Annotated in this window: 74 protein-coding genes and 1 riboswitch (1 of these 75 only partly in view); of the genes, 2 read left to right on the top strand and 72 right to left on the bottom strand. The window is 29.8% G+C overall.

Annotated elements, in window-relative coordinates:
• The 22 genes from glmS to cdaA form a co-directional block, all read right to left on the bottom strand.
• On the bottom strand, positions 1 to 380 hold the 5' portion of the coding sequence (glmS, locus tag ACYUEW_RS03155) for a glutamine--fructose-6-phosphate transaminase (isomerizing) (RefSeq protein ID WP_003483018.1). It extends 1447 nt beyond the left edge of the window; 380 of the gene's 1827 nt are visible here — the first part of the coding sequence; it begins with the start codon at positions 378 to 380; its stop codon lies beyond the left edge, outside the window.
• A 622-nt stretch (positions 381 to 1002) separates the two neighbouring features.
• Positions 1003 to 1680: a fructose-6-phosphate aldolase gene (locus ACYUEW_RS03150; RefSeq protein ID WP_003483017.1), complete on the bottom strand. Its 678-nt coding sequence runs from the start codon at positions 1678 to 1680 to the stop codon at positions 1003 to 1005.
• Between the two features lie 18 nt (positions 1681 to 1698).
• A complete protein-coding gene (locus tag ACYUEW_RS03145; protein ID WP_460276206.1) occupies positions 1699 to 2346 on the bottom strand; it encodes an HAD family hydrolase in 648 nt (215 codons plus the stop codon).
• Positions 2347 to 2369: 23 nt separating this feature from the next.
• Positions 2370 to 3155, bottom strand: a complete 786-nt coding sequence (gene srlD, locus ACYUEW_RS03140) for a sorbitol-6-phosphate dehydrogenase (RefSeq protein WP_003483015.1) — start codon at positions 3153 to 3155, stop codon at positions 2370 to 2372.
• 20 nt (positions 3156 to 3175) lie between these two features.
• Positions 3176 to 3541: a PTS glucitol/sorbitol transporter subunit IIA gene (locus ACYUEW_RS03135; protein WP_043032586.1), complete on the bottom strand. Its 366-nt coding sequence runs from the start codon at positions 3539 to 3541 to the stop codon at positions 3176 to 3178.
• Positions 3542 to 3757: 216 nt separating this feature from the next.
• Positions 3758 to 4762 carry a PTS glucitol/sorbitol transporter subunit IIB gene (gene srlE / locus ACYUEW_RS03130; protein WP_003483013.1) on the bottom strand — a complete coding sequence of 335 codons (1005 nt, stop codon included), beginning with the start codon at positions 4760 to 4762 and terminating at the stop codon, positions 3758 to 3760.
• A 12-nt stretch (positions 4763 to 4774) separates the two neighbouring features.
• Positions 4775 to 5320: a PTS glucitol/sorbitol transporter subunit IIC gene (gene srlA / locus ACYUEW_RS03125; RefSeq protein ID WP_003357373.1), complete on the bottom strand. Its 546-nt coding sequence runs from the start codon at positions 5318 to 5320 to the stop codon at positions 4775 to 4777.
• A gap of 42 nt (positions 5321 to 5362) precedes the next feature.
• Positions 5363 to 5758 (bottom strand): transcriptional regulator GutM, encoded by a 396-nt coding sequence (locus tag ACYUEW_RS03120; RefSeq protein ID WP_042384109.1) that lies wholly within the window; start codon positions 5756 to 5758, stop codon positions 5363 to 5365.
• A 13-nt stretch (positions 5759 to 5771) separates the two neighbouring features.
• On the bottom strand, positions 5772 to 6821 hold the full coding sequence (locus tag ACYUEW_RS03115) for a galactitol-1-phosphate 5-dehydrogenase (RefSeq protein WP_043032587.1): 1050 nt from the start codon (positions 6819 to 6821) through the stop codon (positions 5772 to 5774).
• Positions 6822 to 6855: 34 nt separating this feature from the next.
• Positions 6856 to 7827 (bottom strand): sugar-binding transcriptional regulator, encoded by a 972-nt coding sequence (locus tag ACYUEW_RS03110; RefSeq protein WP_003483010.1) that lies wholly within the window; start codon positions 7825 to 7827, stop codon positions 6856 to 6858.
• Positions 7828 to 8180: 353 nt separating this feature from the next.
• On the bottom strand, positions 8181 to 9530 hold the full coding sequence (glmM, locus tag ACYUEW_RS03105; RefSeq protein WP_003483009.1) for a phosphoglucosamine mutase: 1350 nt from the start codon (positions 9528 to 9530) through the stop codon (positions 8181 to 8183).
• Between the two features lie 134 nt (positions 9531 to 9664).
• Positions 9665 to 10195: a 2-oxoacid:acceptor oxidoreductase family protein gene (locus ACYUEW_RS03100; protein ID WP_003483008.1), complete on the bottom strand. Its 531-nt coding sequence runs from the start codon at positions 10193 to 10195 to the stop codon at positions 9665 to 9667.
• A gap of 1 nt (position 10196) precedes the next feature.
• Positions 10197 to 10946, bottom strand: a complete 750-nt coding sequence (locus ACYUEW_RS03095) for a thiamine pyrophosphate-dependent enzyme (protein ID WP_003483007.1) — start codon at positions 10944 to 10946, stop codon at positions 10197 to 10199.
• Positions 10946 to 12016 (bottom strand): 3-methyl-2-oxobutanoate dehydrogenase subunit VorB, encoded by a 1071-nt coding sequence (locus ACYUEW_RS03090; RefSeq protein ID WP_003483006.1) that lies wholly within the window; start codon positions 12014 to 12016, stop codon positions 10946 to 10948. Before ACYUEW_RS03090 ends, ACYUEW_RS03095 begins: the two co-directional genes overlap by 1 nt.
• 15 nt (positions 12017 to 12031) lie before the next feature.
• Positions 12032 to 12241, bottom strand: a complete 210-nt coding sequence (locus ACYUEW_RS03085; protein ID WP_003357528.1) for a 4Fe-4S binding protein — start codon at positions 12239 to 12241, stop codon at positions 12032 to 12034.
• A gap of 101 nt (positions 12242 to 12342) precedes the next feature.
• A complete protein-coding gene (locus tag ACYUEW_RS03080) occupies positions 12343 to 13005 on the bottom strand; it encodes a nucleotide-binding protein (protein ID WP_042384105.1) in 663 nt (220 codons plus the stop codon).
• A gap of 264 nt (positions 13006 to 13269) precedes the next feature.
• Positions 13270 to 14340, bottom strand: a complete 1071-nt coding sequence (gene buk / locus ACYUEW_RS03075; RefSeq protein WP_003483003.1) for a butyrate kinase — start codon at positions 14338 to 14340, stop codon at positions 13270 to 13272.
• A gap of 28 nt (positions 14341 to 14368) precedes the next feature.
• Positions 14369 to 15280: a phosphate butyryltransferase gene (gene ptb, locus ACYUEW_RS03070; RefSeq protein ID WP_003483001.1), complete on the bottom strand. Its 912-nt coding sequence runs from the start codon at positions 15278 to 15280 to the stop codon at positions 14369 to 14371.
• On the bottom strand, positions 15273 to 16367 hold the full coding sequence (buk, locus tag ACYUEW_RS03065; RefSeq protein WP_003482999.1) for a butyrate kinase: 1095 nt from the start codon (positions 16365 to 16367) through the stop codon (positions 15273 to 15275). The genes ptb and buk (ACYUEW_RS03065) overlap by 8 nt, the downstream gene beginning before the upstream one ends.
• A gap of 99 nt (positions 16368 to 16466) precedes the next feature.
• Complete coding sequence (locus ACYUEW_RS03060) at positions 16467 to 18065, bottom strand: NAD(P)/FAD-dependent oxidoreductase (protein ID WP_003482997.1); 1599 nt, start codon at positions 18063 to 18065, stop codon at positions 16467 to 16469.
• A gap of 1 nt (position 18066) precedes the next feature.
• Entirely contained in the window at positions 18067 to 19353 is a 1287-nt protein-coding gene (locus ACYUEW_RS03055; RefSeq protein WP_043032589.1) for a CdaR family protein, read from the bottom strand.
• On the bottom strand, positions 19323 to 20171 hold the full coding sequence (gene cdaA / locus ACYUEW_RS03050; protein ID WP_043032590.1) for a diadenylate cyclase CdaA: 849 nt from the start codon (positions 20169 to 20171) through the stop codon (positions 19323 to 19325). Before cdaA ends, ACYUEW_RS03055 begins: the two co-directional genes overlap by 31 nt.
• Positions 20172 to 20300: 129 nt before the next feature.
• A riboswitch (cyclic di-AMP (ydaO/yuaA leader) is annotated at positions 20301 to 20427 on the top strand.
• On the opposite strand from cdaA, the gene ACYUEW_RS03045 reads away from it, so the two are divergent.
• On the top strand, positions 20426 to 20959 hold the full coding sequence (locus ACYUEW_RS03045; protein WP_003482991.1) for a cell wall hydrolase: 534 nt from the start codon (positions 20426 to 20428) through the stop codon (positions 20957 to 20959). (Overlaps the previous riboswitch by 2 nt.)
• Before the next feature lie 294 nt (positions 20960 to 21253).
• Here ACYUEW_RS03045 and ACYUEW_RS03040 read toward each other — a convergent pair whose 3' ends face one another.
• From ACYUEW_RS03040 to ptsP, 6 genes are all read right to left on the bottom strand, one after another.
• Positions 21254 to 22117, bottom strand: a complete 864-nt coding sequence (locus tag ACYUEW_RS03040) for an NAD(P)/FAD-dependent oxidoreductase (RefSeq protein WP_042384099.1) — start codon at positions 22115 to 22117, stop codon at positions 21254 to 21256.
• A gap of 65 nt (positions 22118 to 22182) precedes the next feature.
• Positions 22183 to 22500: a thioredoxin gene (gene trxA / locus ACYUEW_RS03035; RefSeq protein WP_003482989.1), complete on the bottom strand. Its 318-nt coding sequence runs from the start codon at positions 22498 to 22500 to the stop codon at positions 22183 to 22185.
• 108 nt (positions 22501 to 22608) lie between these two features.
• Entirely contained in the window at positions 22609 to 23784 is a 1176-nt protein-coding gene (gene iadA, locus ACYUEW_RS03030) for a beta-aspartyl-peptidase (RefSeq protein ID WP_043032591.1), read from the bottom strand.
• 74 nt (positions 23785 to 23858) lie between these two features.
• A complete protein-coding gene (locus ACYUEW_RS03025) occupies positions 23859 to 25112 on the bottom strand; it encodes a tetratricopeptide repeat protein (protein ID WP_191596567.1) in 1254 nt (417 codons plus the stop codon).
• A 27-nt stretch (positions 25113 to 25139) separates the two neighbouring features.
• Complete coding sequence (locus ACYUEW_RS03020; protein WP_460276204.1) at positions 25140 to 25895, bottom strand: DUF4652 domain-containing protein; 756 nt, start codon at positions 25893 to 25895, stop codon at positions 25140 to 25142.
• A gap of 110 nt (positions 25896 to 26005) precedes the next feature.
• Positions 26006 to 27625, bottom strand: a complete 1620-nt coding sequence (ptsP, locus tag ACYUEW_RS03015; protein WP_080333665.1) for a phosphoenolpyruvate--protein phosphotransferase — start codon at positions 27623 to 27625, stop codon at positions 26006 to 26008.
• A gap of 317 nt (positions 27626 to 27942) precedes the next feature.
• Between ptsP and ACYUEW_RS03010 the strand changes: the two genes are divergently transcribed.
• The gene (locus tag ACYUEW_RS03010) at positions 27943 to 29952 is read left to right on the top strand and encodes a sigma 54-interacting transcriptional regulator (protein WP_003482982.1); all 2010 of its coding nucleotides are present in this window, start codon (positions 27943 to 27945) and stop codon (positions 29950 to 29952) included.
• 316 nt (positions 29953 to 30268) lie between these two features.
• On the opposite strand, the gene ACYUEW_RS03005 is transcribed toward ACYUEW_RS03010, so the two are convergent.
• The 44 genes from ACYUEW_RS03005 to ACYUEW_RS02790 form a co-directional block, all read right to left on the bottom strand.
• Positions 30269 to 30982 (bottom strand): tetratricopeptide repeat protein, encoded by a 714-nt coding sequence (locus tag ACYUEW_RS03005; RefSeq protein WP_043032594.1) that lies wholly within the window; start codon positions 30980 to 30982, stop codon positions 30269 to 30271.
• Between the two features lie 69 nt (positions 30983 to 31051).
• Entirely contained in the window at positions 31052 to 31606 is a 555-nt protein-coding gene (locus ACYUEW_RS03000; RefSeq protein ID WP_460276203.1) for a Fe-S-containing hydro-lyase, read from the bottom strand.
• 105 nt (positions 31607 to 31711) lie between these two features.
• The gene (locus ACYUEW_RS02995) at positions 31712 to 32554 is read right to left on the bottom strand and encodes a fumarate hydratase (protein ID WP_043032595.1); all 843 of its coding nucleotides are present in this window, start codon (positions 32552 to 32554) and stop codon (positions 31712 to 31714) included.
• Positions 32555 to 32694: 140 nt separating this feature from the next.
• Positions 32695 to 33399: an N-acetylmuramoyl-L-alanine amidase CwlD gene (gene cwlD, locus ACYUEW_RS02990; RefSeq protein ID WP_043032596.1), complete on the bottom strand. Its 705-nt coding sequence runs from the start codon at positions 33397 to 33399 to the stop codon at positions 32695 to 32697.
• Between the two features lie 255 nt (positions 33400 to 33654).
• Positions 33655 to 35271 (bottom strand): Na/Pi cotransporter family protein, encoded by a 1617-nt coding sequence (locus ACYUEW_RS02985; RefSeq protein WP_003482973.1) that lies wholly within the window; start codon positions 35269 to 35271, stop codon positions 33655 to 33657.
• Between the two features lie 303 nt (positions 35272 to 35574).
• Positions 35575 to 35967: a 30S ribosomal protein S9 gene (gene rpsI, locus ACYUEW_RS02980; protein WP_003482971.1), complete on the bottom strand. Its 393-nt coding sequence runs from the start codon at positions 35965 to 35967 to the stop codon at positions 35575 to 35577.
• Positions 35968 to 35992: 25 nt separating this feature from the next.
• Positions 35993 to 36427 carry a 50S ribosomal protein L13 gene (rplM, locus tag ACYUEW_RS02975; RefSeq protein WP_030037224.1) on the bottom strand — a complete coding sequence of 145 codons (435 nt, stop codon included), beginning with the start codon at positions 36425 to 36427 and terminating at the stop codon, positions 35993 to 35995.
• A 123-nt stretch (positions 36428 to 36550) separates the two neighbouring features.
• Complete coding sequence (gene truA / locus ACYUEW_RS02970) at positions 36551 to 37291, bottom strand: tRNA pseudouridine(38-40) synthase TruA (RefSeq protein WP_003482967.1); 741 nt, start codon at positions 37289 to 37291, stop codon at positions 36551 to 36553.
• The gene (locus ACYUEW_RS02965; protein WP_003482964.1) at positions 37291 to 38094 is read right to left on the bottom strand and encodes an energy-coupling factor transporter transmembrane component T family protein; all 804 of its coding nucleotides are present in this window, start codon (positions 38092 to 38094) and stop codon (positions 37291 to 37293) included. Before ACYUEW_RS02965 ends, truA begins: the two co-directional genes overlap by 1 nt.
• A complete protein-coding gene (locus tag ACYUEW_RS02960; protein WP_003482962.1) occupies positions 38091 to 38957 on the bottom strand; it encodes an energy-coupling factor transporter ATPase in 867 nt (288 codons plus the stop codon). Before ACYUEW_RS02960 ends, ACYUEW_RS02965 begins: the two co-directional genes overlap by 4 nt.
• The gene (locus ACYUEW_RS02955; protein ID WP_030037230.1) at positions 38942 to 39790 is read right to left on the bottom strand and encodes an energy-coupling factor transporter ATPase; all 849 of its coding nucleotides are present in this window, start codon (positions 39788 to 39790) and stop codon (positions 38942 to 38944) included. The genes ACYUEW_RS02960 and ACYUEW_RS02955 overlap by 16 nt, the downstream gene beginning before the upstream one ends.
• Before the next feature lie 90 nt (positions 39791 to 39880).
• Positions 39881 to 40222 (bottom strand): 50S ribosomal protein L17, encoded by a 342-nt coding sequence (gene rplQ, locus ACYUEW_RS02950; protein WP_003482958.1) that lies wholly within the window; start codon positions 40220 to 40222, stop codon positions 39881 to 39883.
• A 43-nt stretch (positions 40223 to 40265) separates the two neighbouring features.
• Positions 40266 to 41213 carry a DNA-directed RNA polymerase subunit alpha gene (locus ACYUEW_RS02945; protein WP_043032597.1) on the bottom strand — a complete coding sequence of 316 codons (948 nt, stop codon included), beginning with the start codon at positions 41211 to 41213 and terminating at the stop codon, positions 40266 to 40268.
• Positions 41214 to 41280: 67 nt separating this feature from the next.
• Positions 41281 to 41901: a 30S ribosomal protein S4 gene (gene rpsD / locus ACYUEW_RS02940; RefSeq protein ID WP_003482956.1), complete on the bottom strand. Its 621-nt coding sequence runs from the start codon at positions 41899 to 41901 to the stop codon at positions 41281 to 41283.
• A gap of 34 nt (positions 41902 to 41935) precedes the next feature.
• On the bottom strand, positions 41936 to 42334 hold the full coding sequence (rpsK, locus tag ACYUEW_RS02935; protein ID WP_003482954.1) for a 30S ribosomal protein S11: 399 nt from the start codon (positions 42332 to 42334) through the stop codon (positions 41936 to 41938).
• 17 nt (positions 42335 to 42351) lie between these two features.
• The gene (gene rpsM / locus ACYUEW_RS02930; protein ID WP_003357564.1) at positions 42352 to 42723 is read right to left on the bottom strand and encodes a 30S ribosomal protein S13; all 372 of its coding nucleotides are present in this window, start codon (positions 42721 to 42723) and stop codon (positions 42352 to 42354) included.
• Positions 42724 to 42830: 107 nt separating this feature from the next.
• Positions 42831 to 42944, bottom strand: a complete 114-nt coding sequence (gene rpmJ, locus ACYUEW_RS02925; protein ID WP_002509257.1) for a 50S ribosomal protein L36 — start codon at positions 42942 to 42944, stop codon at positions 42831 to 42833.
• 16 nt (positions 42945 to 42960) lie between these two features.
• Positions 42961 to 43179: a translation initiation factor IF-1 gene (gene infA, locus ACYUEW_RS02920; protein WP_003357316.1), complete on the bottom strand. Its 219-nt coding sequence runs from the start codon at positions 43177 to 43179 to the stop codon at positions 42961 to 42963.
• A gap of 7 nt (positions 43180 to 43186) precedes the next feature.
• Complete coding sequence (locus ACYUEW_RS02915; RefSeq protein WP_003494919.1) at positions 43187 to 43468, bottom strand: KOW domain-containing RNA-binding protein; 282 nt, start codon at positions 43466 to 43468, stop codon at positions 43187 to 43189.
• Between the two features lie 14 nt (positions 43469 to 43482).
• Complete coding sequence (gene map, locus ACYUEW_RS02910) at positions 43483 to 44232, bottom strand: type I methionyl aminopeptidase (protein ID WP_003482951.1); 750 nt, start codon at positions 44230 to 44232, stop codon at positions 43483 to 43485.
• Positions 44232 to 44882 carry an adenylate kinase gene (locus tag ACYUEW_RS02905; protein ID WP_003482949.1) on the bottom strand — a complete coding sequence of 217 codons (651 nt, stop codon included), beginning with the start codon at positions 44880 to 44882 and terminating at the stop codon, positions 44232 to 44234. Before ACYUEW_RS02905 ends, map begins: the two co-directional genes overlap by 1 nt.
• A gap of 23 nt (positions 44883 to 44905) precedes the next feature.
• Entirely contained in the window at positions 44906 to 46183 is a 1278-nt protein-coding gene (secY, locus tag ACYUEW_RS02900; protein ID WP_003482948.1) for a preprotein translocase subunit SecY, read from the bottom strand.
• The gene (rplO, locus tag ACYUEW_RS02895) at positions 46184 to 46624 is read right to left on the bottom strand and encodes a 50S ribosomal protein L15 (RefSeq protein WP_012101129.1); all 441 of its coding nucleotides are present in this window, start codon (positions 46622 to 46624) and stop codon (positions 46184 to 46186) included. It lies immediately after the preceding gene.
• Between the two features lie 19 nt (positions 46625 to 46643).
• Complete coding sequence (rpmD, locus tag ACYUEW_RS02890) at positions 46644 to 46823, bottom strand: 50S ribosomal protein L30 (RefSeq protein WP_003357637.1); 180 nt, start codon at positions 46821 to 46823, stop codon at positions 46644 to 46646.
• Positions 46824 to 46836: 13 nt separating this feature from the next.
• Positions 46837 to 47334 (bottom strand): 30S ribosomal protein S5, encoded by a 498-nt coding sequence (gene rpsE / locus ACYUEW_RS02885; RefSeq protein WP_003357254.1) that lies wholly within the window; start codon positions 47332 to 47334, stop codon positions 46837 to 46839.
• A 17-nt stretch (positions 47335 to 47351) separates the two neighbouring features.
• Positions 47352 to 47711 (bottom strand): 50S ribosomal protein L18, encoded by a 360-nt coding sequence (gene rplR, locus ACYUEW_RS02880; RefSeq protein WP_042384078.1) that lies wholly within the window; start codon positions 47709 to 47711, stop codon positions 47352 to 47354.
• A gap of 18 nt (positions 47712 to 47729) precedes the next feature.
• Positions 47730 to 48272 (bottom strand): 50S ribosomal protein L6, encoded by a 543-nt coding sequence (gene rplF / locus ACYUEW_RS02875; protein WP_043032598.1) that lies wholly within the window; start codon positions 48270 to 48272, stop codon positions 47730 to 47732.
• 23 nt (positions 48273 to 48295) lie between these two features.
• The gene (gene rpsH, locus ACYUEW_RS02870; protein WP_003360201.1) at positions 48296 to 48694 is read right to left on the bottom strand and encodes a 30S ribosomal protein S8; all 399 of its coding nucleotides are present in this window, start codon (positions 48692 to 48694) and stop codon (positions 48296 to 48298) included.
• Between the two features lie 29 nt (positions 48695 to 48723).
• A complete protein-coding gene (locus ACYUEW_RS02865) occupies positions 48724 to 48909 on the bottom strand; it encodes a type Z 30S ribosomal protein S14 (RefSeq protein ID WP_003357636.1) in 186 nt (61 codons plus the stop codon).
• A gap of 16 nt (positions 48910 to 48925) precedes the next feature.
• Positions 48926 to 49468, bottom strand: coding sequence for a 50S ribosomal protein L5 (rplE, locus tag ACYUEW_RS02860; RefSeq protein ID WP_003357534.1), 543 nt, complete (start codon positions 49466 to 49468; stop codon positions 48926 to 48928).
• A gap of 22 nt (positions 49469 to 49490) precedes the next feature.
• On the bottom strand, positions 49491 to 49808 hold the full coding sequence (gene rplX, locus ACYUEW_RS02855) for a 50S ribosomal protein L24 (RefSeq protein ID WP_003360199.1): 318 nt from the start codon (positions 49806 to 49808) through the stop codon (positions 49491 to 49493).
• Between the two features lie 23 nt (positions 49809 to 49831).
• Positions 49832 to 50200, bottom strand: coding sequence for a 50S ribosomal protein L14 (gene rplN, locus ACYUEW_RS02850; RefSeq protein ID WP_003357295.1), 369 nt, complete (start codon positions 50198 to 50200; stop codon positions 49832 to 49834).
• A 34-nt stretch (positions 50201 to 50234) separates the two neighbouring features.
• Complete coding sequence (gene rpsQ / locus ACYUEW_RS02845; RefSeq protein WP_003494934.1) at positions 50235 to 50489, bottom strand: 30S ribosomal protein S17; 255 nt, start codon at positions 50487 to 50489, stop codon at positions 50235 to 50237.
• 21 nt (positions 50490 to 50510) lie between these two features.
• Complete coding sequence (gene rpmC / locus ACYUEW_RS02840) at positions 50511 to 50723, bottom strand: 50S ribosomal protein L29 (RefSeq protein WP_003357691.1); 213 nt, start codon at positions 50721 to 50723, stop codon at positions 50511 to 50513.
• A complete protein-coding gene (rplP, locus tag ACYUEW_RS02835) occupies positions 50713 to 51156 on the bottom strand; it encodes a 50S ribosomal protein L16 (protein WP_460276202.1) in 444 nt (147 codons plus the stop codon). Before rplP ends, rpmC begins: the two co-directional genes overlap by 11 nt.
• 17 nt (positions 51157 to 51173) lie before the next feature.
• Positions 51174 to 51845 carry a 30S ribosomal protein S3 gene (gene rpsC / locus ACYUEW_RS02830; RefSeq protein WP_003482933.1) on the bottom strand — a complete coding sequence of 224 codons (672 nt, stop codon included), beginning with the start codon at positions 51843 to 51845 and terminating at the stop codon, positions 51174 to 51176.
• A gap of 17 nt (positions 51846 to 51862) precedes the next feature.
• Complete coding sequence (gene rplV, locus ACYUEW_RS02825; RefSeq protein ID WP_003482930.1) at positions 51863 to 52198, bottom strand: 50S ribosomal protein L22; 336 nt, start codon at positions 52196 to 52198, stop codon at positions 51863 to 51865.
• Between the two features lie 21 nt (positions 52199 to 52219).
• A complete protein-coding gene (rpsS, locus tag ACYUEW_RS02820) occupies positions 52220 to 52504 on the bottom strand; it encodes a 30S ribosomal protein S19 (protein WP_003494941.1) in 285 nt (94 codons plus the stop codon).
• Between the two features lie 68 nt (positions 52505 to 52572).
• Positions 52573 to 53406, bottom strand: a complete 834-nt coding sequence (rplB, locus tag ACYUEW_RS02815; RefSeq protein ID WP_003482926.1) for a 50S ribosomal protein L2 — start codon at positions 53404 to 53406, stop codon at positions 52573 to 52575.
• Positions 53407 to 53460: 54 nt separating this feature from the next.
• Positions 53461 to 53754 (bottom strand): 50S ribosomal protein L23, encoded by a 294-nt coding sequence (gene rplW / locus ACYUEW_RS02810; RefSeq protein ID WP_003482924.1) that lies wholly within the window; start codon positions 53752 to 53754, stop codon positions 53461 to 53463.
• Positions 53754 to 54374 (bottom strand): 50S ribosomal protein L4, encoded by a 621-nt coding sequence (rplD, locus tag ACYUEW_RS02805; protein WP_460276201.1) that lies wholly within the window; start codon positions 54372 to 54374, stop codon positions 53754 to 53756. Before rplD ends, rplW begins: the two co-directional genes overlap by 1 nt.
• 24 nt (positions 54375 to 54398) lie before the next feature.
• Complete coding sequence (rplC, locus tag ACYUEW_RS02800; protein WP_003360192.1) at positions 54399 to 55028, bottom strand: 50S ribosomal protein L3; 630 nt, start codon at positions 55026 to 55028, stop codon at positions 54399 to 54401.
• An 89-nt stretch (positions 55029 to 55117) separates the two neighbouring features.
• Complete coding sequence (gene rpsJ, locus ACYUEW_RS02795) at positions 55118 to 55426, bottom strand: 30S ribosomal protein S10 (protein WP_003357250.1); 309 nt, start codon at positions 55424 to 55426, stop codon at positions 55118 to 55120.
• 393 nt (positions 55427 to 55819) lie between these two features.
• Positions 55820 to 56004 (bottom strand): EF-Tu C-terminal domain-related protein (locus tag ACYUEW_RS02790; RefSeq protein ID WP_460276200.1); only part of this gene is annotated, 185 nt, incomplete at its 5' end.

The following is a 56004-nucleotide window of genomic DNA, read 5'->3' as shown; positions in this document are numbered from 1 at the left end:
TCAGTATCTGTTTCTGATTTAAATTTCACGCCTTCAGAAACCAACCATTCTTTTATTTCCATATAATTTTCAATTATACCATTATGAACTACTGCAATTGTTTCATCCATATTTAAATGTGGATGTGAATTCACATCAGATGGCACTCCATGAGTAGCCCATCTTGTATGACCTATTCCTATAGTTCCCTCCATAGGCTTACTTTCTAAATTTTCACTTAAAACATTTAATCTACCTTTGTACTTTTGGAATTCTATTTCCTTTCCATCATTAACAGCGATTCCTGCAGAATCATACCCTCTATACTCTAGCTTTGTTAATCCATCTACAATTACATCGCTTGCCTTTCTAAATCCTACATATCCTACTATTCCGCACATAAAAAAATCCTCCTTAGATTATATTAATAATTTAAGAAGAAAGTCCTCACTAAAGCTTTTTTGTAATTAGAATCACTTCTAACTTTTATTATAGCTTTTAGGGCTGTGAGATCCCATAGGATATCCGCCGAAATTTCGATACTCCTATATCCTCGTCAACTTAAGTGACACTCCAAATTTTCAATTTGGTCAGTGGAACTTACTCAGATTTTAATCTAAGTTTCCTCTATATACTCCAAACTTTCAATTTGACTAGTAGAGCTTACTCAGATGTCAAGCTGAATTTAATCTATTACTCCAAATTTTTAATTTGGCTAGTGGAACTTACTCAGCTGCTAATCTACTATAAGCACTTAAGTTCTGGCGCTTTCATAACTCTTTTAACTTTCTTCCTAATACATTATAGCATGTTCATTTTTATTTGTTAACTTAATTTTTTATGAATATTATATTATATTTTTATTCAATTTATAGTTATATTTAATTTTTTAAGGAAAATCCTCTTATAATTTTAATAATAGTTCTTCCTTACATTATAAATAGATATATAACAAAGACACTTAATGCTGTAGCTATAATAAGAAGCTCAAATTATATATTACTATTAAAATATTATTTTATGTTATACCTCATTAGTTTTTGTATTTTTACCATATTGCATTTCCCAGTCTTTTATAAAATTATCTACACTTAAATCTGTAGATGGATGATATATTAATTGCTTTATTAAATCTTCATTTACAGTTACACTATGAGCTCCCTTTAAGCAAGCATTATGGATTTGTTCTGTATTTTTAAAACTAGCAGCTAAAACCTTAGAATTAATATTATAAATTTCAAATATACTTACTATGTCAGAAACAACTTTAATGCCATCTGCCATTAAATTATCTATTCTATTTACATAAGGCGCTACAAATTCTGCTCCTGCCTTTGCTGCCATTAATGCTTGTTGAGCTGTAAATATTGCAGTAGCTGTGATCTTATATCCTTTTTTACTAAGTTCCTTCATAGCTTTTATACCTTGCTCAGTTACTGGTATTTTTATATACAAATTACCACCGATTTTTTCATTTAAATATATAGCTTCCTCTATCATCTCTTCTGTTTTAGATCCTACCACTTGAACATGAAGCATTTTTTCTTTGCCTATGATGTTTCTTATTTCTTTTAGTATACATATAAAATCTTTTTTTTCTTTTGATATTATAGTAGGATTAGTTGTAACTCCATCTAATGGATAAATATCATTTATATGTTTTATAGAATCTATATTAGCTGTGTCTAAAAATATTAACATATAAATCGTCCCCCTTTGTTATTTTATTAAATTTTCTATTACATTTTTAGCTCCCTTTAAATCTCTTTCAAAGGATATTATTTCTTTTGTGCTTTCATCTTTCCATATACTATTTATTGCGATAACCTTACATCCTGCAGCTATAGCTGATTTTATTCCATTTATAGAATCTTCCATAATAATTGTTTCTTCACTAGAGGAACCTAATCTTTTCATAGCTTCTAAATAAGGCCAAGGATCTGGTTTTGATTTTTCCATCTCATCCCCCGGTAAAATAAACTGAAAGTAATCAATTATTCCTAATTTTTTTAGCAAAATCTCTGCTATTTCTCTATTACTACCTGTTGCTATTGCACATTTAATATTTAATTCTTTTATATAATCTAATAATTCATATACGCCATTTATAGGTTCTAGTTTTTCTAAAGCTATTTTTGTGTATAATTTATTTCTCTTTTCTAGCAATTCATTTTCGTCTTCTTCTAAATCATAATTGCTTATTGTTCTTCTTATTACTTCAATCATACTTAGACCCATGCAAGAGTTATGAAAATCTTCAGTATAATCTTTATCATACATTTTTAATAAAATTTTACTAGTCTCAAAGGATAAAGGTTCTGTGTCTATTATTACCCCATCCATATCAAAAATTATTGTATTTAACATAATTTATCTCCTAAAAATATATTTTATCTCATTTCTTGCCCACCCGTAACGTTTACAGCCTGTCCAGTCATATATGAAGCTTCTTTCGAACTTAAAAATAATACTAAATTACTTACATCCTCATAAGTGCAGCCTCTTTTTAAAGGTACCTTATCTATATAAGCTTGTCTAACTTTTTCTTTAGGTATATTTAATTTTTTGGCATATTGTTCATATAGACCATTTTTCCACATAGGTGAGTCTAATAAATTACCTGGGCAAACTGCATTAACTCTTATTCCATCCTCTGCTAAATCTAATGCTAAACTCTGAGTTAAACCTATAGCTCCAAATTTTGATGCAGAATAAGCACAATTATGCAAACTTCCTTTTTTACCTGATTTAGAGTTTATCTCGATAATAACTCCTTGCTTTCTTTTTATCATCTCCTTTGCAGCCTCTTTTGCACATAAAAAATACCCTGTTAAATTTACATTTAATATATTATCCCATTTTTCTTTAGGCAGCTCAGTAATCTTTGTACTATAAACTACTCCAGCATTACAAATTAAAATATCTATTTTTCTAAAATTATCTATTGTATTTTTTATAAGATTTTTAACTTCTTCTTCTTTACATACATCAACTTTAACTGCTATAGATCTTACTTTATATTTATCTATTATATTTTGAGATACTTTGTTAGCCTGTTCATAATCTATATCTGCAATTACTATATTAGCACCTTTTTCAGCAAAGCTATAAGCAATATATTCTCCTAAACTTTGAGCTCCTCCTGTTATTATAACAGTTTTTTCGTTAAAATTCACAGTATACCTCCTTTTTTTAACTAAGGTCTTTCAATTTCTAATAAAGTTCCTTCTTTAATTTCTTTTATTTCTTTATCCTCTAAATATAAGCTTCCTGGTAATTCTGCATTTGTACTTCCATCAAATCTTACACAAATATGTCCTAAATCACGTAGATTTTTATGAACCTCATCTCCTACAGCAGTTACTTTGTATTCTTCTCCATCAATTCTAAAAATATCTCCTACTTGTATTTCATCATTTAATTCATTCTTACCATGAAGCACACAATAATCTGCTAATTCTTCTGGAGCATTATCTTTAAATAATATTATCATTTTTTCTCCATAGAATTCTTCTACCATAATTCCTAATTTATTTACCTCTGTATTATATATTGTTTTCATAATATTTCCTCCTATTTTTAAACTACTCTTATTAATTTAACCTTTTATATTATTTTAATTACATATAAAACAAATAATATAAATTCAATTGTATATTTAAATAACTTAAATATATCAAACTATTATTATACAAAGTAAAAATTAATTTACATTATTTAAAATATAAGAATAAAAGAATGTAATCCTTTTATTCTTATATTTTATTTTTAACTAAATCTATTTAGCATATAATCCAAAGCTAGCAAGCCATGCAATAAATACTGATGTTGGACCTGTTAAAAATCTTGAATATAAAACAGATGGAACCCCAACTTCTACTGTTTCTGGTTCTGCTTCTGCAAGTCCAAGCCCTACTGGTATAAAGTCGCATGCTGCTTGAGAGTTTATTGCAAATAATGCTGGTAATGCTAAATGTGGTGGTATATTACCCTTACCAATTTCAACACCAATTAAAACACCTATAACTTGAGCTATAACTGCACCAGGTCCTAAGAATGGTGACAATAATGGGAATGAGCATATAGCTGATAGTAATACTAATCCTGGTAAGCTACCTGCCAATGGAGATAATACTGATGCAAATGCATCTCCTATACCAGATTTTAATATTATACCTATTAGCATACATACAAATGCCATAAATGGTAATATAGTTTTTATAACAGTATCTATAGTATCACGGCCGGCTTGGTATAGCATTCCTACAAAATTACCAAGAGCCATACCTATCTTAGTCATTATACCTCTATCAGATTGTTGAGTTATCTTTTTAGTTGTATCATATTTAGGTTTCTTCACTTCTTCTTTTTGTTGATTTTCTTCATAAACGTTTTCACTATTTTCAGAAGAATCTGCTAATTCAATATTCTTAACCTTTACAGAAGATACATATATGTCTGCTTTTATATATTCAGCTAATGGCCCACTTGGTCCTGCTGGCATTAAGTTTATAGTTGGTATACCTTTTTTAGGATATAATCCACATCTTAATGTACCACCGCAATCTATTATTACGCATGCTATTTCATCATCTGGTACTTTTGTTTTAAATCCATCTACCAATTCACAGCCTGTAAGTTCTTCTAATTTTTTTGCTACCTCTGAAATAACTCCTCCAGTTATATTAACTATTTTATTTTTTTGTTCTGTTGGAACTATTGTAAGGGGGCCTCCAAAACCGCCATTTCCTGCACTAACTTTTATTGCGTTATATTTTGCCATCAATTACACCTCCTAAAGTGAAATTTTTGTAGATAATTTTACATTTTGTTGTTTTTCTACATAAGAAGTTGTGAAATCTGTTATCCATCCTCTAAGGAAATTTGTAACTATACCAACTAAGAAATATCTAACTGCTAAATCCGTTGTTGATAATCCTAATTGTGTTATACCATTTGCTATACCTAAGAATACAAATAGTTCTGCTGGGTTTATGTGTGGGAATAAACCATTCATTGTATGACAAGAATATGATGCCGCTGCATAATAACTTGGTTTATATTTTTCTGGTAAAAATTTACCTAAAGATAATGTCATTGGGTTACAAAAAAAGAATGTTCCTATTACTGGTAATATTAAATATCTAGTTATTGGATTAGCTGCACTTTTTTTAGCTAACTTTTCTATTCTTTCTTCTCCAACTATTCTTATTAAAGCATTCATAGCAACTAGAAGCATAATCAATGTAGGTATTATTCCTTTTGCCATGCCTACAAAAGTATTTCCACCTTCTTGAAATAAACCTATAAAACCTTTTGCTAAATTAGTTAAAAAATCCATAAACTCATCTCCTTTTTAATAAAACGTTTTTCATTGACTCAATTATGAATTAGAATCAATCTCCTCCTTTGTTTTATAATATTCATTATAATTTTTGATTCCATCTTGTATTGCCAAAGCTGTCTGTTGGTCTAAATTTTCTAATATATTAGGATTTATGCTATGAAGATTTTGATTATTCAAAATCTCCATAGACTTAAATCTAGCTAAAATAGTAATTCCTTTCATGATTCTGCTCTCAAGTATAGAGCAATTATCATCAATAGCAATTAGTATTACTGAACCCCTCTTTACACGTCCCTTATTTTTCCCTATTACTACTCTTCCTTTTTGTCTAAGTTCTTTAAAATTTTTATTAAAATCTTTAAATTGTAAAAAACCTAATGCAGTTTGTAGAAGCCATGCAAGTCCAATAACAATTACTATTCTTATAAACATAAATTCACCTCTACTAAATTTCAACTAGTACCTTATTATAATTAATTTCTTTGTTGAACATTTTATGGAAATATCCTGGTAATTCTTCAAGTTTGATTTTATGAGATATCATTGGTTTAAATACTATTTGTCCTTTTTCCATGAAATCTAATGTAGCTCTCCAAGCTATTCCTGGGAATGGAGCTGCATATGAATTCCATGAACCTTGTAATGTAATTTCTCCACGCATTATTCTATCAAAAGTTTTTTCGCTAAATCTTAATTCATCATGTGATATCCCTAGGAAAACAACCTTTCCAAGTTTTCTACACATAAGAACAGATTGTTCTTCTGTAATTTTCATTCCTGCAGTTTCTATAACAGCCTCTACTCCACCATTGGTAATTTCTAATACTTTTTCAACTGCATTACATTCTTTACTGTTTATTATAATATCTGCACCTAATTCTTTAGCTAAGTTAAGTTTATCCTCTAAAACATCCACAGCTATTACCTTTGATGCACCAAATATTTTTGCCCATTGAATAGCAAATTGTCCTATAGGACCACAACCAACAACTGCTACAGTATCACCAACTTTTATTCCTGTTTTGCTCATTGCTTGGTATGATATAGATGCTGGTTCTATTCCTGCTGCTGTTTCATAATCTAAATCTTCTGGAAGTATTAATACGTTTTCTTTTGGAACTCTAACATATTCTGCAAAACCACCATCATTTCTAGATCCTAAAAATTCATAAGTTTCACATAAAGCAAAATTGCCTTTTTTACAGAATTCACATTCTCCACATGGTATTAATGGTACTACTGCTACTCTCTCTCCTATTTTTATATCACCTACATTATTGCCAATTTCAACTACTTCTCCTGAAAATTCATGTCCTGTTATTGTTGGGTAATGGTATGCTCCACTTACCATGGCTCTTGGCATATCTGAACCACATATACCAACATATTTAACTTTTACTAATACGTCATCTTCACCTATTGTAGGTATATTTACTTCCTCATATCTTAAATCCTTAATTGCATGTAAAGCTACTGCTTTCATTTTTCCTTCCATTTTATAAGACTCCCTTCAAAGTTTTAAATTATATTTATTTTTTATTTTTAGTAAATTGCTCATGTAAGTTTAGTACCGTTTCTGCTGTTTCATTATTAGTTATTAAAACATTTACAAAACCTCCATTTAAAGCCCCTAAAATAGACCAAGCTTTTTCTGAGGATTCTGCTACAGCTATAGAATATTCCATTTTTTTTAATTTTTCTAATTCCACACTTATTATTCTATCTTTTACCTTTTCATCAACTATGTTTCCATTTATATCGAAAAATCTTGAACATATATCTCCTACTGCATCAACATCTTTTAACAACTGTATGTCTTCGTCTCCAAAATATCCGCTCCAAATTAGGTTATTACCTTTAAGTGGTGCTCCAATTCCTACAACAGCCTTATTAACTTTATCCCATAACTCCAGTATTCCTTTAAAATTGCTGTCACTCATAATAGCTTCTTTTGTGGACTTTTCTGCTGTTATTGCTGGTGCATAAAAATAATGTCCTTTTGCTTTAAATTCATCGCTAACCCTAGAAACTATAGTATTAACATGATATTTATTATCCATATCGCTAGGTGGCCCTCCTACTAAAGGCACTACATTAGCTGATATATTTTTACAATCTTTCAATGTATTTGCTACTTCTCCAACAGATTTGCCCCAGGCAAAACCTAGTATATCACCATCTCTTAATATTCTTTTTAAAAATTCACTTCCTGCTTGACCTAATTTTTTAAGTCTAATACTTTCAGCTTCATCTTCATCTGTTGGTATAACTATGGCCTCTTTTAAATTAAAGGTTTTTTCTAGAGCATCCTCTAATTGGAAGCAGCCATCAAAGTTACTTTTTATATTTATAGTAACAATACCTTCCTCTCTAGCTTTCTTTAACATTCTGCTTATAGTTGTTCTATATTGTCCCAATCGTTTTGCAATTTCAGATTGTGTCATATTATCAATATAGTACATTTGTGCAACTTTATATAAAATTCTATCATCATACTTCATAAGGCATTTTCAACCTTTCTTAATTTTATTTGGAGGTTATTAATTAAATCTCCTTTGTTATTTTATACACAAATTTTGCACATTTGTGCAGTTGGTGAAATTTTGTTTTATTGTTGTATTTATAATATAACAATTTTATTGTTTTTTCAACAATATATAATCTTTATTTTTTTTGAATAATACTATATTTATTCTATTTTTCTTTCATTTTTTAAATGATTTGTATTATTTCATTATTTTTTGAATATTTTATTATTTTAATTTTATTTATACTAAAAAAACATAAGGGTAATTTATAATTAACCTTATAATTATAAATTACCCTTATGTTTTAAAAATATAAACCAATCTTATTATTTTACTTTACTCTCTATTAGTTTAGCTAAGTCATGCGCTAACTTGTCGATTTCGTCTTGATTTTCTCCTTCAAGCATTACTCTTACCAAAGGCTCTGTACCAGAAGGTCTTATAAGTACTCTCCCTGAGCCATCTAAGTTTTTTGTAATTGTATCTATTTCAGATTTTATTTCTTCATCTTTTAAATAAATATCTTTTTTATCATTAGGAACTTTAGCATTAACTAAAACCTGTGGTAACTCTTTCATTATAGAGCATAATTCTGAGAAAGTCTTATCACTTTCTTTTACAATATGAGCTAATTGCAGAGCAGTTACAAGTCCATCCCCTGTAGTATTATAATCTGAGAATATAATATGACCTGATTGCTCTCCACCTATTACATAGTCATTTTTAAGCATTTCCTCTAAGACATATCTATCCCCAACTTTTGTTTTTATAGTATTTATTTCTTCTTTTTTCATAGCTATATCTAATCCAAGATTACTCATTACAGTAACTACTATTGTATTTTTCTTTAACTTACCTTGTTTTTTTAATTCTTTACCACAAATAGCTAATATAAAGTCTCCATTTATTAAGTTACCATTTTCGTCTATTGCTAGACATCTATCAGCATCTCCATCAAAAGCTAATCCCATATGACAATTATTTTTAACTACATACTCCATAAGGTCTTCTGGATGTGTTGATCCTGATTTTCTATTTATATTTACACCATCTGGTTTATTGTTTATAACATAAACTTCTGCTCCTAATTCCTTAAAAGCTTCTACAGATGTTATATATGATGCTCCATTAGCACAATCTAAAGCTACTTTTAATCCTTTTAAATTACCTTTTATAGTTGATTTAGCAAAATCTATGTAATCTCTTATAGCCTCTCCATCTTCTTCAATTTTTTTTCCTATATTCTCTCCAGTTAAAACTGGAACATCCTTAAAATTATTTTCTATTAATGCTTGTATATTATCTTCTAATTTATCTGATAATTTGTACCCATCTTTATTAAAAAACTTTATACCATTATATTCTACTGGATTATGTGATGCTGAAATAACAACCCCTGCATCTGCATTATATTTTCTTGTTAAATAAGCTATTGCTGGTGTTGGTATTACACCTACACAAATAGCTTCTGCTCCTACAGATAATATACCTGCTACTAAAGCACTCTCTAGCATGTCCCCTGATATTCTTGTATCCATACCTACAAGTATCTTAGGTCTATGTGTTCCTTCTGTTAATATGAAAGCTCCTGCTTTACCTAATTTATATGCTAAGTCTGCTGTTAATTCCTTATTAGCTATTCCTCTGACTCCATCTGTTCCGAACATTCTACCCATGTAATTCATCACTCCTATTTTTTAAATACACATAGATATTATATTATAGTTTACTAATTCTAACAATAGGGAACATAATTGAAAAATATAAAAAGCCAGTGAAGATATTTTCTCCACTGGCAATATTTAATTTATTATTTTACGTATTCCTCTCCAGCTTTAAGAGCTTCTTTGTTTAATTCAAAGAATTTTTCCTTACCATGGTCTTTTAATGATGCTGTTATTTCATCCATAGTAACTATTCCTGTTTGTTTTACAAGAGCTCCCAAAAGAATCATATTAGCTATTTTTTTACTACTTATTTTATCCGCTTCAGATTGAGCTGGTATAGCTATAACTTTTATGTCATCTCTTTTTGGCATTCTATCAACTAAGTCAGAATCCAATATTATTAATCCACCTGGTGCTACCATATCTTCAAATTTATCTAAAGAAGGTCTATTCATTACTACTACTGTATCTGGTTTAGTTACTATTGGTGATCCAACTGGTGTATCAGATAGAACTACAGAACAGTTAGCTGTACCACCTCTCATTTCTGGTCCGTAAGATGGTAACCATGAAACTTCCATATTTGAGTCCATTCCTGCATAAGCTAAAAATTTACCCATTGATAATATACCTTGGCCTCCAAAACCTGCAAATATAATTTGTTGTGATGCCATATTATTTCACCTCCTCAGTTGTATCCTTCTTAACGCCAAGAGGATAGTATGGGATCATGTTTTCTCTTAACCAGTCCATTGATTCTTGAGGAGTTAATCCCCAGTTAGTTGGGCATATTGACAATACTTCAACTAAAGAAAATCCTTTTTTATCTATTTGATTTTGGAAAGCTTTCTTTATTGCCTTTTTAGCTTTTAATATATTTGGAACTGTATTCACAGCTACTCTTTCTACATAGCAAGCTCCAGTTAGAGTAGATATCATTTCTGCTACTCTTATTGGGAATCCTGCATAACTTGTATCTCTTCCATAAGGTGTTGTTTCTGTTACTTGACCTGGTAATGTAGTAGGTGCCATCTGTCCACCTGTCATTCCATATATACAGTTATTTACGAATATTGTTGTAATATTTTCTCCTCTAGTTGCAATGTGAACTATTTCAGCTGTACCTATTGCAGCTAAGTCTCCATCTCCTTGATAAGTAAATACTACTGAATCTGGATTAGCTCTTTTTATACCTGTTGCAACTGCTGGTGCTCTACCATGAGCAGCCTCAAACATATCACAGGCAAAATAGTTATATGCTAAAACTGAACATCCAACTGGAGCAACACCTATTGTTTTATCTAATACTCCAAGTTCATCAATTACTTCTCCAACTAATTTATGAATTACACCATGAGTACATCCTGGACAATAATGTGTAGGAACGTCCATTAATGCTTTAGGTGGTTGATATACTATAGCCATTATCTAGCACCTCCTACTATAGATTTAACTTTCTCTAGGATATCTGATGGATCTGGAACCATTCCACCTGTTCTTCCATAAAAATCTACTGGCTTTCTTCCATTAGATGCTAATTTAACATCATAAACCATTTGTCCGCAACTCATTTCTACAGACAGATATCCATGTTTAGTAAGGTCTACAGTTTTTTCAAATGCTTCAAATGGGAAAGGCCATATTGTTATAGGTCTTATTAGTCCTAATGTCATACCTTCTTCTTTAGCCATTTTTACAACATTTTTGCATATTCTTGAAGTTGTTCCATATGCAACTAATATTAAATCGCATTCTTTATCACAGTTATATAACTCATATCTAACTTCATTTTCTTTTATCTTAGCATATTTATCTTGTAAATGAATGTTATGTTGTTCTAATATTTCTGGTTGTAAATATAAGGAGTTTATTATATTATGCTCTTTTCTTCCATGTAACCCATTAGCTGCCCAATCTTTTGCTGGAAGTTCTTTAGATGATCTTTCTTTAAATTCAACAGGTTCCATCATTTGTCCAAGCATACCATCTCCCATAACCATACAAGGTGTCCTGTATGTATCAGCTACATCGAAGGCATTTTGTATTAAATCAACCATTTCTTGTATAGAAGCAGGTGCAAATACTGGCATATTAAAATCACCGTGTCCGCTTGCTTTTGTTGCTTGGAAATAATCTGATTGTGCTGGCTGAATACTTCCTAATCCTGGACCTCCTCTAACGATGTTTATTATAACACATGGTAGTTCTGCTGCTGCTATATATGAAAGTCCTTCTGATTTTAAACTTATTCCTGGTGAACTTGAGGAAGTCATACATCTAATTCCTGTTCCTGCTGCACCATACACCATATTTACAGCTGATATTTCACTTTCTGCTTGAACAAATGTCTTGCCTATCTTAGGCATTTTCTTTGACATATAAGCTGCTACTTCTGTTTGTGGAGTAATTGGATACCCAAAGAAACATTCACATCCTGCTTGGATTGCAGCTTCGCCTATAGCTTCATTACCCTTCATTAAAACTTTTTCACCCATTATAACCCCTCCTTCTTACTTTTCTACTGTTATTACACAATCTGGGCATATTCTTGCACATGATGCACAAGCTATACAATCATCTTTCTTTTCATCAACTATTGTAGCTGCATTATAACCTTTTACATTTAGTTTTTCTGAAAAGCTAATTATTTTTTTAGGGCACACTTGGATGCAGTGGCCACAGCCCTTACATCTTTCTTCCCTAAATATTACTTTTGGCATTATAACCCCTCCTTAAGTTTTTTAATAAGAATGCCTTACAAGTCTATATTCAATTTTTATTTATTGATAAATTTTAAGATTTTGACAATTTTGAATATAAATTACCTCCAAGGTGGTTTCATGTATATATCTATTGGAAATATTTCTCCATGAACCTTACCTTTTATATCATCTAGAAAATCTTTTCTACACACAATATATTTATAGGGAAGACCAGTCTTTTTAGAAAGTTCTAAAACTATCTCATCACCCTTTAATATGTGATCTACTGTGGTTTCATATGAAAGATTTGTATTTGATATAAGATATTTAACTTTTAATCTAGATGAAATTTCTATAGATTTTATATAATCTTCTGTTTCTTTTTCATTAGATGTAAGTGGTCTATTATTATTAACTACAAAATACATATCATAATCTTCTTCATTAAAATATTTGTTATATTGACCAAGTACTGTTGCTCCTTGATCATCACCACCTATATCCATAACAACCTCATAACTTTTATCATTGAATACTGCCATAACTTCACCAGGTACAACCATTAATTCTGCATTCATAAGTTTAGAGTCAGAAGCTATTACTCTTATTCCTAATTTATCAAACTCTTCCTTTAGACTTCTTGAGCAGAAATATGGATTTACAATATCTATGTCTACTAAAGCTACCTTTTTGCCTTCTTTCGCTAACTTCATAGCATAATTTATGGCAATTTCTGTTTTTCCACTACCAAAATGTCCTGTAAAGATATTTATTCTACTCATTTTAATCACTCCAAAACAGAGCATTTCTATAGAATGAAACCCTTTTCACATATAGCAAAAAATTTTTTCACACTACATGAAGTAGCTCTTTCATTTTTCATCTTTAAGTAAATTTATAGATGAATTTGTAACTTCATTATATCACAAAAATCCTTATAGTTGTAAAGTAATTTTCTCTTTTTTTTAATTGTTATAATTTTATCATAAAAAAAATTTCTTTATTTTACTAATTATTCTATTTATATCATATATTAAAGTTCTATATTATTTATATTCTTTAGCCTCTTCTTCTCCTTTTAATACTCTTAATCCTCCTTGAGTTAATGCTAATAACTCATCTTCTCCTGGGAATCTAACTACTGGCGCTATAAAAGATACCATTTCTTTTATACCTTCACATATAACTTTACTATATGCTATTCCTCCTGTTAATAATATTGCGTCTACTTTTCCACATAAAACAGCGGCATTTTTTCCTATTTCTTTTGCTATTTGAAATATAAATGCATCAACAATTAATTTTGCATCTTTATCTCCTTTTTCAGCTCTTTCTTCAACTTCTCTAAAATCATTTGTATTTAAATATGCTACTACTCCGCCTTTGCCGCTTATCTTCTTCTTCATTTCTTCATAAGTGTACTTACCACTGTAGCATAATTTCACTAAATCCCCTACTGGAAGACCGCCTGTTCTTTCTGGTGAAAATGGTCCTTCTCCATCTAAAGCATTATTTACATCTACTACCTTTCCTTTTTCGTGAGTTCCTACGGAAGCTCCTCCACCCATGTGTGTGACTATTAAATTAAGCTCCTCATATTTTTTATTGTTTTCTTTTGCATATCTTTTAGCAACTGCCTTTTGATTTAATGCATGAAATATACTTTTTCTTTTTATTTCAGGCATACCTGATATTCTTGCTATATCCTTCATTTCATCAACAACTACAGGATCTACTATAAATGCAGGTATGTTAAGATTTTTTCCTATTTCATTAGCTATTATTCCTCCAAGATTAGATGCATGTTGTCCTTGAACTCCCATTTTTAAATCTTCAATCATGGCGTCATTTACTCTGTATGTTCCACCCTCAATAGGTTTCAAAAGTCCACCTCTACCTACAATAGCATCTAATTCATTTACATCAAAATTTTTCTCTTTCAAAACATTTAATATAACTTCTTTTCTAAATTCAAATTGATCAAATATAGTTTTATAACTTTCAATTTCTTGTGAAGAATGTCTTAATGTTTCTTCTAGTATTTGATTCTCATCTTCATATACTCCTATTTTAGTTGATGTTGATCCGGGATTAATTATTAGCAATTTGTAACCCATTTTGAATTCCTCCCTAAATTTAAGATATTTATTTTTTTAGTTGGCTAGCAACTAATGCTGCTAAAGCTATTGCATTTAGTTTTGATTCATGACTATCACTTCTTGAAGTTAATACAACTGGTGCTGATGTTCCTACTAATAATCCACCATTCTTGCAATCTGCTGCATAAGTTAATGTCTTATACATCACATTTCCTGCTTCTATATTTGGCATTAAAAATATGTTAGCATTACCTGCTACTGGGCTATCTATTCCTTTATGAGCTGCAGCTTCTTCTGATATAGCATTATCTAAAGCTAATGGTCCATCAATTATGCATCCCTTTATTTGTCCTCTATCATTCATTTTAGAAAGTGTAGCTGCATCTAGTGTAGCTGGCATTTTAGGATTAACCACCTCTACTGCACAAATAGGAGCAACTTTTGGATTTTCAATACCAATTGCGTGTGCTACCGTAACTGCATTTTTAACTATATCAATTTTTTCTTCCAATCCTGGATACATATTAAAAGCTGAATCTGTAATCATTACTAATTTTTCTAATTTTTTTACCTCAAATACTGCAATATGAGACATTATTTTTCCTGTTCTTAATCCTATCTCTTTGTTTAAAACAGCTCTTAAAAAATTTGCTGTATCTATTAAACCTTTCATAACCATATCTGCTTTTCCTGATGAAACTATTTCAACAGCTTTTAAAGCAGCTTTCCTGTCATCGTTTTCACTTACTATCTCATAATCTGCTAAATCCATTCCTATTTCTTTTGCTATTTCTTTGATTTTTTCTAAATTTCCTACAAGTATTGCATTAACAAGACCTTGTTCTTTAGCATCTTTTATAGCTTCTAATACATGCTTATCTTGAGCCACCGCTACAGATACGGTTCTTTTTTCTTGGCTCTTAGCCTTTTGTAGTATTTCATCAAAACTTTTAATCATTAAAACACACCTCTTCTTCGTAAATTTTAGCACTTTCTTCTTTATTTAAAATTCTTATTGCCCCTTCAACTAAAGCTAACATCTCCTCTTCTCCAGGTACCAATTCAATTGGAGATATAAATTCAACTCTTTCTTTTATCCAAGTAGTTAATCTTTTATTATAAGCTAATCCCCCTGTAAGAATTATGGCGTCTACATTGCCTTTTAATACTGTAGCCATAGAGCCTATTTCTTTGGCAATTTGATAAGCCATAGCTTCTAAAATAAGCTCAGCTTTTTTATTACCTTCCTCAATTATTCTATCTACAACTCTTCCATCATTTGTATCTAGATATGCTATTAGTCCACCTTTACCCATAATTTTTTTCTTTAACTCTTTGTAAGTATACTTACTACTATAAGCCATTTTTATTAAATCTCCTACAGGTAAACTCCCTGTCCTTTCTGGAGAAAATGGACCTTCTTCATTAGCATTATTTACATCTAATATTTTCCCATTTTTGATTGGGCATACTGATATACCTCCACCCAAGTGTGCTACTACAAAGGAACTATTGAAAAAATCCTTATCAATCTTGTTACAAACTTTTCTTGTTACAGCCTTTATATTCAAAGCATGAACTAAAGATCTCCTTTTTATTTCAGGCATGCCAGATATCCTAGCCTCCTCTAATATTTCATCTACTGCCACCGGATCCACTATAAATGAAGGTATATTTAATTTTTCAGAAATATCATAGGCTATAATTCCTCCAAGATTAGAAGCATGTTGTCCTTGATAACCTATCTTTAAATCTTCCATCATTTTTTTTGTTACCTTGTAAGTACCACCTGGCATAGGGCGTAGTAGTCCGCCTCTTCCTACTATAGCAACAAGTCTATTTAAATCTACACCCTTTTCTTCCAGCCATTCCATTATTATTTTTTCTCTCATACCTTTTTGTTCATATATTGAATCATACTTATTTATTTCCTCTAGTGAATGAAATAAATTATCTGTAATTATAGGATTTTCTTTATTAAATAAAGCAATTTTAGTAGATGTAGATCCTGGATTAATTACTAATATAAGATCATTACCACTCATTTTAAATCTCCCATATTTATATTATTCTTTAGCTTATACTATTCTTTAACTTATATTTTATCAAAATTTATGAACAACGCAATATTTTTTTAAAAGTTTTTATTTTAACGAACTATATGTCTTTATTATATTTTCAGCAACCTTCACTCCATCTACCGCTGCAGAGATTATGCCTCCCGCATATCCAGCACCTTCTCCCGCTGGATATAACCCTTTCAAAGATATGCTTTCTAAATTTTCATTTCTAGTAATTCTCACTGGAGCTGATGTTCTAGTTTCTATTCCTGTTAAAATAGCATCATTGCTAGCAAATCCTTTTATTTTATTATCAAAGCTAGAAAAACCTTCTTTTAATGAATCTACTACATAATTTGGTAAACATTCTGATATATTCTTAAATTCATATCCTGGTTTGTAGGATGGTTTTACTGCTCCTAATTTAGATGAATTTTTATCCTTTAAAAAATCTTCTACCAACTGTACTGGAGCATTATAATTTTCTCCACCTAATTTATAAGCTAGTCTTTCATAGCGTCTTTGGAACTCCATTCCCTTTAAAGGTGTGTTCCCTTCAAAGTCTTCAGGTGTTACAGATACAACTATAGCTGAATTTGAGTTATCTTTGTCTCTTGAATAATAGCTCATACCATTGGTAACTAACAGGCCCTCTTCAGAAGCTGCCGCAACTACCTCACCGCCAGGACACATACAAAAACTATACACTGATCTATTACTATTTTTAGTTGTATAAGTTAATCTATAATCTGCCGCTTTAAGTCTAGGATGACCTGCATATTTTCCATATTGATTTTTATCTATCATTTCCCTTAGATGCTCTACTCTAACTCCTATGGCAAAAGCCTTACTTTCCATAAAAATATTGTTTTTATAAAGCATTTCATAAGTATCTCTAGAACTATGCCCTATAGCTAATATTAAATTTTCACAAGGAATCTCTTCTTTATTTACTATAATAGCATTTACCTTTCCATCTTCAATTATTACATTTTCTAATTTACTATTAAATCTTATTTCTCCTCCTAGAGAATTTATAGTATTCCTTATATTTTTAACTACATTTTTTAATATATCTGTTCCAATATGAGGTTTACCAGAATATATTATTTCCTTGGGAGCTCCTGCTTTAACCATTTCTTCTAATATAAAAGAGCATCTTTTATCCTTTATTCTAGTAGTTAACTTTCCATCAGAAAAAGTACCTGCCCCCCCTTCTCCAAATTGTACATTAGATTCTATATTTAAAACTCCTGTGTTCCAAAATCTCTCTACGGTTTTACTTCTTTCTTCTATAGCTTCTCCTCTTTCTATAACTATAGGCCTGTATCCATTTTTAGCTAGCATAAGACCGGCAAACATGCCTGCTGGTCCCATACCTACTATAACTGGTCTTTCCTTCATCTTTTTAGTTCCAAATACTATTTTTTCTTCATATTCAGCATCTTGAAAAGTTATACTTTTATCTTTTATATTTTTCATTATTCTTTTCTCATCTTCACAGAACACTTCAACCGAATAATTAAACTTTATAGAATTTCTTCTAGCATCTATTGATTCTCTTAATATTTTAAAGTCTTTTATATACTTTGAAGATATATTTAATTTTTCACAAACTTTATTTCTTAATAAACTTAAATCTTCATCTATTTCTAAAGTCACATTATTAATTCTTAATGGCATGCTATTCCTCCTGTTTTTCCTTTACTGTTACTTTTATACTATCTAAATTAACACTATAATCTATTTTATTATCTCCCATATCTACAATAACTTTTATTATATTTTCTCCTAAATTAACATTTTTTAAATCTACATAGCACTTTATATTATCTACATTTATCTTATCTATAACATCTTTATTGCCTTTCATGTTTATAGTTACATTAGATTGGCTCAATAAAACTTCTTTATCCTTAGGCTCATTTATAATGTTAATATCTTTTGTAGCCTTCTTCTCAATTATTTTATCTTCTTTATTTTCTTCTTTATCTTTATCTTTATTCTTTTCATCTTCCTTTTTGTCTTCTATAACTTTAAATTTAACTTTAAGTTTTATAGTATTATTACCGCTTACTAGTATAGCTCCTTTTGGTACTACTAAATTACTTTCTATATTTTCCTGTCCTATTTTTATAGAATTAATATTTATCATCTCTGTATCTATATATTTTATATTTTGTATAACTTCTTCTTCTCCGGAAATTTCAACTTCACTTTGTAATGGCGTTATAGATTCTATATTTTTATTATTTGATATATCTTCACTAAGTCTCATATTTACTGGTACTCTTTTAATTCTTGTTAAAGGTATCTTTACATACACTTTGGATGGTTCTACTGAAACCTCATTTATTATATCTCCGTCATATGTTTTTGCTTGAAGGGATATATTAGTTTTTATTTCTGAAGATTTTCCATCTATGTTACACTTTCCTACTACCTCTTTTACTTTGTTAATATAAGTCTCTGTCCCATAGATAGTAGCTGTTTCTTCCTTTATGATTGGATTTAAAGCTGCATATCCATCTTTAGGAGTACCTGTTACTTTTATTTTAATTGGTACTGTGTTAGATTTTAACTTATCTAAAGTAATTTTAGTCCATAAATTTTCCTCATTTACTATCTTAATGCTACCAGGACTTTTCTTTACCTTAACAGGTATTTTATTTTCACCTTTCTTTAGCCCAAAAGAATTTAAGTCTGCTTCTACTTTAAAGTCTTCTGCTTTTACGGAATAAATGTCTTTTACATTTCCTTTTATTATCAATGTAACTGTATTAACCTCTTTTGGCATCAAAGCTAATTCAAGTTCATTCATACTTTCCTTATTTACTATATTAACGGGAACTGTTATTTTTTGTTCTTTTATTGGATTTTCTATATTAAATATATATAACCACAAAGCAAAAGAAGCTATTATACAACAAATTTTCACTATTATATTTTCTGTTTTACTTTTTTTGCCCATTCTACCACCTGCCCCCTAAAAGTACTGTCTTCATCAAAGCCTTTTTTTATGATTTTTATCATAATATCCTTTAATTTTTCTTTATCATATCCTCTTGTTAATTGCCCATTAACAGCTAAAGAAATCATTCCTGTTTCTTCAGACACTACTATAGTTATAGAATCTGAATTCTCTGATATACCTATAGCGGCTCTATGCCTCGTGCCTAATTTTTTATTTATGTCTGTATTTTGGGTTAAGGGTAGAAAACATCCTGCAGATATTATTCTATCATTTCTTATAATTGTAGCTCCATCATGTAATGGAGTATTTACAACAAATATATTTTCTAATAGTGCTGATGATACCATAGCATCTAATTTAGTTCCTGTATTTATTATTTCTCCTAATCCAGTAAATTGTTCAATAACTATTAATGCTCCTGTCCTACTTTTTGAAAGATTATCTACTGCTACTATAATACTATCTATGACTTTACCCATTATTTCTTCATCCTGTAGCAAATGTTTGTCCGTAAATGCGCTTCTTCCTATATGTTCAAGAGCTCTTCGTATTTCTGGCTGAAAAATTATAACAAAAGATAATACCCCTATAGTTAGTGTTTTTGTTAATATCCAACTTAACATAGTTAGATGTAACAAACTACTTATGGGTATTAATATTATTATAAGTATTATACCTTTTAATAATTGTTCTGCTCTAGTTTCTTTTATTAACACATAACTTTTATAAAAAATATATGATACTACTAATATATCTAATATAGAATATAAACTAATATTTTTTATAGAATTAACTATCATATCCAAAAATTCCAATTATAAGTCACCCCTTAAAATAACTATATATCTCAATTATACACTATTAAATTATTTTTATATCATAGTTAAAATAATTTTATTATTTTTTTTATATTTTTTTAAGTATTAAAAAATAATTTGGGGTTATACTACTATTAGCCTAAGTTTATTAAAACACGGGGAAACCAAATTTTGGGGTGAATCGTAAAATTACGTAGGTTATACCTTTTCCGAACCCGTCAGCTAACCTCGTAGGCAAAAGGAGTGAGAAAATGAAAAAATATTTTTTATTGAATGTAATTATAGTTTTAACTATAATTATTTTTAGTTCATCTTGGAATAAATCCATAGCTGCTTTTTCTTGTACGCATAATTACAATATTGATAACTCTGAAGATGTTCAGGTTATAAACTATACAAATAAAAAAATATATCTTACAAAAGATGATATATACTTAATGGCTCAAGTAGTTCAAGCTGAAAGTGAATCTGAACCTTTTGAAGGTAAAATAGCAGTAGCTTCTGTGATTTTAAACAGAACTGTAACACCTGGTTTTCCTAAAACTGTAGATAGTGTTATAAAACAAAAAAATGCCTTTTCTTGTTTAAATAAAAATGGATCAATATCCAAAATACCAGACAAAACAAGTTTTGAAGCAGTAGAACAGGCTTTAAAAGGAAAAGATCCTACAAATAACGCTCTTTATTTTTATAACCCTAAAATATCTACCTGTAATTGGATGAACAATGTGTCTAAAAATAATAAAAAAATAATAGGTAATCATGTATTTTTTAAAACTAATTAAAAATTAAATCCTTTATATTTTATAAAAAAATCAAAAGGATTTAGTACATAAACAAAATTCGAATTATGTGCTAAATCCTATTTTATTGATTTGTAAAATATATTTATACTTAGTTAGGTGCAAATTTTATTTGAATATAATAAAAAGCTCCCTATTATTTTTGTCTATGAATTAATTTTATCCGATGACTACCCGCTCTAATACTCCCATCTTCTTCAAAGTGGGAGTAAAGAGCGGCTACGTCCCTGGATAACGATTTCTAAGCTCTAGTGGGAGTAAAAACTCCCTCTAAAGCTAAGAACTCTGTTTATCTAAATAAGAAACCGCGCTTAATGCTGCAATTTGGCCTTCTCCTGCAGACTTTATATATTGATATGGTTTTCCAGTACAATCCCCCGCAGCAAAGCATCCTGATATATTAGTTTGCATTTTTCTATCAACTTTTATATGTTCATCTTCCATTTCTAAACCTGGTACTAATTGTGAAGGAGATACACTATCTTTTAAAACAAAAATACCATCTGCTTCTATTTGTGAACCTTTAAGAATTAATTTTTTCACATGTTGTTCTCCTACTATTTCTACAGGTTTATCATTAATAACTTCTACTTTTTCACTTAATTCATAATCTGATCTATACATAGGAATGTAATAAAGTTTTGATGCTAATTCACTTACAAAATTAGCTTCTTCCTCAGCTTCTTTATTATACCCTATTATAGCAACTGTTTTATTTTTATAAAGTGGCGCATCACAAGTAGCACAATATCCTACACCTTTACCTAAAAATTCCTCTTCACCTTTTAATGCTTTGCCATACTCTACCCCAGTAGATAATATAACTGTTTTAGCTTCATACATTTTTTCATTGACCATTAGAGCAAAATATTCTCCCATAGCATAAACATTATTTATTCTCTCAAAAGTTATTTCTATTCCCATTTTATCTATATGATCTACAAACTTATCTTTTAATTCATTACCTGAAACATTATAAAAACCAAGATAATTATTTATTTTAGGAGCTTTTACAAGTTTTGAACTTAACTCCTTATTACCAAATATTATTATGTCCTTATTTCTTATTTTAGCATTTATTGCTGCTTCCAACCCTGCGGGCCCACTACCTATTATAGCTATATCATATCTTTTCCCCATAATATCTCCTCCTAAAAAATGTAAAATTGAGAATAACATTAATGTTATTCTCAATTTATTTTATATTAAATATGCTTTTCTACTGCTGATTTTATAGCTTCTTTTGGTCTAAATCCAACTAATGTTTCTACTGCTTTACCTGCTTTAAATGTCATAAGCGTTGGTATACTAGCTATTTTATATTGTGTTGATATAACTGGATTTTCATCTACATTAACTTTAACAAATTTTACTTTTTGTCCTAATTCTTGAGATATTTCTTCCACTACAGGGGCAAGCATTTTACAAGGTCCGCACCATGTTGCCCAAAAATCTACTACTACAGGAACCTCTGAATTTAATACTTCTTCACCAAATACGTTTTCATTTATTTCTTTAACCATAATTAATCACCCTCCGATATACCCTAATAGGGTATGTGTTTATTTATATTTTAATATATAGCCCTATATTAGTCAATAGTTTTAAAATGTATTATAAAAAATTATTATTTATCCTTCAAACGTACCTTTCTTTAAAACTTTGCCATCTTTAACTAAGTGTTTACCTTTGCAAATAACATGTAATATATCTAAATTTTCCTTATCTAATATTACTATATCTGCATCTTTTTCTTTTTCTATATATCCCTTATTATTTAGCTTCAAATGATCTGCTACATTTGATGTAACTACTTTTAATGCATCTTCTATTTCTATTTTTTCTTTTATAACACAATCTTTAAATTCTCTATATAATGATTGCACTGAACCTATACCTAAACCTACATACTCTCTTTTTTTATTAAATATAGGCAAACTTCCCTGTCCATCTGAAGAAAAGTGAACTCTTTCTGGATCTAAACCACTATCTAATATTCTTTTAAATCCTGAACTAGCTTTTATTTCTCCTTCTTCTAAAAAATTAGGATCGGAACTTGTTGTTAAATCTATAACTCCACCTTTTTTCATATATTCTATCCCCTGATTAAATAAATCTTCATTTCTCCCCATATGAGTAGGTATAATTTGAGATGCAGGTATTTCTGTATCTTTTATTACTTTAAACAAGTAATCTATTCCTCTTTTGCCACTACCAATGTGAACATGAATGATTCCAGGCTTATTAGCTAATAAACCACCTACTCTTCCCTCTGCACAAATTTTTACAAAATCCTCATAACTAGGTTGGGAAGATCTATGATCCGACAAAGCTATTTCGCCTACACCTATAACCTTATCTATTAGCATAATATCAGACTTTGAACAGCCTGTTATATTATTAACTGGTATACTATATGATCCAGTGTATATGTATGTAGTTATACCCTCTTCTTCTAATCCCTTAGCTTTAGCTAGTAATGATTCCATACTTCTACATATACCATCTGTTCCTAAGCAACCTACTACAGTAGTTATACCAGAACTTATTATATGTGATAATTGTATTTCAGGTGTTCTAGTGCTAAATCCACCCTCACCACCGCCACCTATTAAATGAACGTGAGAATCTATAAATCCTGGTATAACTATATTTTCCTTAGCATCTATAACTTTTATTTCACCAAATTCCTTTGGTATATCTAAGTTATCATATACCCCTTCTATATTGCTAGAAACTATTAAAACATCTTTTTTCCCTAAAAATTTAGGGGAATATACATATCCATTTTTTATAATTGTTATCATCTTTATTCTCTCCTGTAAAACAACATTAATACTAATATTATTGTTTTACATTATAAATAAAATATTCTAAAATATTAGTTGTTATTTATAATTCTCTTTATATTAGAATTATTGTACATAGACTGAGGGTATATTTGTGATAACTTTTTAGCATAGTTCTTAGATTTAACATCATCTATTTTTTCATTTAATGTTGCAAGTTTGTATAATACCAAGTCTCCATAATCACTTTTCACAAAGCTATTAACATATATTTCATAATATCTTATAGCTTCACTTATATTATTTAATACTTCATAATTTGTAGCTAATAAATATATTATATGTGGGTATAAATAATTCACATTACCTAAACTATATGCTTTTAAGAGAAAATCATTACTTTCTTTATATTTTTTATTATTAGCATTTACCATAGCAGTATTATAAAAATATTCTATACCTTCTTCTTTTAACAGTTTTTCTGCTTTTACTAATGCACTTTTGCTATTAACATCCAAATTTTTATTTTTATAATTTGAATATATATTATATAATTGAATGTAATTTTTCTTTTCTATATAATTATTTAAATTTTGTATATCTATTTTTTCTTCCTTTTTTATTTCTTGTTTTTTTGTCTCTGCTTTTTTTACTTCTTCTTTTTTAGGTATATTGGAATTATTTTTATTTTCTTTTGATGTTATTTTATTATTTTTTATTTCACCAATATTTTTTGGTTTATTAAATTTATTAAATAAATATATAGAAGCCAAAGATACAATGCTAATAACTAATATCGATATTAATATTTTTTTACCTTTGTGCTTTTTTATTAGACCCTTTTTATATAATTCCTTTTTTATATTTATAGATATATCATTATTCTTATCTATAGATAAAGCCTTTTGATAATATTCTAAAGCATTATTATATTTACCTAATTTAATATAACACATAGCTAAATTATTACATACATTTATACGATTAAAATCCGTTTTTTCACATTGCTTTAATAAATCTTTAGCTCCTTCTATATCATTATTTTTAATTAATGATATAGCATTTGCATATTTTTTTAAAAATTGTTCATCTAATTTGGCATCTTGTAAATATTTATAAGATACCGCATCTTTATTTGTATGATAATTCATTTTCCATAAATTTTTACAACTTATTAAATCACCTTTTAAATAATACAATAACCCCTTCAAATTTATGGCAGAATTATTTTTTAAATCCATTGATATACTTTTTTCACACAAATCTAGAGCCTTATCTATATTTCCATTATTAAAATTGTCTAAAGCCTTAGCGTATATTTTTCTAGATTTAGCTTCATTATTCATTTGAATTTCCTCTCTTAGCTATAGTTCTTATTTAATAAATTCTTTTACTTTATCATTAGAAATAGTAATTTTTTCTTTATGTGATTTAATAAAATTATCATCTTCATATACATTTAATGTTAATATTAAGCTTCTTTCTCCTGAATTATCCTTTACCTTTTCTACAGATACTACTTCATGTTTATCATCTTTTGCTTCATATACTGGAGTAATAGTATCCTTCTTTACATTTATACAATATAAATTTCCACCTTTAGAAACTGTTCCATAGCCATGACCAATAATAACTAATAAATTTTCATTATCTACCCAATATAAAAATTTAGGGCTCTTTTGATCTTTTATTTCATTGATTTTTAACAACCATAATTTATTAGTATTGTTTTCTTTTAAATAGATTTTGCCTATGCCTTCTTCTTCCCCATTATTCCCTTTACCTTCTACAATAGCTGAGTATTTTTTTTGCTCACTCTCTTTCCATTCAGTATTATTTTCCCCTTGAAATTTTTTATCTACTATCTCTTGTTTTTCTATCTTAGAAAACTTTGTTTTTTCTGAAACCTCTTTTTCATCTTTTTTTTCATCTTTTTTTTCTTCATTTTTAGTTTCAGTATTATCTTTCTTATCTTTCTCTTCTTTATCATTATTATTATTAGATTCTACCTTTTGTTCTTCTTGCTTAGTATTTTCAACTGAGGATTTATTCTCCTTAGTACATCCTATTGAAAAACTAAAAATTATTAGGGTAATTAGTATTAGTCCTATCTTCTTATTTTTTAACATATTATCCCCTCCATAAAAAAATATAGATATATATCTAATTATATCTAAAAATATCAGTTGTGTAAAAAAAAACTCCATGAAAACATAAAGTTAACATGAAGTTTTTTTTATTAAGAATTCATAATTATTTTTTTGGCTGTTAAGATAGAAGATGCACTCATAGAATACTCATCTAATCCATATTCTACAAGAGTTGCTATAGCATTTTCATCTCCAGCCATTTCTCCGCACATTCCACACCATTTTCCTTCTTTGTGTGCTGCATCTATAGTCATCTTTATTAATCTTAATACTGCTGGATGCATTGGATCATAAAGATATGATATTTTTTCATTCATTCTATCTGCAGCTAATGTATATTGTATTAAATCATTAGTACCTATACTAAAGAAATCTACATGTTTAGCAAGTTCATCTGCACATATAGCAGCTGCTGGTATTTCTACCATTATACCGGTTTCTAGATTTTCATTAAATTCTTTTCCCTCTGCTTTTAACTCATTCATACATTCTTTTAACAATTCTTTAGCAGCCTTAAATTCAGATAAAGATGATATCATTGGAAACATTATTTTTAAATTTCCAAAAGCTGATGCTCTAAGTAATGCTCTTAATTGAACTTTAAATAGCTCTTTTCTGTCAAGGCATAATCTTATAGCTCTATATCCTAAGAAAGGATTCATCTCTTCTGGCATTTCTAAATATGGAAGTTTTTTATCTCCACCTATATCTAAAGTTCTTATAACTACAGGTTTTCCTTCCATTTTTTCTACTGCATATTTATAAGATTCAAATTGTTCATCTTCTGATGGCATATTATCTCTATCCATATATAAAAATTCTGTTCTAAAAAGGCCTACACCTTCTCCTCCATTTTCTAATACTTGATGAACATCTTGAGGTTTTCCTATATTTCCACAAACTTCTACTCTTTTTCCTGCTTTAGTAACTGTTTCAACATTTATAAGTTTCTTTAATTCTTCTTTTTCTCTTAAGAAAGATTCTTTACTTTTTTCATACTCTTCTATAGTTTCTTTATCTGGATTTATTATTACTACACCTTCAGTTCCATCAACTATTACTACATCATCATTCTTAACAGATTCAGTTATATCTTTCATACCAACTATAGCTGGTATTTCTAATGTTCTAGCCATTATAGCACTATGAGAAGTCCTTCCACCTATATTAGTTAAAAAAGCTATTACTTTGTCTTTATCTAATTGAGCAGTATCAGATGGAGTTAAATCTTGGGCTACTATTATGGTATCTTTATCTAAATCGTCCATACTATTTACCGATTTCCCCATAATATTTAGCATTATTCTCTTACCTACGTCCTTTATGTCTGCTCCTCTTTCTCTCATGTATTCGTCTTCCATAGAAGCAAATATAGAACTATACATATCAATTACTTCTTGAAGTGCTTTTTCTGAATTAACTTTATTAGATTCTATATTCATTTCTACAGCTCCAGCAAATTCTGGATCATCTAATAACATAATATGACTATCAAAAACTGCTGCTTTTTCTGCTCCTACTTCCTTTTGGGCCTTATCCTTTATTCTTTCAAGTTGCTCTCTGGTATTGCTTAAGGCACTTTTAAATCTTTCTTTTTCTTTCTCTGTGTCATCTATACTCTTTTCTACAACTTCTATATTTATGTCTTCCTTAATAAAAATCTTTCCTATAGCATATCCCTTTGAAGCAGCTATACCTTTTTTCATCATTTTTCCTCCTTATTAATAACCAATACATATAATTTTTTTATTTAAAATATAACCATATAATAATTTAATTAGCAAAAACCATGCCATAAAAATATAAATTTTTTGTGTATTCTTCATAATTATTTCTAATATACTATCAATTATAGTATGCTCTTTTTTATATTTTTTAGATATTCATAAAATCATTGATATTTTTTATCAACTTAAACAGCTGTATATTTATTATATTTTAWAGTATATAATTATAGTGTTAATAAGTTGATATTTTTTAGCATATTATAATATTTTTTGATATTTTTTATCAAGGAGATGTTTTCATGTATAAAAACAATATAGTAGTTCCTATTAATAATGGCATACATACAAGAATAGCTGCTATGATAGTTCATAAAGCCACAGAAATAAAAAACAAATATGGCCTAGACCTCTATATAAAAAGAATGGATTCTAGAGAACCTTTAGCTATTAGTATGTTAGCTTTGATTTCTTTAAAAATAAAGAAACATGAAATAATAGAAATATCCTGTAATAGTACTTCTTCTAAAGCTGAAAGTGCAGTTTTAGAATTATGTGATTTTATTAATTATGATATATCAAAGGAAAACCCTACATCAAAGCTAGATGATATTATAGAAGAAAATACTATAGCCTATGATCAAATATTTACTAATATTCCTATAGGCATATTAGTAATAGATAAAAATAGTAAAATTACTATGGCTAATGACTATTCTTTAAAAATTATAGGTTATTCTTTAAAAGATATATTAGGTAAAAATATCAAGGATATAATACCAAGTTCTGAGTTACCTGATATAATTAAAAATAAATGCTATCATAAAGGTAAAACCCAATACATGGACAATAGAATATTGATAACTAATAGATCTCCTATATATTTTAACGATAAAATTTTAGGTGCTATAAGTGTATTTCAGGATATTTCTGAGCTTGTAGGCATAAAAGAGTTAAACGAAAAATTCAAAAAAATATTAGAAGCTTCCCACGACTTAATTTGTTTTGTAGATGAGAACGGTAAAATAATATATGTTAATCCTTCTTACAAAAAACATTTTTCTATAAATTCTAAAGACATTATTGGTAAAGATATAAAAGAGTCTTCACCAAACAGTCTTATAATGGAAGTATTTAATACTAAAAAGCCAAAGGAAAATGTAATCTATAATAAAGATAATATAAATATTATATCTACTATAGAACCTATTTTTATTGATAATGAATTTAAAGGTGTAATCTCTATATCGAAAACTGTAGATGAGTTAAGAGATCTGACATTAAAACTAACAGAATCTGAAGAGAAACTTATGTACTATAAAAATGAATTAACCCGACATCTACCCTTAAGTTCTTCCTTTAAGTCTATAATAGGCTGGAATAGCTCTCTAAAAGATTGTTTATCTATAGCAGAAAAAGCCTCTAAATCAACTTCTACTGTTCTTGTTAGAGGGGAAAGTGGTACCGGCAAAGAAATCATAGCTAATGCTATACATGATAATAGTTCTAGAAAAAATAAACCTTTTGTTAGAGTAAACTGCGCAGCCATACCGGAAAATCTTTTAGAAAGTGAACTTTTTGGTTTTGAAAAGGGAGCCTTTACAGGGGCCATAAAAAAGAAACCTGGTAAATTTAATATTGCAGATGGAGGTACAATTTTTTTAGATGAAATAGGTGATCTACCTATTTCCATGCAAGTAAAACTATTAAGAGTTCTTCAAGAAAAAGAGTTTGAAAGTGTGGGAGGAATTAAAACTCAAAAGGTAGATGTTAGAATAATTGCTGCTACTAATAGGAATTTAGAAGATATGATTAAAGATAATACCTTCAGAGAAGATCTTTATTACAGACTAAATGTTTTAAATATATCTTTGCCACCTCTTCGTCATAGAAAGCAAGATATAAATCTTTTGGTAGAACACTTTATAAATAAAATTAATCCTAAACTTAATAAAAACATAGCAGGTATAAATAAGGGCGCTCTTTTAAAACTACAACAATACGATTGGCCTGGAAATATCCGTGAATTAGAAAACATCGTGGAAAGGGCTATGAATATGTGTGATAAATCCATAATAACTGTTAAAGATTTACCCTTTTATATATCCAATAACTCTTTTGATGATAGTTATAACTTTACTATAAATGAAGACAACTTAAAAACACTAGAAGAATATGAAAAAGAAATCATTAATTTAGCTATGAAAAAATATAAAAGTTTTAATAAGGCAGGTAAAGCCTTAGGTATAACTCACAGAACAGTGTCTCTAAAATGTAAAAAGTATAATATAAACCCGGAAATTTATAAATAGCATTCTTATCATAAAAGTGAGCTTTCTCAAAATAGATTTAATCTTAATATAGTAAAGATAAAAAATGCCTGTAATAAGCTTTAATAGTTCTAACTCTAGCGAAATGAATTAATTTATGAAATTTATTTTTTATCTTTGCGGTGTTAAAATTAAATCTATTTTATTTTGAGACATACTACATTATGTTCTATTAAATAATAAGTTTTTTATAAAAACACTTAAAATAAATTTTAAATTTATTAATTTTTAAACCCAACTATATCTTTATACTAATAAAATTTTAAATAATACTTAATTTAACTATTAAAAGTTCAGACTATTTTATTAAAGCTTTAAATTCCTCGGAATTTTTTACTGGTTCAAAATCTTCTTCATGTTTAGCTTCTTCTTTTACTCCTGGAGAAATCTCTATAGCTTTTTTCAAGCATTCAACTGTATTCTTTACGTCCCCTCTTCTTCCATAAATACTTGCTTTGCCATAATAACTCCATTCATATTTTTCTATGTCTAAAGCTTTATCATACCATTTTAAAGCTTCGTCAAACCTTTCATATAATTCATAAGCTAAAGCTTTATTAAACCTAGCATATCCATAATCAGGATTTATATCTAATGATTTATCTATATTTTTCATACCTTCTTCAAAATTTCCACTATAACATAATGCTATCCCTTTTATGTTATATGCCTTATAAAAATTACTGTCTTCTTTTATAACTTCATCTTGAACTTTTATAGCTTCATCATATTTTTTATCAAAAAATAGTTTCTTACCTTTTTCACATTTTTCCTCTAATTCTTTATTAATTTTACTTTTACTATCTTTATTATTTTTTTTATCTTTACTTTCTAATTTTATAGAAGTGTTATTCTCTGTGTTTTTATTAATATTATTATTTTGAGATTGTTTTAAATTATTGTAATAAATACTAAATATAGCTACTATAGATAATATTATAAATATACTTAATTTAGTCTTTGTTGAGAATTTACTCCAAAAACCCTTTCCAAATTTATTGTCTTTTCTCATTACATTCCCCTCTATTCTATATTTGAAAAGTAAATATTTAATATTATTAATCTTTAAATTTCTATACTATTATAAACTTTTTAAATAATTTTCTACCCCGGCTTCATATAAATTATTTCCTTTAGAATCTATTATAACAGTAACGGGTAAATTTTCTACTTCTAACTTTCTAATAGCTTCTGAATCTAAGTCTTCATAAGCTATAACTTCTGATTTTTTTATACTTTTAGATATTAAAGCTGCTGCTCCACCTATTGCTCCAAAATACACTGCTTTATTTTTTACTATAGATTCTATAACCTGTTTAGACCTTTTACCTTTACCTATCATACCTTTTAATCCTAAATTCAATAGTTTGGGCGTATATGTATCCATCCTATAACTTGTAGTTGGTCCTGCTACTCCTATTTCCATACCAGGCTTAGCTGGAGTAGGCCCAACATAATATATTATTGAATTTTTCACTTCGAAGGGTAAATTCTTCCCTTCTTCTAAAGCACTAACTAATCTTTTATGTGCTGCATCTCTAGCTGTATATATTGTACCTGTAATTAAGACCATATCTCCTGCTTTTAAGCCTTTGATTTTATCCTCAGTTAATGGAGTATTTATTTTTATTTTCATTAAAATCACCTGCTCTTTATATCTCCCTTAGAATATACTAAAGGGACTTATATTTACTTATTTTATACATAGAATATATAAACAATATAATATAAACTATAATTTTTATATTATTTCCTCTTTATGTCTAGTAACATGACAGCTTACATTTACTGCTACTGGTAAACCTGCTATATGAGTTGGGAAAGTTTCTATATTAACTGCCAATGCTGTAGTTTTTCCACCAAAACCTTGAGGCCCTATACCTAAACTATTAATTTTTTCTAACAATTCTTCCTCTAAATCCTTATAAAATTTATTTTTATTTCTTGAATCTATAGGTCTTAAAAGTGCCTTTTTAGACAAATAAGCACATTTGTCAAAAGTTCCTCCTATGCCAACTCCTACAACTATAGGTGGACATGGATTAGGGCCTGCTTCTTTAACCACATCTAAAATAAAATTTTTTATACCTTCTAATCCATCTGCTGGTTTTAACATAGCTATCTTACTCATATTTTCTGATCCAAATCCCTTTGGAGCTACGGTTATTTTTATTTTATCCCCTTGAACTATATTATAATATATTACTGCTGGAGTATTATCTCCTGTATTTATTCTTTCTATAGGGTCACTAACTACAGATTTTCTTAAATATCCTTCCTTGTACCCTTCTGCTATACCTTCATTAATAGAATCTTGTAGAGACCCTCCAATTATATGAACATCTTGCCCTATTTCAATAAATATACATGCCATACCCGTATCCTGGCATAAAGGTATATTTTCTTCTTTAGCTATATGTATATTTTCTTCTATAGTTTGTAAAACTTCTCTAGATATATTCCAAGTTTCTTCTTCTCTACATTGTACTATTTTGTCACTTACATCTTTAGGCAAATAATAATTAGCTTCTATACATAATTTTTTCACTACTTTTTTTATAGTATTTACTGATATTTCCCTCATTTTATCCTCCAAAATACAATATTTTAAAACACGTACTTATGAATATTATAGTTTAATTATATGCTCTTTTCTACATCAATTTACAGGAATATTTATAAAAATAGGCTCATATATTTCCTTGGAAATATATGAGCCTATTTTTACTCTTTATCATTGAAATAATCATCTACCGATTTAACTATAGCTTTTGATATCTTCTTTTGATAATCGGTACTTTTCAATTTATCTAATTCCATAGAATTAGATAAAAAACCACATTCTACAATAACTGAAGGCATTTCATCATTATTCCTTAATATTTTATAACTATTTTTTGCTGCTTTTTCTTTTCTTTTATTGTTTTCGTCTAATTCTTTCCTTAAATTATTTTGTAGTATATGTGCAAATCTTTTACTATCCTCATTATTTGAATACCATACTTGAGCCCCATAATATTGTCTTTGATCAAACATATTTAAATGTATGCTTATAAACATGTCACACTCACTAGTTTTTTTAAGTTCACATCTTTTATTCAAGTCCTCTATTTTTTTCTGTCTAACTCTTTGTCCTTTATCTTCTGAATATAGACCGCTATCATCTTCTCTTGTCATTACAACCTTATAACCTTCTTTTTTAAGATTTTTCTTTAATATTTTACTTATCTCTAAATTTATTTCCTTCTCTAAAGTACCATCTCTAGCTACTGCTCCTCCATCCATTCCACCATGACCTGGATCTATAAGAATAATCTTTTTTTCTTTAATACCATTTAAGCTGCTAAAAGCATTAATCCTTATTATAAAACCAAGACTTATAAATATTATAAGGGTTGCTAATACTAATTTCTTATTATAAATCTTCAAAGTTTCCTCCTTATATATTAGTATTTCATTTAATATTATGCTATATGATTGAAATTTATAATAGGATTAATATAGTTTTATATTAAGCTTATAAAAAATTATTTCAATATCTCTAAATAGAAGTGTAAAAATTTCATTTTAAATTATTAATTATTATCATAAAAAACTCCACCTAATTAGGCAGAGTTTTTTACAATCTAATGTTAACCTTAAACTAATATTTTTAATGTAACTTTTTAATTGAATTATTATATATTATCTGTTTATAACAGTTTGTGCTATATTTGTACAATGATCTCCAACTCTTTCAAAATTGTTTATAATATCTAAAAATATAGCACTAGCATTGGCATTACAAGTTCCCTTGTTTAATCTTCTTATATTAGTTTCTCTTAACTGTTCTTCTAAATTATCTATTTTTTCTTCAACATACATAACACTTTGAGATCTTTCCACATCGTTACTTTCAAAACCTTCAATAGTTCTTGTTAAAGAATCTAATGTATAATTAAATAAATGTTTTATATCATATGTAGCATCATCTGAAAATTGAATCCTTTTTTCTATTTTTTCACTAGTTAAATCTATTATGTTTTCCGCATGGTCTCCTATTCTTTCTATATCATTTACCACATGAAACATAGAACCTACTAAATTTAACTGTTTATCAGATAATTTTAAGTTATTCAATTTAACCAAATATGTAGTTATACTCTTGTTTAGTATATTTATAAGTTTTTCATTTTCATATACTTTACTTACTAATTCTAAATCATTTTTTTCAAATGCATCTATGGATAATTGCAAATTTTCTTTAGCTTTATTCGCCATTCTTACCACTTCTTTTATGGTTTGATTGATAGCTATTGTAGGATTTTCTAATAATCTTTCGTCTATGTACTTAGGAGCCATCTTTTCATATGGATCACTGCCCGGTATCATCTTATTAACAAATGCAACAATATATTTTATAAACCATATTTGTATAAATGTGTTAACTAAATTAAATATGGTATGTGCATTAGCAATTTGTCTTCCTACATCTCCTGGAGTTAGGTTAGTAACTACTCTAACAAAAGGAGTTAATGGAACTAAAATAAATGCAAATATTACTGTTCCTATAACATTAAAAGTTAAATGAAATAAAGCTGCTTTTCTTGCATTTTTAGATGCACCAATACTAGCTAATAATGCTGTTACGCAAGTACCAATGTTATCTCCAAATAATATTGGTAATGCTGCTGATAATGGAAGTACCCCATTACTTGATAAAGCTATTAATATACCTATAGTAGCAGAGGAACTTTGAACTATAGCTGTCATTCCCATACCTACAACTATTCCTAAAAATACATTATGTGATAATGATAAAGCTAAACTTTTAAAGGCTTCGCTTTGCCCTAATGGAGCCATAGCTTCTTTCATTATTTCCATTCCCATGAATAATATACCAAAACCTAGTATTATATTACCTATTTCTTTAGTCTTTTTCTTTTTAGCAAATAAAACTATTGCAGTTCCTACACCTACAAATAATGGAGCTCCAGCAGTAACATTAAAAGCTACTAGTTGTCCTGTAACTGTAGTCCCTATATTAGCTCCCATAATAACCCCTGCTGCTTGTGTTAAAGTCATTAAACCTGCATTTACAAATCCAACAACCATAACTGTAGTAGCACTACTACTTTGAATTACGCCTGTTACTACTACGCCTGTTAATACACCTTTTACAGGGTTAGAAGTTACTTTTTCAAAAAAAACCTTTACTTTTTCTCCTGCTACATTTTGCAATCCATCTCCCATTAAGTTCATGCCATAGATGAATAAACCTAACCCACCAATAAGACCTGTTAACATAGCAAATACATTCATATTTGTCCTCCTAATTTAAATATTGTCATCCCATACCTTATTATTATAGTAGATATTAAGATAATTTAAAATAGTTTTAACATAGAATTAACATAGAAAACTTTTCTATATTAAAAATTATATTTGTTTTTCATCTTTATTTTCAATTTTAATATTTATATTAATAATGGAATTAAATATTAAATGAGTTTAAATCACTCTTATTGTTATAAAAAATCCTGTGGATAATAAAATCTTATTTTAATGTAATTTTATGTAATAAAAAAGGAAAGACAAAATATAGTCTTTCCTCTTGATTCCATATTATCTCTTTGAGAATTGTGGAGATCTTCTTGCTTTCTTTAATCCATATTTCTTTCTTTCTTTCATTCTTGGATCTCTTGTTAAGAAACCTGCTTTCTTTAATGATGGTTTCATATTTTCATCAGCTTTTACAAGAGCTCTAGATATACCATGTCTTACTGCTCCTGCTTGACCTGTAAATCCACCGCCGTGAACATTTACTAATACATCATATTTGTCCTTTGTTTCTGTTAACACTAATGGTTGGTTAACTATTACTCTTAATGTTTCTATTGGAAAATAGTTTTCTATATCTCTGTTATTTATTATTACTTTTCCATCTCCAGCTACAAGTCTTACTCTTGCTACTGATTTTTTTCTTCTTCCAGTTCCAAAATACTGTACTTTAGCCATTTTTTATCCTCCCTTCAGCCTGCAATTAGTATCTTAATTCTAATACTTCTGGTTTTTGAGCTTCTTGATTGTGTTCTGCTCCTTTATAAGCCTTTAATTTCTTTAACATTTTTCTTCCTAAAACTCCGCTTGGAAGCATTCTTCTAACTGCTTCTTCAAATACGAACTCAGGTTTTTTAGCTATTGCTTCTCTGTATGGTATTTCCTTTAATCCACCTGGATATAATGAATGATGTCTTAATAATTTTTGATCTAATTTTTTACCTGTTAATACCACTTTTTCAACATTTATAACTATTACATTATCACCTGTATCAACATGTGGTGTATATGTAGGTTTATGTTTACCTCTTAATATTGATGCAACTTGGCTAGCTACTCTTCCTAATGGCTTACCAGCAGCGTCCACTATATACCATTTTCTTTCAACTTCATGTGGTTTAGCTATATATGATTTCATCATTTTCCCTCCCTAACTATTTTACATAAAACGTTCTTCTATATAAAGATCCGGGGCTAGTGAATCTATTATACTATACAAACAAAGTTATTATAATACAATCTGCCCGGTGTGTCAATAGTATTAATAAAATACTTCCTTTAAACACAGCCCAGATGAAGGCACACATTTACCTGCTTTCCTTCTGTCTTTTGATTTTATAACATACTCTATATATTCTGGTTCTCTTTTATTTAATCCAATTTCTATCAATGTACCTACTATTATTCTTACCATGTTATAAAGAAAACCATCACCTGTAATTATAAACTTTATAAGATCACCGCTTTTATTTATTTCAAATTTACTTATGGTTCTCACTGAGGTTTTCACACTACTTCCTTTTGTTTGAAATGCAGAAAAATCATGTGTTCCTATAAAATATTTTGATGCTATTTTCATTTTATCTATATCAAGTTTATATTTAAAATGGAAAACATAATTTCTTCCTATAGCTATAGGTTCAGATTTATTTAAAATTGTATATTCATAAGTTTTGCCCTTACTACAAAATCTAGAATGAAATTCACTACTAACTTCTTCTGAACTTAAAACTACTATATCTGGTGGTAAATTATTATTAATTACTCTTTGCAAATTTTCAGGCGGTATTCTAGAATTAGTAAAAAAATTACACATATATCCTTTAGCGTGAACCCCTGAATCAGTTCTACTTGCTCCTGTAATTTCTACTTTTTCTTTAGTTATATTACTTATAACCTTCTCTAACGTACCTTGTAATGTAATAAATTTTTCATTTTTTTGTTTTTGCCATCCACAATAATTTGTTCCATCATATTCAAGTTTTAACTTTATATTTTTCACTAAGTCCACATCCTGCTCCAAATAGATAGTATAACTAAAATCAAAGTAAATGCTGTTGCTACATAATCTCTTGAAGAAAAGGAAAGTTCTTTCATCCTAGTTCTTCCCTCTCCTCCCCTATAGCATCTTGCTTCCATAGCCATAGCTAGTTCATCTGCTCGTCTAAATGAACTAATAAAAAGTGGGACTAGTAGTGGTATTAAATTTTTAGCCCTTTGTATTAGATTACCTGACTCAAAATCTGCACCTCTAGCCATTTGTGCTTTCATAATTTTATCAGTTTCATCCATAAGTGTTGGTATAAATCTTAAAGCTATAGTCATCATCATAGCAAGCTCATGAGCTGGAACTCCTATTTTTCTTAATGGATTTAGTAATTTTTCTATTCCATCTGTAAGTTCTATAGGCGATGTTGTTAGCGTTAATAATGATGTTCCTATTATTAAAAATACTAATCTTAGGACCATAAATATAGCTAATCTTACCCCTTCCTTATATATAGTAATAAACTTCCACTTAAATAATAATGTATCTCCTGGTGTTAAAAACAGGTTTAAAATAGCTGTTATTATCACTAATATAAGTATAGGTTTCAGTCCCTTATATATATATTTAAATTTTATTTGAGAAATTAATATAGCTACTAAAGTAAATAGCACTATAAATATATAGCCTTTAAAATTATTAACTATAAAAAGGTCAATTATATATATAAGGGATATAATTATCTTAACTCTTGGATCTAACTTATGCACAAAAGAATCTCCTGGTATATATTGTCCTATTGTTATATCCTTTATCATTTAATAATTCCCTCACTTTTAAGTGATTTTAATAATTCTTTTTTAGCTTTTTCTATAGTATAAATATTATCTGGCAAATTAAAACCTTTTTTTCTTAATTTTTGTACTAAATAGGTAACTTCTGGTGCTGCTAATCCTATACTTTCAAGAGCATCGATCTCTTTAAATACTTCACAAGGCTTTCCTTGTAGTACACATTTTCCTTTATGCATAACTAATATTTTATCCGCAAACTTAGCAACATCCTCCATGCTATGTGAAACAAGAATTATAGTCATATTATATTCTTTTCTTAATGCTTGAATTTTACTATATATATCATCTCTAGCTTTAGGGTCCAAACCCGCTGTAGGTTCATCTAATATTAATATTTTAGGTTCCATAGCTACTACTCCTGCTATAGCTACTCTTCTCTTTTGACCTCCACTTAATTCAAATGGAGATTTATCCTTATAGACTTCATAATCTAATCCTACTATATTCATTGCTCTTTTTACTCTATTTAAAATTTCTTCTTGATTTAAGCCTAAATTAATAGGTCCAAAAGCAATATCTTTCTCTATGGTTTCTTCAAATAGTTGATACTCAGGGTATTGAAATACAAGTCCAACTTTTTTTCTTATAGAACTTAATTTTACCCCTTTATCTGCTATATTTACATTATCTATTATAATATTTCCTGATTTAGGTTTTAGCAACCCATTTATATGCTGAATTAATGTAGACTTACCTGAACCGGTATGCCCAATTAAAGCAACAAATTCTCCATCTTCTATGGTTATATTTATATTATCTATTGCCTTCTTCTCGAAAGGTGTTCCTTCCATATATACATGTGTTAAATTTTCTATTTTAATTGACATAATTCATCCACCATTTCATCTATAGTTAATATATCTGATGGTATTTCCACATTGTGCTGTCTCAAATAATAGGCTATTTCTGTCATTTGAGGTACATCTAACCCTATTTCTTTCATCATTTCTACTTCTTTAAATATTTCCTTAGGAGTTCCTTCTTTTATTACTTTAGCAGAATCCATTACTATAACTTTATCTGCTTCTACTGCTTCCTCCATAAAATGAGTTATAAGAACTATTGTTATACCATATTTTTTATTTACTTCCTTAATGGTATTAACTACTTCTAATCTTCCTGAAGGATCTAACATAGCTGTAGGTTCATCAAATATAATACATTCTGGTCTCATAGCTAATACACCAGCAATGGCTACTCTTTGCTTTTGTCCTCCAGATAGTAAATGCGGTGCATGTCTTCTATAGTCATACATATTTACCTTCTTAAGTGACTCATCTACCCTAGATCTTATTTCCTGTTGAGGAATTCCTAAATTTTCTGGTCCAAAGGCTACATCCTCTTCTACTATAGTAGCTACAATTTGATTATCTGGATTTTGAAAAACCATTCCAGCTTTATTTCTTATATTCCATGTGTTTTCCAAATTTCCAGTATCCAAATTGTCTACATACACTTTACCTTCTGAAGGTATTAAAAGAGAATTCATGTGCTTAGCTATAGTTGACTTGCCTGATCCATTTCTACCTAAAATAACTACAAAATCACCTTTTTTTATAGTTAAATTAACATTATCTAATGCAATTTTTTGAGTATTTTCATCCTCTTTATTAGATTCATACTTATATGTAACATTATTACATTTAATCATCTCATTCATACCAAACACCTCAAATATGAAGCTATAAATTAAAGTTTATATTATAGCAAAATGGGGACTAAGTTAACTTTATACTTAATCCCCAAACAATTATACTAATTCTAGTATAACTACTTCAGCTCCGTCGCCTCTTCTTGGGCCAACTTTATATATTCTTGTGTATCCACCATTTCTTTCAGCATACTTAGGAGCTATTTCTTCAAATAGTCTTTGTACTACTGCTTCTTCTGTTACAAAAGAAAGTACTTGTCTTCTTGCATGAAGATCTCCTCTCTTTGCAAGGGTTATCATTTTTTCAGCAATACTTCTAGTTTCTTTAGCTCTAGTTTCTGTAGTTTCTATTTTACCATGCTTTAAAAAACTAGTTACAAGATTTCTAAGCATTGCTTTACGTTGATCAGTTGGACGACCTAATTTACGATATCCTGCCATCTCTCCTATACCTCCTTACCTTAAACTGCCTATATTAACTTTACTAATCTTCACTTTTTCTTAAACCTAATCCTAAAGCTTCTAACTTTTGTTCTACTTCTTCTAAGGACTTTTTACCAAGGTTTCTAACTTTCATCATATCATCCATGCTTCTTTCGCATAGTTCTTGAACTGTATTTATTCCAGCTCTCTTTAAGCAGTTATAACTTCTTACTGAAAGATCTAGCTCTTCAATTGTCATTTCTAGAACCTTTTCTTTCTTATCTTCTTCTTTTTCAACCATGATTTCCATATCATCTGCATGATCAGTTAAAGTCATAAATAACTTAAAGTGCTCTATAAGAATTTTAGCTGATAAACTTACAGCTTCTTCTGGTCTTATAGTTCCATTAGTCCAAACTTCTATAGTCAATTTATCATAGTCTGTTATTTGGCCAACTCTAGTATTTTCAACGGAAAAGTTAACTCTTTTAACAGGTGTATAAATTGAATCCACTGCTATACTTCCTATTGACATATCCTTAGTTTTGTTTTTATTTTGAGTTACATAGCCCCTACCACGATTAACGTTGATTTCCATATACATTTTACCATTTTCGTCAAGGGTTGCTATATGTAAATCTTTGTTTATTACTTCAACATCTCCGTCTGTTTTGATATCAGCTGCTGTAACTTCTTTAGGTCCAACTTCATCTATATATATAGTTTTTGGACCCTCTCCATTCATAGTAAGTGCTAAACATTTGATGTTAAGAATTAATTCTGTAACATCCTCTTTTACACCTTGTACTGTTGAAAACTCATGAAGAACACTATCAATTTTTATATGGTCTGCAGCAACTCCAGGTAATGATGATAAAAGAATTCTTCTCAAAGCATTACCAAGAGTTATTCCATAACCTCTTTCTAATGGTTCAATGACAAATTTACCATAAGAACCATCTTCAGCATTTTCAACACATTCTATTTTTGGCTTTTCTATTTCTAACATTCTTAACCCTCCTCATTTATTAATATTTATACTTTTTGAGGGCAACTGATCTAAATAAAATTATTTATTATTTGCTGTATAACTCAACTATTAATGTTTCGTTAACAGGTACATCTATATCTTCTCTTGCTGGTTGTCTTTCTACTTTTCCTTCAAAGCCTTCAACATTTCCTGATAACCATGCTGGTAATGTTTTTGGATTTTCTGCAAAAGTTTTGAATTTTTCTGTTGCTTTACTCTTATCACATACTGTTATAACATCATTAGCTGAAACTTGGTATGATGGTATATCTACCTTTTTACCATTAATTAAAAAATGTCCATGAGTAACTAATTGTCTAGCTTCTGTTCTTGAGTTGCCATATCCTAATCTAAATACTACATTGTCTAATCTCATTTCTAAAAGTCTTAACAAGTTTTCACCTGTTATTCCTCTTCTTCTATCAGCTTCTTCATAATATCCTCTAAATTGACGTTCTAAGATACCATAAATTCTCTTAGCTTTTTGTTTTTCTCTTAATTGTAATCCATAGTTAGATACTTTTTTTCTACTTTGACCATGTTGTCCTGGTGCGTATCCTCTTCTAGCGAATGCGCATTTATCTGTATAACATCTATCTCCCTTAAGGAATAGTTTTAATCCTTCTCTTCTGCAAAGTCTGCAAGTTGCTCCAGTATATCTAGCCATTAAATTTTACACCTCCTATTACTATATTATATTACTATACTCTTCTTCTCTTTGGTGGTCTACAACCATTATGTGGTATTGGAGTTACATCCTTTATTAAAGTAACTTCTAGACCTGCTGCTTGTAAAGATCTTATAGCAGCTTCTCTTCCTGAGCCCGGTCCTTTTACATAAACTTCTATGCTTTTTAATCCATGTTCCATAGCCGCTTTAGCTGCTGTTTCTGCAGCCATTTGTGCCGCAAATGGTGTGCTTTTTCTTGAACCTCTAAAACCTAATCCACCTGCACTTGCCCAAGACAAAGTATTACCAACACTGTCAGTAATTGTAACTATTGAATTGTTGAAAGTTGATTTTATATGTGCACAACCATGTTCAACATTTTTTCTTTCTTTTTTTCTTCTACTTCTTTTAGCTTTTATTCCTGCTGCCATGCCTTTCCCTCCTTACCTTATTTTTTCTTCTTTCCACCTATAGCTCTCTTTGGACCTTTTCTTGTTCTAGCGTTAGTCTTAGTCTTTTGACCTCTAACTGGAAGGTTTCTTCTATGTCTTATTCCTCTATAAGATCCAATTTCAACTAATCTCTTTATGTTAAGTTTAATTTCTCTTCTTAAGTCACCTTCAACTTTTACATTTTTATTAACGTAATCTCTGATTGCATTAACTTCTTCTTCTGATAAGTCTTTAACTCTTGTATCTGGATTTACTCCAGTAGCTTTTAATATTTCTTGAGAAGTTGGTAAGCCAATTCCGTATATATATGTTAGACCGATTTCTACTCTTTTTTCTTTTGGTAGGTCTATACCTGAAATTCTTGCCATTAAAGTTTACACCTCCTGAATACCTACTTATTAATTTATATTTATATCAAAGTTTTAGGCCAATGGTATATTTTTATACCATAGTCAGCCGCTCCTAAAACCATTTATTAGCCTTGTTTTTGTTTGTGTTTAGGATTTTCACAAATAACCATTACTTTACCTTTTCTTTTTATAACCTTGCATTTTTCGCATATAGGTTTAACTGATGGTCTTACTTTCATCAATAACCCCTCCTTATTATTTGGCTCTCCAGGTTATTCTTCCTCTGGTTAAATCGTATGGAGAAAGTTCTACAGTTACTTTATCACCTGGTAAAATTCTTATGAAATTCATTCTTAATTTTCCTGATATATGTGCAATTATTTTATGACCGCTTTCTAATTCTACTTCAAACATAGCATTAGGTAGAGATTCTAAAACAGTACCTTGCATTTCAATTACATCATCTTTTGACATAAGGTATTCAAACCTCCTTATTAACTTGATGAGACTGTATAAATTTTTTTATTACAGAATTTTTAATGTTGTTACCTGTTGCCTTTAGATTTATTATATCTTCACAAATAATATTGGTAAATATCAAATGTTTATTTTTTTTCTTTTTAGGTTTATCTAAAGTATGAATATCTCCATCACAAATATACACATAATTTTCATCTAGTATATCTATTATAATGAAACTATTATCTTTATCCCTACCTGATTTTGATAAAACTAATCTACCAATCTGGCACTCTTTAGCCAATATATTCACCTCTATTAAATTAAAGTGGTTATTTTAGGTCCATCATTTAGTATAGCCACAGTATTCTCATAATGAGCAGATAAACTACCATCTACAGTAACTACAGTCCATTTATTTGGTTCAACTTTTACATTGAAGTCTCCTATATTAACCATAGGCTCAATAGCTAAACACATTCCTTTTGACAATTTAGGTCCCCTGCCTGGTCTACCAAAGTTAGGTACTTCTGGATCCTCATGCATATTCTTTCCTATGCCATGACCTACATAATCCCTTACAATAGAAAATCCATAACTTTCAACATATTCTTGAATAGCTGCAGATATATCAGTTAATCTATTGCCAACTTTAGCTTTTTCTATACCTTTGAAAAAACTATTTTTTGTAACTTCTATTAACTTAGCAGCTTCTTCTGACACATTTCCTACTGGAAATGTTCTTGCTGCATCACCCTGATATCCATTTAGAACAGCTCCACAATCTATACTAATTATGTCTCCTTCATTTAGAATTCTATCTTTATTTGGTATTCCATGAACTACTTCATTATTCACAGATGCACATATAGAAGCTGGGAAACCATAATATCCTTTAAAAGATGGTTTGGCATTTCTGCCTAATATAATCTCTTCTGCGATTCTATCTAACTCTCCAGTGCTTATTCCTGGCTTTACATATTTTTCTAAAGTGTCTAAGGCTTCAGCAACAACTCTTCCTGCTTTTAACATGTATTCTATTTCAGAATCAGTTTTTATTGTTATCATTATTTATCTCTCCCTAAGATATTTGAAATATTACCAAATACCTCATCAATTGATTCAGTCCCATTAACCTCTGAGATTATACCATTGTCTTTATAATAATTTATAAGCGGATAAGTTTGTTTGCTGTAAACTTCTAATCTTTCTTTTACTGTTGCTTCTGTATCATCTTTTCTTTGAATTAATTCATTATCACATATATCACATTTTCCTTCTATTTTAGGAGGATTAAATCTTATGTGATAACTTGCACCACAAGATGTGCAAACTCTTCTACCAGTCATTCTTTCCAAGATAAATTCTTCAGGCACCTTAATTAATAGTGCCACATCTAAATCCTTATTTATGCCCTTTAAAAATTCATCTAAAGCTTCTGCTTGAGCAACTGTTCTTGGAAAACCATCTAAAAGGAAACCATTATCACAATCATCTTTTGTTAATCTATCTTTAACTATTCCTATAGTTACCTCATCTGGTACTAATTGACCATTATCTATATATCTTTTTGCTTCTATTCCTAAAGGAGTCTTCTCCTTTATGTTTGCCCTAAATATATCACCTGTTGATATATGAGGAATAGAAAATTTTTCACTTATTAATTTTGCTTGAGTTCCTTTACCTGCTCCTGGAGGACCTAACAAAATTACACGCATCCATAATCATCTCCAAAACATTTTTATTTTAAGAAACCTTGATAGTGACGCATAACTAATTGAGATTCCATTTGTCTTATAGTATCTAATGCAAATCCAACCATAATTAGCATACTTGTTCCTCCAAAGGATATACCTTGAAACTTACTATATGTTGCCATAATTATTGGGAATATTGCTATAATAGCTGCAAAAGTTCCACCAATTATAGAGCTCTTTGTTATTACTCTTTCTATATATTCCGCTGTAGGTTCCCCTGGTCTTATTCCTGGTATAAATCCAGATGACTTATGCATATTTTCTGCCATTTCATCAGGTTTAAAAGTTACCACTGTATAAAACCAAGTAAAGAACACTGTTAATACAAAATATAACACAATATAAGCAATACTTTTATCTCTAAAAGGACTGTACTTATTTAAAGTAATAAACTTATAAAAAGCTGATTCTGGCCAAAATTGACCAATAGTAAGTGGAAATTGCATTACTGATATAGCAAATATAATACCTATAACCGCAGAGGAATTAACATTTATTGGTATGTGTGTAGATTGACCCTTATAAATTTTATTTCCTACTGCTCTTCCAGCATATTGGACAGGTATCCTTCTTTCACCTAAATTCATTATTACAACCAATAAGAACAATGCTAAAGCTATTACTATAAACATTATAACTTCCACAAAATTTACTGTTTCAGCCTTTTGAAGTCCTACTATGCTATATATAGTTGATGGAAATCTAGACACTATGTTAACAAATATTATTAGTGATATTCCGTTACCTATACCTTTTTCTGTTATTTTATCACCGAACCACATTAAAAAAGTTGATGCAGTAGTTAATGTTATTATAATTATGAATAAATTTAACTTTGATCCATCTCTAAGTGCTCCAGCACGAGCAATTATCGCATATGTACTGAATGCTTGAATAACACCAAGTATAACTGCACCATACCTAGTATATTGTTGAATTTTTTTTCTTCCCTCTTCTCCTTCTTTTGAAAGACTTTCCAAAGAAGGTAACGCAATTGTAAGTAATTGCATTATGATTGAGGAATTAATATACGGTACAACACCCATAGCAAATATGCTAAATCTACTAAAAGCTCCTCCAGATATTAAATCATAAAACCCAAATAATGATCCATTTTGCGTGAGGTTAGCTAATTTAGATGTATCAATTCCAGGAACTGGGATATAATTTCCCATCCTGAAAATTGCTATCATAAATAAAGTAAAAATTAATCTTTTCCTTAAATCAGGAACTTTCCAAGCATTACGTAGGGTTGATAGCATTTATATCACCTCAACTTTTCCTCCTGCTGCTTCGATCTTTTCAATAGCTGATTTAGAGAACTTTGCTGCTTTAACAGTTAATTTTTTTTCTATATTACCATTTCCTAAAATTTTAACTCCATCTTTAACTTTTTTTACTACTCTTTTTTCAACTAAAAGTTCTGGAGTTACAACTGTTCCATCTTCAAAACAATTTAATCTATCAAGATTTATTGCTGCATATTCTTTAGCAAATATGTTTTTGAAACCTCTTTTTGGAAGTCTTCTATATAAAGGCATTTGACCACCTTCAAAGCCTGGTCTTACTCCACCACCGCTTCTAGAGTTTTGTCCGTTTTGACCTTTTCCGCTTGTTTTGCCTAGTCCAGAGCCTGTTCCTCTACCTACTCTTTTTGATGCTTTATTTGCACCTTCAGCTGCTTTTAATTCGTGAAGTTTCATCTAATTACACCTCCTCTTACTATGCTTCTTCTACTTTTAATAAGTAACTTACCTTTTTTATCATTCCACTTATTTGAGGAGTTTCCTCATGTTCAACTATGTTACCAATCTTTTTTAGTCCAAGAGCATTAACAGTAGCTATTTGATCTTTTTTTCTACCTATTAAGCTCTTAACTAATGTTATTTTAACCTTAGCCACGGCCAGTTACCTCCTAACCTAAAATCTCTTCTACAGTCTTACCTCTAAGTTTAGCTATATCTTCAACTGTTCTTAATCTTGCTAATCCATCTATTGTAGCATTAACCATATTTGTTGGATTATTAGAACCTTTTGATTTAGCTCTAACGTCCTTTAATCCAGCAAGTTCAAGTACGGCTCTAACAGGACCACCTGCTATAACTCCTGTACCTTCTTTAGCTGTCATTATAAGAACTTCTCCCTTACCGAATTTTCCGATTATATCATGTGGTACAGTAGTTCCTACTGTTTTAACTTCAACTATGTTCTTTTTAGCATCTTCTATTGCTTTTCTTATTGCTTCAGGTATTTCTATAGATTTTCCTGTACCAACACCAACGTGTCCTGCTTCGTCTCCAACAACAACTAGTACGCTAAATCTAAAGTTTCTACCACCTTTAACAACCTTAGCAACTCTGTTTATATGAACAACTTTTTCTTTTAAATTTAAAGTGCTAGGATCAATTCTCATTTATTTCCCTCCTTTTTTTAAAAATCAAGACCTGCTTCTCTTGCACCTTCTGCAAGTTCTTTAATTCTTCCGTGATATATGAATCCGCCTCTGTCAAATACAACTTTTTTTAATCCCTTTTCTAACGCTTTCTCAGCTACCATTTTTCCAACTAATTTAGCGCCTTCTTTGTTGCTTCCTAAACCATCGAATCCTTTTTCTGCACTTGAAGCAGCAACTAATGTCTTTCCTTCTACATCATCTATTAATTGAGCATATATATGTTTTTCACTTCTATATACTGATAGTCTTGGACGTTCAGCTGTTCCGAAAATCTTTTTACGAACTCTCATATGACGTCTTTCTCTTGATTGAGATCTATCATTCTTCTTAAACATAGGTTTCACTCCTTTCCGTTATTTCTTACCAGTCTTACCTTCCTTACGTCTTATAACTTCATTTTCGTATTTAATTCCTTTTCCTTTGTAAGGTTCAGGTTTTCTCCATTTTCTTATGTCTGCTGCTACAGCACCTACTAATTCTTTATCTATACCTTTAACTTTTACCTTAGTTCCACCTTCAACTTCAAATTCTACTCCTGAAGCTGCTTCCATTTCAACTGGATGTGAGAATCCAAGGCTAAGTACTAATTTCTTTCCTTGTAATTGCGCTCTATAACCAACACCTATTAATTCTAATGTTTTAACGTATCCTTCATTAACTCCTGTTACCATGTTGTTTATTAAAGCTCTTGTTAAACCATGAAGAGCTCTTACATCTTTATGATCATTGTCTCTAGTTACAACTACTGAATTATCTTCTACAGCTATGTTTATTTTGTTACTCATAGCTTTTACTAACTCTCCCTTTGGTCCCTTTACAGTAACAACGTTATCTGGTGTTACTGTAACAGTTACTCCATTAGGGATAGCTACTGGAAGTTTTCCTACTCTTGACATTTATTGCACCTCCTATTCTCCAATTACCATATGTAGCAAAGTACTTCTCCGCCAACGCCTAATTTTCTTGCTTCTCTATCTGTAACAATTCCTTTAGAAGTAGAAACTACAGCTACTCCTAGTCCGTTTAAAACTTTAGGAGTTTCATCTTTTCTACAATAAACTCTTAAACCTGGTTTTGATATTCTTTTAAGACCAGTTATTATTCTCTCTTTGTTTTGTCCGTATTTCATTGAGATTCTTAGCATATCTACAGAACCATCTCTATATTCTTCTAAATCTCTTATATAACCTTCTGTAAGCATTATATTTGCTATGGCTTTTTTTATGTTAGATGAAGGAACTTCTACTACTTCATGTCTAACTACATTTGCGTTTCTTATACGTGTTAATAAATCTGCTATTGGATCAGACATTACCATTTATTTTGCCTCCTTTCGCTTTTCGAATATTACCAGCTGGCTTTTTTGCATCCAGGTATTTCACCTTTGTAAGCAAGCTCTCTAAAACATATACGACAGATACCGTATTTTTTTAATACCGCATGTGGTCTTCCACAAATTCTGCATCTTGTATAAGCTCTAGTTGAATGTTTTGGTGTTTTATTCCATTTTTCTATTAAAGCTTTACGTGCCATAGATTTCCCTCCTTAATTAACGAGCAAATGGCATTCCAAGGAATCTTAATAGTTCTCTTGCTTCCTCGTCAGTCTTTGCAGTTGTTACAAAAATTATATCCATACCTCTAATTTTATCAATCTTATCAAATTCTATTTCTGGGAATATTAATTGTTCTTTTATTCCTATAGCATAGTTTCCTCTTCCATCAAATGATTTACTTGAAACTCCGCTGAAATCTCTAACTCTAGGTAAAGCCACATTTATTAATTTATCTGCAAATTCATACATGTTTTGTTTTCTTAATGTAACTTTACAACCTAGTGGCATATCTTCTCTTATTTTAAAGTTAGCTACTGATTTTTTAGCTTTAGTTAATATTGGTTTTTGACCAGTTATTTTAGCTAAATCTTCTACTGCCGCTTCAAGAGATTTTTGATTCTCTTTAGCTTCACCAACACCCATATTGATAACTATTTTTTCAAGTTTTGGCACTTCCATTATATTTTTATATCCGAACTTATCCATTAAAGCTGATACTACTTCTTTTTCATACTTTTCTTGTAATCTTGGCATCATCCTTTATACCTCCTTTCAAGAATTAAAATGTTTCTCCGCACTTTTTGCATATTCTTACTTTTGTTCCATCTTCTAAAATCTTATTACTGATTCTAGTAGCTGATTTGCATTTATCACAATATAGCATTACTTTTGAGCTAAATATTGGGGCTTCTTTATGTATTATTCCACCCTGCATATTTTCTCTATTTGGTTTTTGATGTTTAGTTACTACATTTACATCTTTAACTATTACTTTACCTTTTTTAGGTAATACAGATAAAACTTCTCCAATTTTGCCTTTATCTTTACCAGATATAACAACAACTGTATCTTTTTTTCTTACATGTATTTTGCTCATTATTTAGCCACCTCCTTGTATTATTATAAAACTTCAGGTGCTAATGATAGTATTTTATTGAACTCTTTATCTCTTAGCTCCCTTGCAACTGGTCCAAAAATACGAGTTCCTTTTGGGTTTTTATCATCTTTTATTATAACTGCTGCATTTTCATCAAATTTTATGTAAGAACCATCTGCTCTTCTTAATCCTTTAACTGATCTTACTATAACAGCCTTTACAACTTCACCTTTTTTAACAACACCGCCTGGTGTTGCACTTTTAACGCTAGCAACTATTACATCTCCGATATTTCCCCATTTTCTGTGGGAACCACCTAAAACTCTTATACACATAATTTCCTTTGCTCCGGAATTATCTGCTACCTTTAATCTTGTTTGTTGCTGAATCATGTAAAATACCCTCCTTTCGGCTTTTTGCTACAAACTATTTAGCTTTTTCTACTACTTCAACAAGTCTCCATCTTTTTTGTTTTGATAATGGTCTTGTTTCCATTATTAATACTTTATCATTTATATTAGCTGTATTATTTTCATCATGAGCTTTAAACTTAGTAGTTCTGTTCATTATTTTACCATATAATGGATGACGAACCTTTGTTTCTACTGCAACTACTATTGTCTTATCCATTTTATTTGAAACTACTCTACCCATTCTTGTCTTTCTATTTGATCTTTCCACAGGATTTACCTCCCTTCAGTTTTACTGTTGATATGCTCTTATCTCTTCTTCTCTTAAGATAGTTTTAATTTGAGCTATTGATTTTTTTACTTCTCTAATTCTCATTGGGTTTTCTAACTGACCTGTAGCTAATTGAAACCTTAAATTGAATAATTCCGCTTTTAGATCATTTAACTTTGATTGTAACTCTTGTGGGCTGCTTTTTCTTAATTCTTGTAATTCTCTAGCCTTCATTTACTTCACCACCCATTTCTTCAAAATCTCTTCTTGTTACAAACTTAGTTTTAACTGGTAGTTTGTGTGAAGCAAGTCTCATAGCTTCTCTTGCAACTGTTTCACTTACACCAGAGATTTCAAATAAAACTCTACCTGGTTTTACAACAGCTACCCAGTATTCTGGTGAACCTTTACCAGAACCCATACGTGTTTCTGCTGGCTTTTCTGTTACAGGCTTATCTGGGAAGATTTTTATCCAAACCTTTCCTCCTCTTTTAACGTATCTGTTGATAGCTATTCTGGAAGCTTCTATTTGGTTGCTTGTAATCCAACCACATTCAGTTGCTTGTATTCCGAAATCACCGTATGCTATGAAGTTACCTCTTGTAGCTTTACCCTTCATTCTGCCACGTTGTACTTTACGACGCTTAACTCTTTTAGGCATTAACATATGTTATTCCTCCTTCCTTATGCGTTAGCTTCTTCCTTTTCATTTATATTCTTTCTAGCTGGAAGAACTTCTCCTTTATACACCCAAACTTTAACACCGATTTTACCATAAGTAGTATTAGCTTCAGCAAATCCATAATCAATATCTGCTCTTAAAGTTTGTAGTGGAATTGTTCCCTCATTATAGTGTTCTGTTCTAGCTATTTCTGCTCCAGCAAGTCTTCCTGAACAAGCTGTTTTTATACCTTTAACACCTGTTCTCATTGCTCTTTGTATAGATTGTTTCATAGCTCTTCTGAAAGCTATTCTTTTTTCTAATTGCTGAGCTATATTTTCAGCTATTAATTGAGCATCTGCTTCAGGTCTTTTTACTTCTACTATATTAATTAAAATATTTTTGTTTGAAACGATTTTTTGAAGTTGGTTTTTTAGTGATTCAATTCCTTGACCACCTTTTCCTATAATCATACCTGGTTTAGCAGTATATATATTTAATTTTATTCTTTTTGCTGCTCTTTCAATTTCTATTCTTGATACACCAGCTGCATAAGAATTTTTTTTAACAAAATTTCTTATTTTGTGGTCTTCTACTAAGTTATCAGCAAAATTTTTCTTATCAGCATACCATTTAGCATCCCATTCTTTAATTACGCCGACTCTTAAGCCGTGTGGATGTACTTTTTGACCCATCGAATTCCCTCCTCTTCTTAAACTCTTTCTTTAACAACTAAAGTTAAATGACTTGTTCTCTTTCTTATTCTAAACGCTCTACCTTGAGCATGTGGTTGATATCTTTTTAATGTTGGTCCTTGACCTACATATGCTTCTGATATATATAAACTATTAACATCTAAATTTAAATTGTTTTCTGCATTTGCAACAGCTGATTTTAAAGCTTTGTAAATTACTTCCGCTGCATCCTTTGGAGTGTATTTTAATATAGCAAATGCTTCATTAACATCTTTACCTCTTACTAAGTCAAGAACAACCCCAATTTTGCTTGGAGACATTCTTACATATCTAACTATAGCCTTAGCTTCCATTGAATTTTACCTCCTTCCAGCTTATCTTAAACGAGATGATTTTTCTGACTTGTCATCATGTCCTCTATATGTTCTAGTAAGAACAAACTCTCCTAACTTATGACCTACCATGTCTTCAGTTATGTAAACAGGGACATGTTTTCTTCCATCATGAACAGCAACAGTATGGCCGATCATTTGTGGGAATATTGTTGAACTTCTTGACCAAGTCTTTAAAACTTTCTTTTCTCCATTTTTGTTCATTTCGTTTATTCTTTTTAAAAGTACCTCTTGAATATATGGTCCTTTTTTAACTGATCTACTCACTATATTTGCCTCCCTTCGCGTAATCATATGATTACAAGATTGAAGAGAATATTAATATTCTCTTCAAACTATTTATCATTTCTTCTCTTAACAATAAATCTATCAGAGTATTTCTTATTCTTTCTTGTTTTGTATCCAAGTGCTGGTTTACCCCATGGAGTACGTGGACTTGGATGTCCGATAGGAGATCTACCTTCACCACCACCGTGTGGATGGTCATTAGGATTCATTACAGAACCTCTTACTGTAGGTCTTACTCCCATATGTCTCTTTCTTCCTGCTTTACCTATGTTAACAATTTCGTTTGTTTGGTTAGATACAACACCTATAGTTGCTCTACATTCAATTCTTATATATCTAACTTCTCCACTAGGTAATCTTACTTGAGAATAGTCTCCTTCTTTAGCCATAAGTTGGGCTGAGTTACCTGCTGATCTAACAAGTTGTGCTCCTTTTCCAGGTGCTAACTCTATATTATGAATAACTGTACCTACTGGTATATTTCTTATAGGTAAGCAGTTACCTACTTTTATATCTGATTCTGGTCCAGATACTACTGTATCTCCAACTTTTAATCCAACTGGTGCAATCATATATCTCTTTTCACCATCAGTATACACTACAAGAGCTATAAATGCTGTTCTATTTGGATCATATTCTATACTAACAACTTTAGCTGGAATATTATCTTTATTTCTCTTAAAATCTATTACTCTATATTTTCTTTTAGCTCCGCCACCAATATGACGAACTGTTATTTTACCATTTGCGTTTCTTCCACCACTTTTCTTTAATGAAACAAGAAGTGATTTTTCTGGTGTACTTGTTGTTATTTCTTCAAAAGTACACATAGTCATTTCTCTTCTTGTAGGGGTGGTAGGTCTAAAACCTTTAACAGCCATTTGTTTCCCTCCTTCTTTAGCTTATCTGGCTCTCGCCAATAACGGCTTTATTGTTTATAGTCCTTCGAAGAATTCAATTGTTTTACTATCTTCTGTTAACTTAACAATAGCTTTTTTATAATCTGATCTTTTTCCTATATGGACACCAACTCTTTTAGTCTTTCCCATAATTCTAGCTGTTTTAACATCGTCAACTTTAACGTCAAATATTGTTTCAATAGCATTTTTAATTTGAGATTTGTTAGCATGTATATCTACTACAAAGGTGTACTTTTTGTCAGCCATTGAAGCCATTGTTTTTTCAGTAATAAGAGGTCTTCTTATTATATCGTAGTTAGTTAGCTTCATTATGCATACACCTCCTCAATTTTGGATACAGCATCCTTAGTTATAACAACTTTATCATACTTTAATACATCATATACGTTAATGTTGTTTACCGGAATAATCTGTACTCCTTCAATGTTTCTTGCTGATTTATAAACATTTTCTTCAGAATTATTTGTTATAATTAAAGTTTTCTTTGCATCAAATGCATTAAGCATTTTAACTACTTCTTTAGTTTTTGGTGTTTCTAATTTTATATCATCAACAACTATCATTAACTTTTCGTTAACTTTTGAAGTTAATGCTGATTTTATAGCAACCTTCTTCATTGATTTAGGGATTGACATTCTGTAGTCTCTTGGCTTTGGCGCAAAAACAATACCACCATGTATCCATTGTGGTGCTCTTATTGAACCTTGTCTTGCTCTACCTGTTCCCTTTTGTCTCCAAGGCTTTATTCCGCCTCCTGAAACTTCAGCTCTTGTTTTAGCTGATTGAGTTCCTTGTCTTTTATTTGCTAGCAATGCTTTTACTACTTGATGCATAGCATATGTATTTACCTCTACACCAAATACGCTATCTGCTAATTGTAAATCTCCAACTTTTTCTCCGTTTTGGTTAAATAAATCTACTTTAGGCATTCTGCATCCTCCTTTCTATTTAAATTAAGCCTTAACTGTATTTCTTATTTGTACTAAACCTTTATTTGGTCCTGGTACTCCGCCTTTTATTAATATTAGATTCTTTTCAGGTATTATTCTAACAACTTCAAGATTTAAAACTGTTGTGTTAACGTTACCCATATGTCCTGGCATTCTCTTGTTTTTAAATGTTCTTGATGGATCTGAAGAAGCACCCATTGAACCAACTGCTCTATGGAATTTTGAACCGTGAGTCATTGGTCCTCTGTGAGCATTCCATCTTCTGATTGTTCCTTGGAATCCCTTACCTTTTGAAACTCCTGATATATCAACTCTTTCTCCAGCTTCAAAAACATCTGCTTTTATTTCTTGACCTATTTCTAAGCTATTTGAATCTTCTAATTTAAATTCTTTTATATGTCTTTTAACTGAAACACCTGCTTTTGCAAAGTGTCCTTTTACTGGTTTGTTTCTTAATTTTTCTCTTATATCACCGAAAGCAACTTGTATTGCTTCATAGCCGTCCTTTTCTACAGTTTTCTTTTGGATAACTGTACATGGACCTGCTTCTATTACAGTAACTGGTATAACTTTACCATTTTCATTAAATATTTGAGTCATACCAAGCTTTTTACCTAATATAGCTTTTTTCATTTCTTTGCACCTCCTCAACATATTAGCGGATCACATCTATTTATGCAATCATAATAGTTAGCAATAGATTTCTCTATTACTTAAATAAATTATAGTTTGATTTCTATATCTACTCCAGCTGGTAAATCTAATCTCATTAATGCATCAACAGTTTTTGGTGATGGACTAATTATATCGATTAGTCTTTTATGAGTTCTTATTTCGAACTGTTCTCTAGCGTCCTTGTATTTATGTGGAGCTCTTAAAATAGTAACAATATCTTTTTCTGTTGGTAGAGGTACTGGACCTGCAACCTTAGCTCCTGTTGTTTTAGCAGTTTCTACGATTTTTAAAGCTGATTGATCTAATAAACTATGATCAAAGGCTTTTAATCTTATTCTTATTTTTTGTTTTGCCATTTAATGTTCCCTCCTTTTCTGGTACGTTTCACTTATTACGCACAACAGCGGAAATATTCTGTAAACTGCTCCGGGTGTTGCATATTTTTTTATGAACACACCATTAGAATTATGATTACTAGAATAACCGTCGCTAGGTTCTAGACCTTAGCTTGCTTAATCAAGAATTTCCCATAAGTGTGGCAACCTCTTGAATCATCGCTGTTATTACATTACAACTTCTATAGTATACACTATTTTTTTTATTTTGACAAGTATTTTTAATTTTAAACTTTTAAAAATAAATTTATTTATAAATTTATATGTATTAAACTTATTTTTATAAACAAAAGGAAAGAGCGTCCTCTTTCCTTTTAGATATTATATATTTATATGTTAGCCTAACTATTTAAATTATTCAGATATTGTTGTAACAACTCCTGAACCTACTGTTCTTCCACCTTCTCTGATAGCGAATCTTAAGTTTTCGTGCATTGCTACTGGTGTAATTAATTCTACTGCCATATCTATATGGTCTCCAGGCATTACCATTTCTACTCCTTCTGGTAAGTTGATTGATCCTGTAACGTCTGTTGTTC

The organism is Clostridium sp. CTA-1 (assembly GCF_054768215.1).
Note: the sequence above shows the minus strand (reverse complement) of the source record. Positions and strands in the feature narration are given on the sequence as shown.

What these genes read in the sequence shown, in the direction of transcription:
- ACYUEW_RS03150 (WP_003483017.1), bottom strand. Translation starts at nt 1,680, where the DNA reads ATGTTAATATTTTTAGACACAGCTAATATAGATTCTATAAAACATATA.
- ACYUEW_RS03145 (WP_460276206.1), bottom strand. Translation starts at nt 2,346, where the DNA reads ATGTTAAATACAATAATTTTTGATATGGATGGGGTAATAATAGACACA.
- ACYUEW_RS03135 (WP_043032586.1), bottom strand. Translation starts at nt 3,541, where the DNA reads ATGAAAACAATATATAATACAGAGGTAAATAAATTAGGAATTATGGTA.
- srlE (WP_003483013.1), bottom strand. Translation starts at nt 4,762, where the DNA reads ATGGCAAAATATAACGCAATAAAAGTTAGTGCAGGAAATGGCGGTTTT.
- srlA (WP_003357373.1), bottom strand. Translation starts at nt 5,320, where the DNA reads ATGGATTTTTTAACTAATTTAGCAAAAGGTTTTATAGGTTTATTTCAA.
- ACYUEW_RS03120 (WP_042384109.1), bottom strand. Translation starts at nt 5,758, where the DNA reads ATGTTTATAAGAATAGTAATTGTTATTGGACTTGCATGGCTTCTACAA.
- ACYUEW_RS03115 (WP_043032587.1), bottom strand. Translation starts at nt 6,821, where the DNA reads ATGGAAGGAAAAATGAAAGCAGTAGCTTTACATGCAATTAAGGATTTA.
- ACYUEW_RS03110 (WP_003483010.1), bottom strand. Translation starts at nt 7,827, where the DNA reads ATGAAGTATGATGATAGAATTTTATATAAAGTTGCACAAATGTACTAT.
- glmM (WP_003483009.1), bottom strand. Translation starts at nt 9,530, where the DNA reads ATGGGTAGAATGTTCGGAACAGATGGAGTCAGAGGAATAGCTAATAAG.
- ACYUEW_RS03100 (WP_003483008.1), bottom strand. Translation starts at nt 10,195, where the DNA reads ATGGCATCACAACAAATTATATTTGCAGGTTTTGGAGGCCAAGGTATA.
- ACYUEW_RS03095 (WP_003483007.1), bottom strand. Translation starts at nt 10,946, where the DNA reads ATGGCTATAGTATATCAACCACCTAAAGCATTAATGGACGTTCCTACA.
- ACYUEW_RS03090 (WP_003483006.1), bottom strand. Translation starts at nt 12,016, where the DNA reads ATGGGTGAAAAAGTTTTAATGAAGGGTAATGAAGCTATAGGCGAAGCT.
- ACYUEW_RS03085 (WP_003357528.1), bottom strand. Translation starts at nt 12,241, where the DNA reads ATGCCAAAAGTAATATTTAGGGAAGAAAGATGTAAGGGCTGTGGCCAC.
- ACYUEW_RS03080 (WP_042384105.1), bottom strand. Translation starts at nt 13,005, where the DNA reads ATGAGTAGAATAAATATCTTTACAGGACATTTTGGTAGTGGAAAAACA.
- buk (WP_003483003.1), bottom strand. Translation starts at nt 14,340, where the DNA reads ATGGGTTACAAATTGCTAATAATTAATCCCGGATCAACATCAACTAAA.
- ptb (WP_003483001.1), bottom strand. Translation starts at nt 15,280, where the DNA reads ATGATTAAAAGTTTTGATGAAATACTACAAAAGGCTAAGAGCCAAGAA.
- buk (WP_003482999.1), bottom strand. Translation starts at nt 16,367, where the DNA reads ATGAGTGGTAATGATCTTATATTAGTAATTAATCCAGGATCTACATCT.
- ACYUEW_RS03060 (WP_003482997.1), bottom strand. Translation starts at nt 18,065, where the DNA reads ATGCCATTAAGAATTAATAATGTGACTTTAGAAATAGATGAAGATTTA.
- ACYUEW_RS03055 (WP_043032589.1), bottom strand. Translation starts at nt 19,353, where the DNA reads ATGGGCAAAAAAAGTAAAACAGAAAATATAATAGTGAAAATTTGTTGT.
- ACYUEW_RS03045 (WP_003482991.1), top strand. Translation starts at nt 20,426, where the DNA reads ATGAAAAAATATTTTTTATTGAATGTAATTATAGTTTTAACTATAATT.
- ACYUEW_RS03040 (WP_042384099.1), bottom strand. Translation starts at nt 22,117, where the DNA reads ATGGGGAAAAGATATGATATAGCTATAATAGGTAGTGGGCCCGCAGGG.
- trxA (WP_003482989.1), bottom strand. Translation starts at nt 22,500, where the DNA reads ATGGTTAAAGAAATAAATGAAAACGTATTTGGTGAAGAAGTATTAAAT.
- iadA (WP_043032591.1), bottom strand. Translation starts at nt 23,784, where the DNA reads ATGATAACAATTATAAAAAATGGATATGTATATTCCCCTAAATTTTTA.
- ACYUEW_RS03025 (WP_191596567.1), bottom strand. Translation starts at nt 25,112, where the DNA reads ATGAATAATGAAGCTAAATCTAGAAAAATATACGCTAAGGCTTTAGAC.
- ACYUEW_RS03020 (WP_460276204.1), bottom strand. Translation starts at nt 25,895, where the DNA reads ATGTTAAAAAATAAGAAGATAGGACTAATACTAATTACCCTAATAATT.
- ptsP (WP_080333665.1), bottom strand. Translation starts at nt 27,625, where the DNA reads ATGATGAAAAAAGGTATAGCTGCTTCAAAGGGATATGCTATAGGAAAG.
- ACYUEW_RS03010 (WP_003482982.1), top strand. Translation starts at nt 27,943, where the DNA reads ATGTATAAAAACAATATAGTAGTTCCTATTAATAATGGCATACATACA.
- ACYUEW_RS03005 (WP_043032594.1), bottom strand. Translation starts at nt 30,982, where the DNA reads ATGAGAAAAGACAATAAATTTGGAAAGGGTTTTTGGAGTAAATTCTCA.
- ACYUEW_RS03000 (WP_460276203.1), bottom strand. Translation starts at nt 31,606, where the DNA reads ATGAAAATAAAAATAAATACTCCATTAACTGAGGATAAAATCAAAGGC.
- ACYUEW_RS02995 (WP_043032595.1), bottom strand. Translation starts at nt 32,554, where the DNA reads ATGAGGGAAATATCAGTAAATACTATAAAAAAAGTAGTGAAAAAATTA.
- ACYUEW_RS02985 (WP_003482973.1), bottom strand. Translation starts at nt 35,271, where the DNA reads ATGAATGTATTTGCTATGTTAACAGGTCTTATTGGTGGGTTAGGTTTA.
- rpsI (WP_003482971.1), bottom strand. Translation starts at nt 35,967, where the DNA reads ATGGCTAAAGTACAGTATTTTGGAACTGGAAGAAGAAAAAAATCAGTA.
- rplM (WP_030037224.1), bottom strand. Translation starts at nt 36,427, where the DNA reads ATGAAATCATATATAGCTAAACCACATGAAGTTGAAAGAAAATGGTAT.
- ACYUEW_RS02965 (WP_003482964.1), bottom strand. Translation starts at nt 38,094, where the DNA reads ATGATAAAGGATATAACAATAGGACAATATATACCAGGAGATTCTTTT.
- ACYUEW_RS02960 (WP_003482962.1), bottom strand. Translation starts at nt 38,957, where the DNA reads ATGTCAATTAAAATAGAAAATTTAACACATGTATATATGGAAGGAACA.
- ACYUEW_RS02955 (WP_030037230.1), bottom strand. Translation starts at nt 39,790, where the DNA reads ATGAATGAGATGATTAAATGTAATAATGTTACATATAAGTATGAATCT.
- rplQ (WP_003482958.1), bottom strand. Translation starts at nt 40,222, where the DNA reads ATGGCAGGATATCGTAAATTAGGTCGTCCAACTGATCAACGTAAAGCA.
- ACYUEW_RS02945 (WP_043032597.1), bottom strand. Translation starts at nt 41,213, where the DNA reads ATGTTAGAAATAGAAAAGCCAAAAATAGAATGTGTTGAAAATGCTGAA.
- rpsD (WP_003482956.1), bottom strand. Translation starts at nt 41,901, where the DNA reads ATGGCTAGATATACTGGAGCAACTTGCAGACTTTGCAGAAGAGAAGGA.
- rpsK (WP_003482954.1), bottom strand. Translation starts at nt 42,334, where the DNA reads ATGGCAGCAGGAATAAAAGCTAAAAGAAGTAGAAGAAAAAAAGAAAGA.
- rpsM (WP_003357564.1), bottom strand. Translation starts at nt 42,723, where the DNA reads ATGGCAAGAATTTCAGGTATAGACCTACCAAAAGAAAAAAGAGTAGAA.
- rpmJ (WP_002509257.1), bottom strand. Translation starts at nt 42,944, where the DNA reads ATGAAAGTAAGACCATCAGTTAAACCTATATGCGAAAAATGCAAGGTT.
- infA (WP_003357316.1), bottom strand. Translation starts at nt 43,179, where the DNA reads ATGTCAAAAGATGATGTAATTGAAATGCAAGGTACTGTTTTAGAATCT.
- map (WP_003482951.1), bottom strand. Translation starts at nt 44,232, where the DNA reads ATGATAACAATAAAAACTGATTCTGAAATAGAATACATGTTAAAAGCA.
- ACYUEW_RS02905 (WP_003482949.1), bottom strand. Translation starts at nt 44,882, where the DNA reads ATGCGTGTAATTTTGTTAGGTCCTCCAGGAGCAGGTAAAGGAACTCAA.
- secY (WP_003482948.1), bottom strand. Translation starts at nt 46,183, where the DNA reads ATGCTATCAACCCTACGTAATGCTTGGAAAGTTCCTGATTTAAGGAAA.
- rplO (WP_012101129.1), bottom strand. Translation starts at nt 46,624, where the DNA reads ATGAAACTTCACGAATTAAAAGCAGCTGAAGGTGCAAATAAAGCATCA.
- rpsE (WP_003357254.1), bottom strand. Translation starts at nt 47,334, where the DNA reads ATGAGAATTGATCCTAGCACTTTAAATTTAAAAGAAAAAGTTGTTCAT.
- rplR (WP_042384078.1), bottom strand. Translation starts at nt 47,711, where the DNA reads ATGTTTAAGAAGAATGATAGATCTCAATCAAGAGAAAGACGTCATATG.
- rplF (WP_043032598.1), bottom strand. Translation starts at nt 48,272, where the DNA reads ATGTCAAGAGTAGGAAAACTTCCAGTAGCTATCCCTAATGGAGTAACT.
- rpsH (WP_003360201.1), bottom strand. Translation starts at nt 48,694, where the DNA reads ATGGTAATGTCTGATCCAATAGCAGATTTATTAACACGTATAAGAAAC.
- ACYUEW_RS02865 (WP_003357636.1), bottom strand. Translation starts at nt 48,909, where the DNA reads ATGGCACGTAAAGCTTTAATAGAAAAATGGAATAAAACACCAAAACAT.
- rplE (WP_003357534.1), bottom strand. Translation starts at nt 49,468, where the DNA reads ATGATGCCAAGATTACAAGAAAAGTATGAAAAAGAAGTAGTATCAGCT.
- rplX (WP_003360199.1), bottom strand. Translation starts at nt 49,808, where the DNA reads ATGAGCAAAATACATGTAAGAAAAAAAGATACAGTTGTTGTTATATCT.
- rplN (WP_003357295.1), bottom strand. Translation starts at nt 50,200, where the DNA reads ATGATTCAGCAACAAACAAGATTAAAGGTAGCAGATAATTCCGGAGCA.
- rpmC (WP_003357691.1), bottom strand. Translation starts at nt 50,723, where the DNA reads ATGAAGGCTAGAGAATTACAAGAATTAAGAAAAAGCAGCCCACAAGAG.
- rplP (WP_460276202.1), bottom strand. Translation starts at nt 51,156, where the DNA reads ATGTTAATGCCTAAAAGAGTTAAGCGTCGTAAAGTACAACGTGGCAGA.
- rpsC (WP_003482933.1), bottom strand. Translation starts at nt 51,845, where the DNA reads ATGGGTCAAAAAGTACATCCACACGGCTTAAGAGTCGGCGTAATTAAA.
- rplV (WP_003482930.1), bottom strand. Translation starts at nt 52,198, where the DNA reads ATGGAAGCTAAGGCTATAGTTAGATATGTAAGAATGTCTCCAAGCAAA.
- rplB (WP_003482926.1), bottom strand. Translation starts at nt 53,406, where the DNA reads ATGGCTGTTAAAGGTTTTAGACCTACCACCCCTACAAGAAGAGAAATG.
- rplW (WP_003482924.1), bottom strand. Translation starts at nt 53,754, where the DNA reads ATGAAGCTAACTAACTACGATATAATAAGAAGACCTCTTATTACTGAA.
- rplD (WP_460276201.1), bottom strand. Translation starts at nt 54,374, where the DNA reads ATGCCTAAAGTAGATTTATTTAACCAAAACGGAGAAAAAGTTGGAGAT.
- rplC (WP_003360192.1), bottom strand. Translation starts at nt 55,028, where the DNA reads ATGAAAAAAGCTATATTAGGTAAAAAGCTTGGTATGACTCAAATATTT.
- rpsJ (WP_003357250.1), bottom strand. Translation starts at nt 55,426, where the DNA reads ATGGCAAAACAAAAAATAAGAATAAGATTAAAAGCCTTTGATCATAGT.